53 protein-coding genes and 1 pseudogene (2 of these 54 only partly in view) are annotated in these 56,427 nt (G+C 64.5%); 32 read left to right on the top strand and 22 right to left on the bottom strand.

Annotation, left to right across the window (positions count from 1 at the left end; genetic code table 11):
• From N2602_RS16810 to N2602_RS16820, 3 genes are all read right to left on the bottom strand, one after another.
• Nucleotides 1-303: the 5' portion of a multidrug efflux RND transporter permease subunit gene (locus N2602_RS16810; RefSeq protein ID WP_260383313.1), read on the bottom strand. Its footprint begins 2,841 nt before the window's first position; 303 of the gene's 3,144 nt are visible here — the first part of the coding sequence; its start codon is at nt 301-303; its stop codon lies beyond the left edge, outside the window.
• On the bottom strand, nt 300-1,481 hold the full coding sequence (locus N2602_RS16815; RefSeq protein WP_260383314.1) for an efflux RND transporter periplasmic adaptor subunit: 1,182 nt from the start codon (nt 1,479-1,481) through the stop codon (nt 300-302). The genes N2602_RS16810 and N2602_RS16815 overlap by 4 nt, the downstream gene beginning before the upstream one ends.
• 117 nt (nt 1,482-1,598) lie before the next feature.
• Nucleotides 1,599-1,820: a hypothetical protein gene (locus N2602_RS16820; protein ID WP_172786311.1), complete on the bottom strand. Its 222-nt coding sequence runs from the start codon at nt 1,818-1,820 to the stop codon at nt 1,599-1,601.
• Nucleotides 1,821-1,854: 34 nt separating this feature from the next.
• On the opposite strand from N2602_RS16820, the gene N2602_RS16825 reads away from it, so the two are divergent.
• From N2602_RS16825 to N2602_RS16850, 6 genes are all read left to right on the top strand, one after another.
• Complete coding sequence (locus tag N2602_RS16825) at nt 1,855-2,094, top strand: hypothetical protein (RefSeq protein ID WP_128916226.1); 240 nt, start codon at nt 1,855-1,857, stop codon at nt 2,092-2,094.
• Between the two features lie 204 nt (nt 2,095-2,298).
• Entirely contained in the window at nt 2,299-4,695 is a 2,397-nt protein-coding gene (locus N2602_RS16830; RefSeq protein WP_172786507.1) for a TonB-dependent siderophore receptor, read from the top strand.
• A gap of 2 nt (nt 4,696-4,697) precedes the next feature.
• Nucleotides 4,698-5,387: a Fe2+-dependent dioxygenase gene (locus tag N2602_RS16835; RefSeq protein WP_172786312.1), complete on the top strand. Its 690-nt coding sequence runs from the start codon at nt 4,698-4,700 to the stop codon at nt 5,385-5,387.
• Nucleotides 5,384-6,337 (top strand): tonB-system energizer ExbB, encoded by a 954-nt coding sequence (gene exbB, locus N2602_RS16840; protein ID WP_260383315.1) that lies wholly within the window; start codon nt 5,384-5,386, stop codon nt 6,335-6,337. The genes N2602_RS16835 and exbB overlap by 4 nt, the downstream gene beginning before the upstream one ends.
• A gap of 3 nt (nt 6,338-6,340) precedes the next feature.
• Nucleotides 6,341-6,796 carry a TonB system transport protein ExbD gene (gene exbD, locus N2602_RS16845; protein WP_260383316.1) on the top strand — a complete coding sequence of 152 codons (456 nt, stop codon included), beginning with the start codon at nt 6,341-6,343 and terminating at the stop codon, nt 6,794-6,796.
• 9 nt (nt 6,797-6,805) lie between these two features.
• Nucleotides 6,806-7,618, top strand: a complete 813-nt coding sequence (locus tag N2602_RS16850) for an energy transducer TonB (protein WP_172786314.1) — start codon at nt 6,806-6,808, stop codon at nt 7,616-7,618.
• On the opposite strand, the gene N2602_RS16855 is transcribed toward N2602_RS16850, so the two are convergent.
• The 8 genes from N2602_RS16855 to N2602_RS16890 all read right to left on the bottom strand — a co-directional run bounded on the left by N2602_RS16855 (nt 7,606) and on the right by N2602_RS16890 (nt 16,222).
• The gene (locus N2602_RS16855; RefSeq protein WP_172786508.1) at nt 7,606-8,028 is read right to left on the bottom strand and encodes a hypothetical protein; all 423 of its coding nucleotides are present in this window, start codon (nt 8,026-8,028) and stop codon (nt 7,606-7,608) included. The genes N2602_RS16850 and N2602_RS16855 overlap by 13 nt on opposite strands.
• Nucleotides 8,029-8,090: 62 nt before the next feature.
• The gene (locus N2602_RS16860) at nt 8,091-8,765 is read right to left on the bottom strand and encodes a site-2 protease family protein (RefSeq protein WP_212257439.1); all 675 of its coding nucleotides are present in this window, start codon (nt 8,763-8,765) and stop codon (nt 8,091-8,093) included.
• 133 nt (nt 8,766-8,898) lie between these two features.
• The gene (locus N2602_RS16865) at nt 8,899-10,926 is read right to left on the bottom strand and encodes a hypothetical protein (RefSeq protein WP_260383317.1); all 2,028 of its coding nucleotides are present in this window, start codon (nt 10,924-10,926) and stop codon (nt 8,899-8,901) included.
• 213 nt (nt 10,927-11,139) lie between these two features.
• Entirely contained in the window at nt 11,140-11,532 is a 393-nt protein-coding gene (locus tag N2602_RS16870; protein WP_212257441.1) for a GFA family protein, read from the bottom strand.
• A 7-nt stretch (nt 11,533-11,539) separates the two neighbouring features.
• Nucleotides 11,540-12,286 carry an SDR family NAD(P)-dependent oxidoreductase gene (locus N2602_RS16875; RefSeq protein WP_172786318.1) on the bottom strand — a complete coding sequence of 249 codons (747 nt, stop codon included), beginning with the start codon at nt 12,284-12,286 and terminating at the stop codon, nt 11,540-11,542.
• Between the two features lie 18 nt (nt 12,287-12,304).
• The gene (locus N2602_RS16880; protein ID WP_260383318.1) at nt 12,305-13,036 is read right to left on the bottom strand and encodes an SDR family oxidoreductase; all 732 of its coding nucleotides are present in this window, start codon (nt 13,034-13,036) and stop codon (nt 12,305-12,307) included.
• Nucleotides 13,037-13,168: 132 nt separating this feature from the next.
• Complete coding sequence (locus N2602_RS16885) at nt 13,169-14,998, bottom strand: IlvD/Edd family dehydratase (protein WP_172786320.1); 1,830 nt, start codon at nt 14,996-14,998, stop codon at nt 13,169-13,171.
• 123 nt (nt 14,999-15,121) lie between these two features.
• Nucleotides 15,122-16,222: a LacI family DNA-binding transcriptional regulator gene (locus N2602_RS16890; protein ID WP_260383319.1), complete on the bottom strand. Its 1,101-nt coding sequence runs from the start codon at nt 16,220-16,222 to the stop codon at nt 15,122-15,124.
• A gap of 201 nt (nt 16,223-16,423) precedes the next feature.
• On the opposite strand from N2602_RS16890, the gene N2602_RS16895 reads away from it, so the two are divergent.
• The 12 genes and pseudogenes from N2602_RS16895 (at nt 16,424) to N2602_RS16950 (ending at nt 28,089) form a co-directional block, all read left to right on the top strand.
• A complete protein-coding gene (locus N2602_RS16895) occupies nt 16,424-17,491 on the top strand; it encodes an ABC transporter ATP-binding protein (RefSeq protein WP_145658713.1) in 1,068 nt (355 codons plus the stop codon).
• 52 nt (nt 17,492-17,543) lie between these two features.
• Nucleotides 17,544-18,863, top strand: a complete 1,320-nt coding sequence (locus N2602_RS16900) for an ABC transporter substrate-binding protein (protein WP_172786322.1) — start codon at nt 17,544-17,546, stop codon at nt 18,861-18,863.
• Nucleotides 18,864-18,928: 65 nt separating this feature from the next.
• Nucleotides 18,929-19,882, top strand: coding sequence for a carbohydrate ABC transporter permease (locus N2602_RS16905; RefSeq protein WP_172786323.1), 954 nt, complete (start codon nt 18,929-18,931; stop codon nt 19,880-19,882).
• A complete protein-coding gene (locus N2602_RS16910) occupies nt 19,875-20,801 on the top strand; it encodes a carbohydrate ABC transporter permease (RefSeq protein ID WP_260383320.1) in 927 nt (308 codons plus the stop codon). The genes N2602_RS16905 and N2602_RS16910 overlap by 8 nt, the downstream gene beginning before the upstream one ends.
• A gap of 74 nt (nt 20,802-20,875) precedes the next feature.
• Nucleotides 20,876-21,862 carry a D-erythronate dehydrogenase gene (gene denD / locus N2602_RS16915; protein WP_260383321.1) on the top strand — a complete coding sequence of 329 codons (987 nt, stop codon included), beginning with the start codon at nt 20,876-20,878 and terminating at the stop codon, nt 21,860-21,862.
• Nucleotides 21,863-21,886: 24 nt separating this feature from the next.
• Nucleotides 21,887-22,855 carry a sugar kinase gene (locus tag N2602_RS16920; protein ID WP_260383322.1) on the top strand — a complete coding sequence of 323 codons (969 nt, stop codon included), beginning with the start codon at nt 21,887-21,889 and terminating at the stop codon, nt 22,853-22,855.
• Between the two features lie 25 nt (nt 22,856-22,880).
• Nucleotides 22,881-23,531 (top strand): bifunctional 4-hydroxy-2-oxoglutarate aldolase/2-dehydro-3-deoxy-phosphogluconate aldolase, encoded by a 651-nt coding sequence (eda, locus tag N2602_RS16925; RefSeq protein WP_260383323.1) that lies wholly within the window; start codon nt 22,881-22,883, stop codon nt 23,529-23,531.
• A gap of 60 nt (nt 23,532-23,591) precedes the next feature.
• Complete coding sequence (locus N2602_RS16930; protein ID WP_172786327.1) at nt 23,592-24,761, top strand: acetyl-CoA acetyltransferase; 1,170 nt, start codon at nt 23,592-23,594, stop codon at nt 24,759-24,761.
• 124 nt (nt 24,762-24,885) lie between these two features.
• The gene (locus tag N2602_RS16935) at nt 24,886-25,092 is read left to right on the top strand and encodes a hypothetical protein (protein WP_018645722.1); all 207 of its coding nucleotides are present in this window, start codon (nt 24,886-24,888) and stop codon (nt 25,090-25,092) included.
• Between the two features lie 123 nt (nt 25,093-25,215).
• Nucleotides 25,216-26,408 (top strand): annotated as a pseudogene (locus N2602_RS16940) (CaiB/BaiF CoA transferase family protein).
• A gap of 188 nt (nt 26,409-26,596) precedes the next feature.
• Nucleotides 26,597-27,733, top strand: a complete 1,137-nt coding sequence (locus tag N2602_RS16945) for a thiolase family protein (RefSeq protein ID WP_260383324.1) — start codon at nt 26,597-26,599, stop codon at nt 27,731-27,733.
• Nucleotides 27,730-28,089 carry a Zn-ribbon domain-containing OB-fold protein gene (locus N2602_RS16950; RefSeq protein WP_260383325.1) on the top strand — a complete coding sequence of 120 codons (360 nt, stop codon included), beginning with the start codon at nt 27,730-27,732 and terminating at the stop codon, nt 28,087-28,089. Before N2602_RS16945 ends, N2602_RS16950 begins: the two co-directional genes overlap by 4 nt.
• Nucleotides 28,090-28,366: 277 nt before the next feature.
• On the opposite strand, the gene N2602_RS16955 is transcribed toward N2602_RS16950, so the two are convergent.
• On the bottom strand, nt 28,367-28,564 hold the full coding sequence (locus tag N2602_RS16955; protein WP_172786331.1) for a hypothetical protein: 198 nt from the start codon (nt 28,562-28,564) through the stop codon (nt 28,367-28,369).
• A 30-nt stretch (nt 28,565-28,594) separates the two neighbouring features.
• Here N2602_RS16955 and N2602_RS16960 point away from each other — a divergent pair, with 30 nt between their 5' ends.
• Nucleotides 28,595-29,122 carry a carboxymuconolactone decarboxylase family protein gene (locus N2602_RS16960; protein WP_172786332.1) on the top strand — a complete coding sequence of 176 codons (528 nt, stop codon included), beginning with the start codon at nt 28,595-28,597 and terminating at the stop codon, nt 29,120-29,122.
• Nucleotides 29,123-29,148: 26 nt separating this feature from the next.
• Complete coding sequence (locus N2602_RS16965) at nt 29,149-29,451, top strand: nucleoside triphosphate pyrophosphohydrolase family protein (protein ID WP_172786333.1); 303 nt, start codon at nt 29,149-29,151, stop codon at nt 29,449-29,451.
• Nucleotides 29,452-29,586: 135 nt separating this feature from the next.
• Here N2602_RS16965 and glsA read toward each other — a convergent pair whose 3' ends face one another.
• The 4 genes from glsA to N2602_RS16985 all read right to left on the bottom strand — a co-directional run bounded on the left by glsA (nt 29,587) and on the right by N2602_RS16985 (nt 35,466).
• Nucleotides 29,587-31,434, bottom strand: a complete 1,848-nt coding sequence (glsA, locus tag N2602_RS16970; protein ID WP_260383326.1) for a glutaminase A — start codon at nt 31,432-31,434, stop codon at nt 29,587-29,589.
• Between the two features lie 21 nt (nt 31,435-31,455).
• Nucleotides 31,456-33,666 (bottom strand): TRAP transporter permease, encoded by a 2,211-nt coding sequence (locus N2602_RS16975; RefSeq protein WP_260383327.1) that lies wholly within the window; start codon nt 33,664-33,666, stop codon nt 31,456-31,458.
• Between the two features lie 243 nt (nt 33,667-33,909).
• Nucleotides 33,910-35,076, bottom strand: a complete 1,167-nt coding sequence (locus N2602_RS16980) for a TAXI family TRAP transporter solute-binding subunit (RefSeq protein ID WP_260383328.1) — start codon at nt 35,074-35,076, stop codon at nt 33,910-33,912.
• Between the two features lie 168 nt (nt 35,077-35,244).
• Nucleotides 35,245-35,466, bottom strand: a complete 222-nt coding sequence (locus N2602_RS16985) for a biotin/lipoyl-containing protein (RefSeq protein WP_036001120.1) — start codon at nt 35,464-35,466, stop codon at nt 35,245-35,247.
• Nucleotides 35,467-35,561: 95 nt separating this feature from the next.
• Here N2602_RS16985 and N2602_RS16990 point away from each other — a divergent pair, with 95 nt between their 5' ends.
• Nucleotides 35,562-36,536, top strand: coding sequence for an IclR family transcriptional regulator (locus N2602_RS16990; protein ID WP_172786337.1), 975 nt, complete (start codon nt 35,562-35,564; stop codon nt 36,534-36,536).
• The gene (locus tag N2602_RS16995) at nt 36,466-38,025 is read left to right on the top strand and encodes an acyl-CoA carboxylase subunit beta (RefSeq protein ID WP_260383329.1); all 1,560 of its coding nucleotides are present in this window, start codon (nt 36,466-36,468) and stop codon (nt 38,023-38,025) included. The genes N2602_RS16990 and N2602_RS16995 overlap by 71 nt, the downstream gene beginning before the upstream one ends.
• A 907-nt stretch (nt 38,026-38,932) precedes the next feature.
• Here N2602_RS16995 and N2602_RS17005 read toward each other — a convergent pair.
• The 4 genes from N2602_RS17005 to N2602_RS17020 form a co-directional block, all read right to left on the bottom strand.
• The gene (locus tag N2602_RS17005; RefSeq protein ID WP_260383330.1) at nt 38,933-40,408 is read right to left on the bottom strand and encodes an FAD-binding oxidoreductase; all 1,476 of its coding nucleotides are present in this window, start codon (nt 40,406-40,408) and stop codon (nt 38,933-38,935) included.
• A 165-nt stretch (nt 40,409-40,573) separates the two neighbouring features.
• Nucleotides 40,574-41,863: an MFS transporter gene (locus tag N2602_RS17010; RefSeq protein ID WP_260383331.1), complete on the bottom strand. Its 1,290-nt coding sequence runs from the start codon at nt 41,861-41,863 to the stop codon at nt 40,574-40,576.
• A gap of 113 nt (nt 41,864-41,976) precedes the next feature.
• Nucleotides 41,977-43,173, bottom strand: coding sequence for an acetyl-CoA C-acyltransferase (locus N2602_RS17015; protein WP_260383332.1), 1,197 nt, complete (start codon nt 43,171-43,173; stop codon nt 41,977-41,979).
• 262 nt (nt 43,174-43,435) lie between these two features.
• Entirely contained in the window at nt 43,436-44,206 is a 771-nt protein-coding gene (locus N2602_RS17020; protein ID WP_172786343.1) for an enoyl-CoA hydratase, read from the bottom strand.
• 154 nt (nt 44,207-44,360) lie between these two features.
• On the opposite strand from N2602_RS17020, the gene N2602_RS17025 reads away from it, so the two are divergent.
• Together N2602_RS17025 and N2602_RS17030 are read left to right on the top strand one after the other, a co-directional pair.
• Complete coding sequence (locus N2602_RS17025; protein ID WP_260383333.1) at nt 44,361-44,894, top strand: PaaI family thioesterase; 534 nt, start codon at nt 44,361-44,363, stop codon at nt 44,892-44,894.
• Nucleotides 44,895-44,958: 64 nt separating this feature from the next.
• Entirely contained in the window at nt 44,959-45,579 is a 621-nt protein-coding gene (locus tag N2602_RS17030; RefSeq protein ID WP_172786345.1) for a TetR/AcrR family transcriptional regulator, read from the top strand.
• Nucleotides 45,580-45,714: 135 nt separating this feature from the next.
• Here the strand turns inward: N2602_RS17030 and N2602_RS17035 are convergent, their stop codons facing one another.
• Complete coding sequence (locus tag N2602_RS17035; protein ID WP_172786346.1) at nt 45,715-46,623, bottom strand: LysR family transcriptional regulator; 909 nt, start codon at nt 46,621-46,623, stop codon at nt 45,715-45,717.
• A 102-nt stretch (nt 46,624-46,725) separates the two neighbouring features.
• Here N2602_RS17035 and N2602_RS17040 point away from each other — a divergent pair, with 102 nt between their 5' ends.
• From N2602_RS17040 to N2602_RS17075, 8 genes are all read left to right on the top strand, one after another.
• Nucleotides 46,726-48,222 (top strand): CoA-acylating methylmalonate-semialdehyde dehydrogenase, encoded by a 1,497-nt coding sequence (locus N2602_RS17040; protein WP_260383334.1) that lies wholly within the window; start codon nt 46,726-46,728, stop codon nt 48,220-48,222.
• A 121-nt stretch (nt 48,223-48,343) separates the two neighbouring features.
• Nucleotides 48,344-49,489 carry an isobutyryl-CoA dehydrogenase gene (locus N2602_RS17045; protein WP_260383335.1) on the top strand — a complete coding sequence of 382 codons (1,146 nt, stop codon included), beginning with the start codon at nt 48,344-48,346 and terminating at the stop codon, nt 49,487-49,489.
• The gene (locus tag N2602_RS17050; RefSeq protein WP_260383336.1) at nt 49,486-50,550 is read left to right on the top strand and encodes an enoyl-CoA hydratase/isomerase family protein; all 1,065 of its coding nucleotides are present in this window, start codon (nt 49,486-49,488) and stop codon (nt 50,548-50,550) included. Before N2602_RS17045 ends, N2602_RS17050 begins: the two co-directional genes overlap by 4 nt.
• A gap of 25 nt (nt 50,551-50,575) precedes the next feature.
• Nucleotides 50,576-51,466, top strand: coding sequence for a 3-hydroxyisobutyrate dehydrogenase (mmsB, locus tag N2602_RS17055; protein ID WP_260383337.1), 891 nt, complete (start codon nt 50,576-50,578; stop codon nt 51,464-51,466).
• Entirely contained in the window at nt 51,466-53,184 is a 1,719-nt protein-coding gene (locus N2602_RS17060; protein WP_260383338.1) for an AMP-binding protein, read from the top strand. Before mmsB ends, N2602_RS17060 begins: the two co-directional genes overlap by 1 nt.
• Nucleotides 53,185-53,664 carry a MaoC family dehydratase gene (locus tag N2602_RS17065; protein ID WP_172786352.1) on the top strand — a complete coding sequence of 160 codons (480 nt, stop codon included), beginning with the start codon at nt 53,185-53,187 and terminating at the stop codon, nt 53,662-53,664.
• Between the two features lie 231 nt (nt 53,665-53,895).
• Nucleotides 53,896-54,807: an SDR family NAD(P)-dependent oxidoreductase gene (locus N2602_RS17070; RefSeq protein ID WP_260383339.1), complete on the top strand. Its 912-nt coding sequence runs from the start codon at nt 53,896-53,898 to the stop codon at nt 54,805-54,807.
• Entirely contained in the window at nt 54,804-56,021 is a 1,218-nt protein-coding gene (locus N2602_RS17075; protein ID WP_260383669.1) for a TIGR03862 family flavoprotein, read from the top strand. The genes N2602_RS17070 and N2602_RS17075 overlap by 4 nt, the downstream gene beginning before the upstream one ends.
• Nucleotides 56,022-56,133: 112 nt before the next feature.
• Here N2602_RS17075 and N2602_RS17080 read toward each other — a convergent pair whose 3' ends face one another.
• Nucleotides 56,134-56,427, bottom strand: the end of a protein-coding gene (locus N2602_RS17080) for a D-TA family PLP-dependent enzyme (protein WP_260383340.1). It continues 786 nt past the right edge of the window; only the last 294 of its 1,080 coding nucleotides appear in the window; its start codon lies beyond the right edge, outside the window — the gene reads right to left on this strand; it ends in the stop codon at nt 56,134-56,136.

The raw sequence follows: 56,427 nt of genomic DNA on the forward strand, positions 1-56,427 counted from the left end.
GTTGAGATCGAACTGGATGGTGATCGACGCCGTGCCCAGATAGCTCGTCGAGGTCATCTGCGCGATGCCCGGGATCTGGGCGAATTGCCGCTCGAGCGGCTGCGCCACGGACGAAGCCATCGTTTCAGGGCTGCCGCCGGGCAGGTTGGCGGTGATCTGGATGGTCGGAAAGTCCACCTGCGGCAGCGGCGCGACCGGAAGCAGGGGATAGGCGACCAAGCCGACGAAGAGAATGCCGGCCATCAGCAGCGAGGTGCCGATGGGATATCGGATAAAAGGTGCCGAAATCCCGCCCTCGGTCATTGCTGTCGTACCTTGTTCTGGGCCGGATCCGAGCTTGCCACCGCAGTCGACACCAGGCTTCCGGGCTGGACCTTGAACTGACCGCCGACGATCACCTGTTGGCCGGGGCTCAAGCCTTCCTCGATGACCGAACGCCCGTCGATGCCATAGCTGACCTTGACCTTGCGCAGCTCGGCCTTGTTGTCCTGATTGACCGTGTAGGCGTAGAGCCCGTTGGTGGAGTGCTGGACCGCGTCATCCGGAACGACGGTCGCATCCTTCAGCGTTCGCACCAGGAGCCGCGTCGAGACCGATTGGCCCGGCCACAGCGTGTTTTCCTTGTTGTCGAACACCGCCTTGAGCCGGATCGTGCCGCTGCTCGTGTCGACCTGGTTGTTGATCACAGCGAGCTTGCCCTCGGCCAGCGTCTTCTTGCCGTCGGTGGTGAGGGCGATCACCTTGAGCGCGCCGGCCTTCTGGCCCTCGCTGATATAGGGGAGCTGGTCTTCCGGCGCGGTGAAGATCACCGCGATCGGCTCGACCTGCGAGATCGTGACGATGGCGGTCTGCGAGGAGGCGTTGACGATGTTGCCGATGTCGACCTGACGCAGGCCCGCAACGCCGGTGATCGGTGCCTTGATCTGGGTGTAATCGAGCTGGGTCTGGGCGTTGGAGATCGCGGCATCATCGGCGGCGATCTGCGCGGTGAGCTGAGCCACGGTGGTGCGCTGGGTGTCGACGCGCTGGGCGGTGGCAAATTCGCCGAGCTTCGTGGCGCGCTGGAGCTCGAGATTGGCGTTGGCGAGACTGGCCTCGTCCTGCGCCTTCTTGGCCTTGGCCTGGTCAAGCGTGGCCTGATAGGGGCGGGGATCGATCGAGACCAGGAGATCGCCCTGCTTGACGATCTGGCCTTCCCTGAATTCGAGCTTGTCGATCTGGCCATCCACGCGGGTTCGGACCTGGACCGTGTTGAAGCCCTGAACCGTACCGAGCCCGGTCAAATAGACCGGAAAGTCGGTCTTCTGGACCGGCGCAACGCTGACGGGGACGGCGGAGGGGCGAGGCGGGCCTTTTTGAGCGGTTTGTGCGGTCTGGACTTTTCCAGCCTCGGACGAGCCGAATTTCTGCCAACTATAATAACCCGCGGAGGCCACGGCCGCGATGATCAGAAGCCAAAGGATCGGCCGGGACTTTTTCATGTCGTCTCGTATCGGCTCGCATGCCCTCGGCTACGAATATCGGGGCAATCGTACGGTTCCATATGATGTATAATACACGCCAACTTCCAGTGTAAACAGCACTATCAGTTGAGAATCCTAAACAATTGGAAAGCTTTGCACCGTGTAGGCAGCTCGCTGGCGCGCCGGTGTGCAGGGCTGCATTTTCGCGCCGCGAGCGTTCGGCGTGCCATGCTTGCGCAGCACGCGCAGCGGTGTGCTCAGGGCCGATCGGCTTCGCGCCGGGCCGTGGTTCGGATCAACCGCAAGAACGGTTCTAAGTTGCGTCGTGGCCGTTTCGGTTGTCAGGGATTTCGGCATCGTCCATATCGGCGCCGCATCAACGGAGCGAAGCATGGACGAGCTGAACGGCAAGCTGATCGCGTGCCAGATTCTGATCACGGGATTGATCGCGCGTGTCGCCAACGAGCAGCGCGATCCCTTGCGCTTCCTCACCGACTTTCGCGACGAGATCAAAGCCGTCGTCAGCGGCGTCAACATCGCCGGCATGGACAGCACCGATCGCGTGCGCGCCGTTGCGCAGAAGACTGTCGACGAATTGTTCTCGCTGATGAAGCCGCCGAGCAGCGACTGAGAGCGATGCGCGATCGCCGCTGTTTAGAACGAGTCCAGTCTCGTCTTAGAACGATTTCAAACTGCAGTTTAGAATCGTTTTGATCTGGACCAATTCAAAGGTTCTCGCGAACGGCTCGCATTGACCCGCTATTTTGCGGCCGATACCAACAGCCCATCGCTCGTTCGAAGTGAATGAGCGAACAGGAAGATGGGGCGTTTGGTAATGGGGCAGGTGGTCGCACCGAAGTCGTTGCGTTCGGTCGTAGCGTTCGATCCGATGGATGAGAGGTCCGCGGGCGTTTCCGGCAAGAAAGTTTCAGCGGTCGCGAGCTTGATCGCGGTGGCGTCGGTGTCGAGCGGCGCGCAGGCGCAGCAGTCGAATCTGCCGCCGGTGACGGTCGATGCTCCGGTCGAGCGTCCGCGTCCGACGGCCTCGAAGCCTTCGCCCGAGCAGGTCCGTGCCCGCAACGCGCTTCGCCGTGCCGCGCAGCGCCAGCCGGTGCAGCAGGCGGCGCCCGCCACGCCGTCCGGCGCTCCCGACAGCAATCCGTACGCGGATCCGGCTGCGCCGTACAAGGTCGATCACGTCCAGGCTTCGGGCAAGTTTCCCGAGAAGATGCTGAACACGCCGAAGACCATTACCGTGCTCAGCAAGGAGGTGCTCGAGGACAAGAACGCCACGACGCTGAAGGAGATCGGGCGCTCGACCGCAGGCGTGACGCTCGGCACGGGCGAGGGCGGCAACGCGTTCGGCGACCGTTTCTTCATCCGCGGCTTCGACGCGCGCAACGACGTCTTCATCGACGGCATCCGCGATCCCGCCGTTTCCATCCGCGAGAACTTCTTCACCGAGCAGATCGAGATTCTGCGCGGACCGGCATCCTCCTATGCCGGCCGCGGCACTGCCGGCGGCGCCATCAACATCGTCACCAAGCAGGCCGGCGACGTCAACTTCAAGCGCATCGACAGCGAGTTTGGCACCGACATGACCAAGCGCGTCACGCTCGACGTCAACCAGGTCATCGATCCCACCTTCTCGGTGCGCGCCGGCGGCCTGTTCCAGGACGCCAACGTCGCCGGGCGCAACTACGTGACCGACAATCGCTGGGGCAGCTTCATCTCGACCAAGTACACCCCGACCAACGACATCAAGATCACGACGAACTACGTCCATACCGACCTCAGCGGCTATCCCGATTTCGGCGTGCCCTATTACAAGCAGGGCAACGTGCCGGTGACGTCGGCGGGCATTCCGCGTGGCAATTGGTACGGCTTCCTCAACCGCGACTTCCAGACCGCGCGGCAGGATTTCGGCACCGGTACCATCGAGTACAAGGTCAACGAGGCGATCACGCTGACCAGCAAGGTGCGCGGCGAGCACTCGCTGCTCAACTACATCGGCACGCTGCCGCAGAACCCGAATACGACAAGCCCCAACCCGCTGCTCTGGACCACGACGGCGAGCGCGCAGAGCCGTTACCAGAACGTCGACGTATGGGCCAACCAGAACGAGGCCACGTTCAAGCTCGACACCGGCGGGGTCAAGCACACGGCGGTGTTCGGCGTCGAATATTCGAACGAGAACATCTCGATCGATCGTTATGCCGGTCTCGCGTCCGAACTGGCCGGTTCGCCCTTCACCAGCACGGGCGCGGTGACGGGTGTCAATCTCTACTCCCCGCAATACACCAACATTCCCTTCGGCATTCCGTCACTCGTCGGCAATCCGACCCGCTACGGCGTCAACACCAGCAGCGTGTATGTTATGGACACCGCGAACTGGCAGGACACGATCATCGTCAACGGCGGTGTGCGCTACGACGGCTACAGCCAGAGCGCATCCAACAATTCGAGCTATGTGAAGCAGAACGCCGATCTGGTGAACTACAATGTCGGTGTGGTCTACAAGCCGATGTCGATCGGCAGCGTCTATGCAGCCTATGCGACTTCGGCCAATCCGTTCGGGTCGGAGCTGGACGCGACCGGCACCGACTACGGCGGTGTTCCTCCCAACTCGACCTTGTTGCTCGGGCCCGAGCGCAACAAGGCGATCGAGGTCGGCACCAAATGGGAGCTTGCGGATCGCCACCTGCTGGTGACCGGCGCGCTGTTCCAGACCACCAAGGACAACGCGCGCGAGACTGTCAACAACCTGCTCACATCGGGTGCAGCCTACAGGATCCAAGGCATCGACATCGAAGCGGAGGGCAAGATCACCGACCGCTGGAGCATCTTCGGCGGCCTGGTGCTGATGCAGTCGAAGGTCACGCAGAGCGGCGTTGCTTCGAATCTCGGGCTGCAACTCGCCAACATCGCGCACCAGTCGTTCAGCATGCTCACCAAGTACAAGTTCGACGGCGGTTGGGAGCTTGGCGGCCAGGCAGTGTATCGCTCCAAGGTCTATGGCGGCACGTTCGCGGCCAACACCAACGAGCTGCCGAGCTATTGGCGCTTCGACGCGTTCGTCGAGAAGAAGATCGACCAGAACTGGAGCATGAAGTTCTACGCGCAGAACCTGACCAATAAGCTCTATTACGACTCGTTCTATCGCAGCAACGTGCCGTTCGTTGCGGTCGCGCCGGGACGAGCGTTCTACGTCGTGACCACAGCGAAGTTCTGATCATGTTGACGTGCTTGCCTGGCGTTCTCAGCAAGGATGATGTGGCGGATTTCCGCCGCATCATGGACGCCAGCGAATGGGAGGACGGCCGCTCCACCGCCGGCGCGCAATCGGCGATGGTCAAGCGCAACGAACAGCTGCCACCGGACGGCGAGGTCGCGCGAAAACTCGGCAACCGCATCATCTCGGCGCTGACGTCCAACCCGCGCTTCATTGCGGCGGCGATCCCGCTGCAGATCTTCCCGCCGCTGTTCAACCGCTATGCGGCCGACAGCGGCCACCATTTCGGCCTGCACGTCGACAATGCGATCCGCGGCGACCGCCTGACCGGCCTTCGCATCCGCACGGACCTGTCGGTCACGCTGTTCCTCGCCGAGCCGGAGGATTACGACGGTGGCGAACTTGTGATCGAGGACACCTACGGCTCCCATGAAGTCAAGTTGCCAGCCGGGGACTGCGTGCTCTATCCCTCGACCAGCCTCCACCTCGTCACGCCGGTGACCAGGGGAACGCGGGTTGCGTCTTTCTTCTGGCTTCAGAGCATGATACGGGACGATCAAGCCCGGAGCATGATCTTTGACCTCGACACCGCGATACAGGCGCTGGTGGAACGGCTCGGGCGTGACGATCCCGAAACGGTCAAATTGACGGGTATCTATCACAACCTCATTCGCTACTGGGCCGAAGTATGAAGACCATGTCCTTCCAAGCAAGCCTTGCCGCAGCCTTGATGCTGGCGGCCGCCTGGTTCGCGTCCCCCGTTTCTGCCCAGACACAAAGCCCGCCGGCAACGGCCCAATCGGCGGCTCCGCCGTCCACGGCCGGAACCGTTCCGCCGGCAGCCGCGCCGGCTGCGCCTGCGGCCTTGACGGCTCCCGCCGTTGCCGGCGCTGCCCCCGCGGCCGCCAATTCCGCGAGTGCGAAGCCCGAGGCGGCGGCCATCGCGCCGGCCATGAAGGAATTGTCGCCCTGGGTGATGTTCATGTCGGCGGACGTCATCGTGAAGGCGGTGATGATCGGGCTCGCCTTCGCCTCGCTGATGACCTGGACCGTCTTCATCGCCAAGTCGATCGAGCTGTCGGTCGCCTCCGGCAAGCTGCGTTCGGCGTTGAAGAAGATCGCGGAGGCGCGCTCGCTCGCTGAAGCGCAGATGGCGCTTGGCACCAAGGAGGGCATCCTGCCGTCGTTCCTGGCGGCGGCGCTGCGCGAGGCGCGGATGTCGGCCGGCCTGTCCAGCGATACCGGCATCAAGGAGCGCGCCGCCTCCAGCTTTGCCGAGATCGTGCGGGCGGAGCAGCGGCGCATCCGGATCGGCATGGGCGTGCTCGCCACGATCGGCTCGACCTCGCCCTTCGTCGGCCTGTTCGGCACGGTCTGGGGCATCATGAACAGCTTCATCGGCATTTCGAAGTCGCAGACCACGAACCTTGCCGTGGTCGCGCCCGGTATCGCCGAGGCGCTGCTCGCCACCGCGATCGGCCTCGTGGCCGCCATTCCCGCCGTCATCATCTACAACCACTTCTCGCGCGTGACGAAGGGCTATCTCGAGCTCGTCAGCCGCGCCTCGGGCGCGGCAGGGCGGCTGCTCTCGCGCGATCTCGACCGCAGCCACGGCAGCGTGCATTCGCGCGCGGCGGAGTAGACCATGGCCGTTTCGCTCGCAGACAACGACGACGACGACGATTTCTCGGAAACGCATGACATCAACGTCACGCCGTTCATCGACGTCATCCTGGTGCTGCTGATCATCTTCATGGTCGCCGCGCCGCTGTCCACCGTCGACCTGCCGATCGATCTGCCGACGTCGAGTGCGACGCCGCAGAAGAAGCCGGACAAGCCGACCTATCTCAGCATCAAGCCCGACCTGACGCTCGCGATCGGAGAGAACGCTGTTCACCGGGCCGAGTTGATCGGGACCCTCGACGGCCTTTCCGACATGAGCAAGGACAAGTATGTTTTCCTGCGCGCCGATCGCTCGGTGCCATATGGCGAGTTGATGGGTGTGATGGAGCTGTTGCGCTCGGGCGGCTATACGCGGGTGAAGCTGGTCGCGCTGGAAGGCGCGCCGGGGGCGCCTGCGGCAGGCGCCGCTCAGCCTTAAGGGCCAGCCATGTCGGACGAACCGAGACCATCCCGAAAGCTCTGGATCGTGGCGGCGGTCGCCGCGCTCGCGCTCCATCTCGGTGGTGCTGCGCTCGCGCTGGCGCATTTGCGCGCCGACGACGACGGCGATGGCCTTGGTGCGGCCGGTGCGGAGTTCGCGGTCGAGATGGCTTCGCCCAAGGTGCCCGATACCGATCTGCCGCCTGGGCCTGACAGCGAAGCGATGCAGGAACAGCAGGCGCTTCCCGAGCAGAAGGCCGAGACCAAGGAGACGGAGCTTCCGAAGGACCAGTCGCAGGAGGTCGAGGATCCTGATCGCGTCGTGACCGAGAACAACACGAAGAAGCCAACGGAAGACGATCCCAAGATTCAGGCGGTCGAAACGCCCGCGGCCGAGGCATCGCCGAAGTCGGTGGCAAGTGCGCGGCAGACGCTCGACGAGGACGCGCGCGAAGCCGAGAAGGCCCTGGCACCGGTCCTGGGGCTTGGCAAGGACATCCTGAAGATCACGGCCGACTGGAACCGCAAGATCAGCGCGCATCTCGCGGCTCACAAGGTCAATCCGGAGGGCAAGCAGCCCAATAACCAGAAGGTCAAGGTGAGCTTTGCGATCAACCGAAAAGGCAACGTGCTGTCGGTCGAAGTCGCGGAATCGTCGGGAGATGCAGCCTACGATGCTGCGGCGCTGTCAATTGTCCGCAAGTCCGATCCGATCCCGCAGCCGCCTGCCGGACTGACCGACGACCGGTTCGAACGGACCGTGGACATCATTTTCACGCCGCCGGATGCGAAGAAGAAAAAGACGGCTCAGCGCCAGTAGAGCCGGATCCCGACATAGACCACGACCAGGCATGCGAAGATCAGCGCCACGGGGAGGGGCCGTTTCTGGGCCCCGCTGGCCGCGCCTGCCGCGAAGAAGCCAGCGCTCTTCGGCTTCGGCGCCGGGCGCCGGAAGGCGGTAACATTGTCCGCTGCCGGCTTGGCCTGGCGGGGACGGACGTCGGGCGGCGTTCCAGCGCCGCCCATCTCGACGTAATAGGCCTTGTAGATCGCACCGATGGTGGCCTCGGTCGCTTCGCCCTCGCTCATCTGCGCCAGCAGGTTTTGATAGCTCGCCAGGAACTCCTGGGCCTCCGGAGGCAGCGCGGACGCCCCGTTGAGCTTGGCCATCATCTTCCAGGTGGCGAAATCGGCGCGGGCGCGGGTGTCGGCGCGTCGCGCGATCAGCATATCGGCAGCTTTGACCAAGTCGGCCTCTGGCCCTTCGGCATGGGTTCGGATCTCAGGTTCAACTACGCGTTGCCGGTCAGGAAGAGAACAGCCTTAATCACATAACCGGTCAACGTTCCCAGTATTGCTGAAATAACATCAAGATTTAGACCGAACTGCGAGCCCGCGAGCGGCAGCAGGATCAAGAGCCCGATCAGGATCAGCATACCGAACGGCTCGAGCCGGGCCAACGGCAAGGCGAGGGCCCGCGGCAGCAGGCCGACCGCGACGCGCCCGCCGTCGAGCGGCGGGATCGGCATCATGTTGAAGACAGCCAGGATGGCGTTGATGATGAGCGCATTCTTGAGATTGTCGGCAACCCACTTTGCCGAGCTTGCGGGCACCAGGGGCAGGGCGTGGAAGGCGACGGCCGCGGCGAGCGCCAGCAGGATGTTTGTGACGGGCCCGGCCAGCGCCACCCAGACCATGTCGAGCCTGGGGTTGTTGAGCTTGCGAAAGTTCACCGGCACCGGCTTGGCATAGCCGAACAGGAACGGCGAATGCGCGAACAGCAGCATCGCCGGCAGGATCAGGGTGCCGAACGGGTCGATATGCCTCAGCGGGTTGAAGCTGACGCGGCCGAGCTGCGAGGCCGTGTTGTCCCCGAGCCGGTCCGCGACGAAGGCGTGCGCAGCCTCGTGGAAGGTGATGGCGAACACCAGGGGCAGCACCCAGACGGAGAGGTCATAAATGTTCAAAGCGCGTCCGCTCCGTCAGTCTTGTTCTTAGCCGAAATAGTGCGCCGGCGATGATCTGCCAAGAGCGCCGGACGCGAGTTGCGGAGCAGAAGAAAGGCGCAAACGGTGGTCGGGCAATGCCGCGATGCCCCGTTCACGTCTTCCTGCGGTAGAGAATGAAGCTGGCTGATTCTTCGGTGCGTTCAAACTCTGACGATAGGATTTGCTCCGTTATCGTCTTGAGCCAGTCATACTCGTATGTTGCGCCGCGCTCCAAAATGAAGTGATCGGACCCGGCAAAGCTGCGAGTGACATGTTCGGGGCTGAACGTATCCCGGAACGGAAGAAAGTAGCTCTTGGGCGCTCTGCCGGCGGTTGCGAGAACGAGCCAATCACGGTCCGACAGCAACAACAGGCGACCGTGGGGCGGCACGGCCTTGTTGATCAAGTCGATGTCGCTGCGATCGAGGTGCAAGTTGACCTTTCCCGCTCCGCGTCCCAACTTCAGGCTGGCGATGCTCGGATACTGCAGATAGGACGGCAGCCCGATCGTCACGTTCTGTTGACGATCCCTCGCATTGAAGAGCACGGCGAACGAGAGCACGGCCGTTGCCGCCAGCGAAACGGCAGGGATGGTTTGCGACGTCTGGCGGCCGAGGACTGCGCGGAATGCCGCCCGGCACCACCACGCGCCAATGGCAAGAAAGGCAAAGGCGTTTTGCTGCCATACCGCGTCAAGCGACCGATTCATCCATTTGGCCATGAAGACCAGTGCGACGATCGAGAGGACGAGAAGATAGGCCCGTTCGATCGAGCGAGATCCTGCCCACGTTGCGGCAACGCTGATAGCCGTGCCGATAGCCATCGCCGGAAAGATCAACTGATAGAATGTCCCGAAGCCGGGCTCCCACTTGATCGGCACGCCGACCCAGTTCGAGACGCTGTGCAGGGCGATCGGCGCAAGCAGGACGCGCAGGAAGTCCATCGTGAGAACGGCAGGACCGTAGGCCGCGCCGAACAACGCGAGCAACATTACGGCAGACAGTCCGGTGAATGCCGCGACCTCCCAGGGCCAGCGTCTTTCGAGGATCCGCGCCGACAACACCGCGCACCCCACGACCCAGGTATAGATCCCGGTCTCGGTGTTCCAGAATATCGAGATCGCGCAGACGGCGGATAGCGCCGCCAACGACCAACCCGAAGGCTGGACCATGAGGTGCGCGAGGATGCCCGTGGCGATGAACACGAACATGTACCTGATTGCGAGAGCGGATGGTCCGGAGAATCCTTCGGCCTCGCCGAACTGGCAGATTGCAAGAAATACAGCCGTCAGCACGAAGGGCAGCGCCTTGCTCTGGAAGAAGTCGCGCAGCACCCAATACGCCGACAGGTGATAGATTGCGATGCAGGTGGCAACGAAACCGACGTAACGCAAATATAGAACGTTCGGGTCGGGGGGCAGGAGCATTCCGAACAAATGGGACGGTCCGTATCCATAGAAGGACAGGAAGTCCCGGCCCGGCACCATGCCATCGCTAAATTGATAGAGGGCCGGTCCGACGAGGAACGATACCGCGTGAGGATTGGTTGCAGCCTGGCCGGCCAAACGTTGTACGCTCAAGGGCAGTGTCAGGGCCAGCAGTGCCGCGATCAGCGCAGCGTCGATCCGCCCAAATTCAAAAAAGGTGATCGGCCTGAGTTCTGGCGCACCCTCGATGCTTCCGTGGGGCCGGATTTGCTTCACGAAGGGTACGAAGATCGCGAGGACCGCGACGGTCAACGCCACAATGTGAAGTTCTTGCTGGAACGCGTCCCGGAGGAATGTCTCCAGGGACAGGACCATCGTCAGCATCGAAACGTAAAACAGAACGAGCGACCGCCCTTCGAACGGTCTCCGGAGCCTGAGCGCCGCGAAGGCCAAGACAGCGCCGAACACGTAGAACAGCAGATAGAAGATCTTCTCGGCACGCTTGATTGCCGCATCGCCCGTGACATGTGCCTCGATGACGGGAAAGTCCTGCGCGAGATTTACGCCCAGGCGCAACTTGGTGGCGTTCAAGATGAGATAGGCAACGATACCGGCCGCAACAGCGCCGATGCATGCCCCCCACATCGCCAAACTCTGAAACCGCCAAAGTCCAAGTTCTGATTCTGTTATCGGCTTAATGAGACGCAACAGCATTCCCCGCAGGCTATCCGGAAGGAACGTAAGGCAAACGAAATCTGCTGGCTAGCCGCGCAAGACGGAAAACCGGTCATCCCTGGATCGAGGCGTCACGCGACGACGCAACAGAGCTGTCCTAGCAGCCGGCGCTTCTCGGAGTGGCTGAGGCATTGGCAGGATAGAGATTGCGATGACGAGGGGGTCTGCAGGTTCGGCCCCGAGCGCCTAACGTCACGCCGGAATCGTCGTCTCGTATTGAGTCAAGCCGTCGTCGAGCTTCACCCAGGCGAGCTTCTCGCTGACCCAGATGTGCTCGGTCGGGGCGAAGGCATTGCGATCGTCGAAAGTGGCCAGCGCCACGCCCGCCAGCGTGCCGTTGCGGCGCCAGGCAAACAGCCGCGTGCCGCACTGCTTGCAGAACACGCGGTCGATGTTTGCGGACGAGGCGTAGCGTGCGGTCTCGCCCTCGACGCTGAGCGCACGCTGGTCGAACTGCGCGCGCGCGAAGTAGGGCGAGCCCATCGCCTTCTGGCAGATGCGGCAATGGCAGATGCGGACGTTGAGCGGCTCGCCCTCCGCCTTGAACCGCACCGCGCCGCACAGGCATCCACCTTCCCGGATCATGATGTCCTCAATAGGTTGCGCGCCCGCCCGAGATGTCGAACACAGCGCCGGTCGAGAAGGCGCAATCCTCGGATGCGAGCCAGGCCACCATCGCGGCGAGTTCTTCCACGAGGACGAAGCGTGCCTTCGGGATCTTCGACAGCATGAAGTCGATATGCTGCTGCGTCATCTGGTCGAAGATCGCGGTCTTCGCCGCGGCCGGTGTCACCGCGTTGACGAGGATGTCGTGGGCGGCGAGCTCCTTGCCGAGCGACTTCGTCAGCGCGATCAGGCCGGCCTTGGAGGCCGAATAATGCGCGGCGTTCGGATTGCCTTCCTTGCCGGCGATCGAGGCGATGTTCACGATCCGCCCGTATTTCTGCTTGAGCATTTCGGGCACGATCGCCTTGCTGACGATGAAGGGGCCGTCGAGGTTGATGCGCAGCACCTTGCGCCATTCATCGAGGTCGGTCTCCCAGACCGGCTTATTGACCCCGGCGATGCCGGCATTGTTGACGAGGATGTCGATCTTGCCGAAGGCCTTGAGCGTCGCATCGCGTGCCTGCTCGACGGCGGCCGTGTCGGTGACGTCGACCTTGAAGACTTTTGTCTCGCCGCCGATCTCCTTTGCGGTCTTCTCCGCCAGCGCGGCGTCGAAGTCCCAGATCGCGACTTTGGCGCCGGAGGCGACGAAGCGCTCGGCAATGGCGCGGCCAAAGCCCTGCGCACCGCCGGTGACGATGGCGATGCGGCCGTTGAGATCGATCTTGTTCATGCCGGCGGCCTTCTCGCGTCAGAGCATGTAGCCGCCGTCGACGACGAGGTCGACGCCGGTGGTGAAGGCGCTCTCGTCGCTGCCGAGATAGATCGCCATCGCCGCGATCTCCTCGGCGGTGCCGAGCCGGCCCATCTTCTGGCGGGAGATGAACATCTCCTTGCCCTGCGGTCCTTGCGCGGCGGCGCGGTCGAGCATCGAGGGCGTCTCGACGGTGCCGGGGCAGATCGAGTTGCAACGGATGCCCTTGGTGATGAAGTCGAGCGCGACCGCGCGGGACAGCAGCGACACTGCCGCCTTCGACGAGCTGTAGACGTAGCGGTTCGCCGGCGGCCGCAAGGCCGCGCAGGACGAGATGTTGACGATGCTGCCGCCGCCGCCCGCGATCATGTCGGGCAGGAAGGCCTTGATGGTCCGGTGCATCGACTTGACGTTCAGGTCGAACGAGAAATCGAAATCCTCCTCCGAGCAGTCCAGGATGGTGCCGTGATGCACGAAGCCGGCGGCGTTGAGCAGGATGTCGATCTTGCCGATGCGCTTGGCAAAGGCGTTGACGTCGGCGGTGTTGCGGACGTCGAGTTTTGCGACCTCGGCGATGCCTTCCTTGGTTAGGCTAGCGATGCCGGCCTCGTTGATGTCGGTGGCGATGACGGTTGCGCCTTCACGCGCGAATGCGATGGCGCAGGCGCGCCCGATGCCAGCGGCTGCAGCCGTGACGACGGCGCGCTTTCCTTTGAGGCGGTCTGCCATGTTGTTGTTCTCCTCACCAAGATCTGTTTGTTAGTTCGTCATTGCGAGGAGCTCTTGCGACGACGCAATCCAGGGGCTCTCCGCGGAGGCAGACTGGATTGCTTCGCTTCGCTCGCAATGACGGTGTGGCTGTCAGTGATTGTCCCGCGCCACACCGAACGTGCCGGCGACGTTCTGATAACGCGTCGCGAGCTCCATGCAGGCGCCGGTCGATTGCTGGCCGACGGTGTTGCGGTAGATCTCCTGCCACGGCGTCTGGTTCGGCGGATGCTTGAAGCCGCCGCTGGCCTTGAGCTCGGCGTGGCGCTTCTTCAGCTCCTCATCCGAGATCAGGATGTTGGCGCTGCCCTTGTTGAGGTCGATGCGCACCTTGTCGCCGGTCTTGAGGACGGCAAGCCCGCCATTGGCGGCGGCTTCCGGCGAGGCGTTGAGGATCGAGGGCGAGCCCGAGGTGCCGGACTGGCGGCCATCGCCGATGCAGGGCAGGGACAGGATGCCGCGTTTGATCAGCGCCGCCGGCGGCTGCATGTTCACGACCTCGGCGCCACCGGGGTAGCCGATCGGGCCGGTGCCGCGGATGAACAGCACGCAGCGCTCGTCGATGTCGAGCGAGGGATCGTCGATCCGCTCGTGGTAATCTTCCGGGCCCTCGAACACGATGGCGCGGCCCTCGAAAGCATTGAGGTCCTTCGGATTGCTGAGGTAGCGGTCGCGGAATTCCTTGGAGATCACGCTGGTCTTCATGATCGCGGAGTCGAACAGATTGCCCTTCAGCACCAGGAAGCCGGCGTCCTTCACCAGCGGCTTGTCGTAAGCCCAGATCACGTCGTTGTCGGGTGCGGGCGCGTTCTTGCAGTTCTCGCCGATGCCGCGGCCGTTGACAGTGATCGCGTCCTCATGGATGCGCTTGTGCTTCATCAGTTCGCGCACCACGGCAGGCACGCCGCCGGCGCGGTGGAATTCCTCGCCGAGATAGAAGCCGGCCGGCTGCATGTTGACCAGGAGCGGCACGTCGTGGCCGAACTTCTGCCAGTCGTCGATCGACAGCTCGACGCCGATATGGCGGGCGAGGGCGTTGATGTGGATCGGCGCATTGGTCGAGCCGCCGATCGCCGAATTGATCACGATGCAATTCTCGAACGCCTTGCGGGTCAGGATGTCCGAGGGCTTCAGGTCCTCCCAGACCATCTCGACGATGCGTTTTCCGGTCTCGTAGGCGATCTGGCCGCGCTCGCGATAGGGGGCCGGGATCGCCGCGCAGCCCGGCAGCGAGAAGCCGAGCGCTTCGGCAAGCCCATTCATGGTCGAGGCCGTGCCCATGGTGTTGCAATGGCCGACCGAGGGCGCCGAGGAGGCCACGATCTCCATGAATTCTTCATAGTCGATCTCGCCGGCGGCGAGCCGCTCGCGCGATTTCCAGACGATGGTGCCGGAGCCGGTGCGCTCGCCATTGTGCCAGCCGTTCAGCATCGGGCCGCCCGACAGCACGATCGCGGGCAGGTTGACCGTCGCCGCCGCCATCATGCAGGCCGGCGTGGTCTTGTCGCAGCCGGTGGTCAGCACCACGCCGTCGAGTGGATAGCCGTAGAGGATCTCGACCAGGCCGAGATAAGCGAGGTTGCGGTCGAGCGCCGCAGTCGGGCGCTTGCCAGTCTCCTGGATCGGATGGGTGGGGAATTCCATCGCAATGCCGCCGGCCTCGCGGATGCCTTCGCGAACGCGGTGCGCGAGCTCGAGATGATGGCGGTTGCAGGGAGACAGGTCGTTGCCGGTCTGGGCGATGCCGATGATCGGCTTGCCGGATTGCAGCTCGGCGCGGGTGAGGCCGAAGTTCAAATAGCGCTCCATATAGAGCGCGGTCATGCCCGGATTGTGCGGGTTGTTGAACCATTCCTGCGAGCGAAGATGGCGGCGGGTACCGTTACTGCCGGCGGCGTGCCCGTTGGTTGGTTTCTTTGTCATTGGTTTCTCCTGCAATGCAAACGCACTGGCGTCCGTCTCATGGTGGCCGCATGTGCGGTGCCCAACGGCGCGCGCGATGGATCTGCCTTCCCGCTGGCGGGTCGTTTCCTCACAATTCCGATACTAGTCGTGGCTGCTTGGTAACGCTACCATTATGTTCGCCGCAGCCCCGCCTGGTACGGGTGGCCTGCTGTCCGAACGCCGGGCCGACGAGCTTTGCCGCTCGATCACCTTGAAGCCGAGATCGAGCACCGGCTGCTCCGGGCGCCGGCCCTCGATCGCGTTGATCAGCATGGTGGCGGCCGTCTTCCCCATCTCGTAGCGATTGGTGCGGACGCTGGTGAGGGTGGGGACGGCGGAGGCCATGAACTCGAGGTCGTTGAAGCCGACGATGGCGATCTGCCCGGGCACTGCGATCTCCCGGCGCCGGCATTCGAACAGCACGCCGAGCGCGAGGTCGTCATTGGCGCAGAACACCGCGTCGATGTCGGGCTCGCGCGCCAGCAGATCGGTGAACAGGGCGCCGCCAAGCGTCACCGAGGTCGGTGTCGCCGTCGTGACCACCAGGCGCTGGTCGAACAATCCGGCGTCCTTCATGGCCGAGACATATCCGTCCAGCCGCCGCTGCACCCTGGGATCCATCCGCGCGCCAACGAAGCCGACCTTGCGGTGACCTTGCTCGAACAGGTGCGCGATCGCCGCGCGGGCCGCATCATAGTGTGAAAAGCCGATCATCATGTCGACGGGGTCCGGGCCGATCTCCATGATCTGCACGATCGGGCAGTCCGCGGCTCGAAGCATCGCGCGGGACTCCGTCGTCTGATCGATGCCGGTGACGATCAGCCCGGCCGGCTTCTGCGCCAGGAACAGACGCAGCAACTTCTCTTCCTGGAGAATGCTGTAGCGCGTGTTGGACAATTGGATCGAGTAGCGGCTGCCTTCGGAGGAGTCGTAGATGCCGCGCAGCACGTCCGAGAACACGTTATTGGTGAGCGATGGGATCAAGACACCGATGACCTCGGTGCGTTGCGAGGCGAGGGCGCGTGCGGCAAGATTGGGCACATAGCCGAGCTCCTTGGCGGCGCTCTCGACCCGTGTCCGCTTGGCGACCGACAGGGCCTCCGGATTGCGGAAAAAGCGCGACGCGGTAATCGGGCTGACGCCGGCGAGCTCGGCCACTTCGGCCAGCCGGATTTTGCCTGACTTGGTGCGTTTTCGACCCATTTGCTGCTCTTAACACAGTCAGTCCCGCAAACAAAGGAACGTTGACAGCGCTACCAGCAACGACTAACCAAAGACAAATTGCCAAAACCGCACAAACTACCGACAATGTCGCCCGCTAAGCTCGGGCTTCGTTCGGTGAAGTCCGAAAAACAAGACGGTCGCGGCGCGAGAGGCGCCGTGGACTTTCGAGGAGGGAGCTAGATGTCGTCTGTGCAAATCCGCGACGTGCGGAAATCGTTCGGCAATTTTGAAGTCCTGCACGGCGTCACGATCCCGATCGAGGACGGTCAGTTCGTCGTCCTGGTCGGCCCCTCCGGCTGCGGCAAGTCGACGCTTCTGCGCATGCTCGCAGGCCTCGAGAACATCACCTCCGGCACGATCTCGATCGGCGACCGCGTCGTCAACAATGTCCAGCCCAAGGAGCGGGACATTGCGATGGTCTTCCAGAACTACGCGCTCTATCCGCACATGACGGTCGCCGACAACATGGGCTTCTCGCTCAAGCTGCGGAATGCCGGCTCGGACGAGATCAACAAGCGCGTCAAGCGCGCCGCCGAGATCCTCGCATTGTCGCCGCTGCTCGACCGCTACCCGCGCCAGCTCTCCGGCGGCCAGCGCCAGCGCGTCGCCATGGGCCGCGCCATCGTGCGCGATCCGCAGGTCTTCCTGTTCGACGAGCCGTTGTCGAACCTGGACGCCAAGCTGCGCGTCGCCATGCGCACCGAAATCAAGGAGCTGCATCAGCGCCTGAAGACGACGACCGTCTATGTCACCCACGACCAGATCGAGGCCATGACCATGGCCGACAAGATCGTCGTCATGCATGACGGCATCGTCGAGCAGATGGGCACGCCGCTCGAGCTCTACGACAAGCCCGACAACCAGTTCGTCGCCGGCTTCATCGGCTCGCCCGCGATGAACTTCCTGAAAGGCCATGTGCGCGTCAACGGCGTTGCGACCTTCGAAGGGCCGAACGGCGTCAAGCTCCCGCTCAAGAGCGCGCCGGCCGGCTCCGACGGCCGTCCTGCGGTCTACGGCGTGCGGCCGGAGCACTTCACCATCGCCGATGACGGTGCCGAAGCCGAGATCATCGTCGTCGAGCCGACCGGCTCGGAAACGCAGGTGTTCGCCAAGGTCGGCGGCGAGCAGGTCGTCGCGGTCTTCCGCGAGCGTCACCAGTTCAATCCGGGCGACAAGGTGCGGCTGAAGCCCGATCCGTCGCTGGTCCATCTGTTCGACGATGCGACGGGCAAGCGCATGAACGCCTAGCGCATCAGACGACAAGGAATAAGACAACAAAAAGCATTACAGGGAGGACAACATGCAAGACTTTACCCGCCGGTCTCTGCTCCAAGGCGGCACCGCTCTGGCCGCAACCGGCATGCTGACGGGGCCGGCACTGTTCGACTTCGCCAGGGCCTGGGCGCAGAGCGCGCCCTGGAAGGCCGAGCCCGGCGCCAAGCTGACCGTGATGCGCTGGAAGCGCTTCGTGCCGGCGGAGGACGACGCGTTCAACGCGATGGTGGCGGCATTCAAGGCCGCGACCGGCACCGAGATGAACGTATTCAGCGAGTCCTTCGAGGACGTGCAGCCGAAGGCATCCGTTGCAGCCAACACGGGCTCCGGCCTCGACGTCGCCTGGGGTCTGCACACATTGCCGCAGCTGTTCCCGACCAAAGTCCTGAAAATGAACGATGTCGCCGACTATCTCGGCAAGAAATATGGCGGCTGGACGGACGCTGCAGCAAAGACCTGCAAGCTTGGCGAAGACTGGCTGGGCATCCCTGTCGCGACCAACGGCGGCTATATGACCTACCGGAAGTCGGCGACGGACAAAGCGGGCTTCAAGGAGTTCCCGAAAGATTTCCCAAGCTTCCTGGAGATGTGCAAAGCGCTCAAGGCGAACAACACGCCGGCCGGCTTTGCCCTCGGACATGCGAGCGGCGATGCCAACGGCTGGCTGCACTGGATCCTCTGGGGCCACAATGCGTGGACTGTCAATGAGAAGGATCAGGTCAGCATCAATTCGCCCGAGACCGCAAAGGCGCTAGAGTATTGCAAAGCGCTTTACGAGACTTTCATCCCAGGCACGCCTTCCTGGAACGACTCATCCAATAATAAGGCGTACCTGGCCGGAGAACTCTATTGCACCCTCAACGGCATTTCGATCTATGTTGCCGCCAAGACCGATCCTACCAAGAAGGAACTGGCGGAAGATACCTATCACGCGCTGCACCCGGTCGGACCGATCGGCAAGCCGACCGAGCTGCAGCTTACGCTGCCGATCCTCGCCTTCAACTTCACCAAATATCCGAACGCGGCGAAGGCCTTCGTCGCCTTCATGCTGGAGAAGGAGAACTACGAGAAGTGGCTGGATGGCGCGCAAGGCTATCTGCAGCAGACCTTGAACGCCTATGAATCGGCGTCGGTCTGGACGGCCGATCCCAAGAACGCCGTGTACTCGCAGGCCTCCAAGCGCACGCTGCCGGCGTCCGGCATCGGCACCGTCGGCGAGAAGGCGGCGACCGCGATCGCCGATTTCATCGTCGTCGACATGTTCGCCAATTACTGCACCGGCGCCAAGGATGCGAAGGGCGCGATGGCCGAAGCCGAGCGCCAGCTGAAGCGCATCTATCGCTGAACGGTCACGGGGCGGGCGGCTCTTGGGCCGCCCGCTCGTCAACATTTCGATCAGGGATATCGGGCATGGCTGATGTCGCAATTCCCCGGGCCAAGCCTCAGTTGAGCGAGGACAGCGTCTGGACCCAGCTCAAACACAATCGCAACTGGCTCGGCTTCTGGTTCATGGTGCCGGCCATGGCCTTCCTGATCTTCTTCCTGGCCTATCCGCTCGGGCTCGGCATCTGGCTGTCCTTCACGGACACGCGTATCGGCAGGGTCGGGCACTTCGTGGCCACCGAGAACTATGAGTGGTTGTGGGACGATTCCATCTTCTGGCTGTCGGTGTTCAACACGCTGCTCTACACCTTCGTCGCCAGCGCTCTCAAATTCGCGATCGGCCTCTACCTCGCGCTGCTGCTGAACGAGAACATGCCGTTCAAGGCGATGCTGCGCGCGATGGTGCTGATTCCGTTCATCGTGCCGACGGTGCTCTCGGCGCTGGCGTTCTGGTGGATCTTCGACTCGCAATTCTCCATCATCTCCTGGTCGCTGAAGCATCTCGGCTTGATTAACCAGAACATCAACTTCCTCGGCGACACGACCTGGGCACGCATTTGCGTGATCTTCGCCAATATCTGGCGCGGCGTGCCCTTCGTGGCGATCACGCTACTCGCGGGACTGCAGACCGTCTCGCCCTCGCTCTATGAAGCGGCGACGCTCGACGGCGCCACGCGCTGGCAGAATTTCCGCTACATCACCTATCCGCTGCTGACGCCGATCATCGCCGTGGTGATGACGTTCTCCGTGCTCTTCACCTTCACCGACTTCCAGCTGATCTGGGCGATGACGCGTGGCGGCCCGGTCAACGCCACTCACCTGATGGCGACCCTGTCTTATCAGCGTGCGATCATCGCCGGGCAGCTCGGCGAGGGCGCCGCGATCTCCAGCGCCATGATTCCGTTCCTGCTCGCCGCCATCATGGTCTCGTGGTTCGGATTGCAGCGCCGGAAGTGGCAGCAGGGAGAGAGCAATGACTGACCTGCCCACCAGATCCATCGATCTCAAGAATGTGCTGTCGGGCTCGGCGCCTACGGCCGATCACAGCGAGGGCATGAGCTATCTGCAGTCGGTGCCGCGCAGGATCGTGACGCTGTATCTGCCGCTCACGATCATCGTCGTCGTCCTGCTGTTCCCGTTCTACTGGATGGCGCTGACCTCGGTGAAGCCCGACGAGCAGCTGCTCGATCTCGACAAGTACAACCCGTTCTGGACCTGGAGTCCGACGTTCAAGCATTTCTACAAGCTGCTGTTCGAGAGCTATTATCCGCATTGGCTCTGGAACACGATGTATGTCGCGGTCTGCGCCACGATCCTGTCGATCATCGCATCGGTGCTCGCGGCCTACGCCATCGTGCGCTTGCGTTACAAGGGCGCCAATCTCGTCGGCGGCCTGATCTTCCTCGCCTATCTGGTGCCGCCGTCGATCCTGTTCATTCCGCTGGCCACCGTCGTGTTTCAGTACGGCCTGTTCGACTCGCCGCTGGCGCTGATCCTGACCTATCCGACCATCCTGATCCCGTTCTCGACCTGGCTGTTGATGGGCTATTTCAAGACCATCCCGTTCGAGCTCGAGGAATGCGCGCTGATCGACGGCGCGAGCCGCTGGCAGATCCTGATCAAGATCGTGCTGCCGCTCGCAATTCCCGGCCTGATCTCGGCCTTCATCTTCTGCTTCACGCTGTGCTGGAACGAGTTCATCTACGCCCTGACGTTCCTGCAATCGACCAGCAACAAGACCGTGCCGGTCGCGATCGTCAACGAGTTCGTGGACGGTGACATCTACCGCTGGGGCTCGCTGATGGCGGGCGCGCTGGCCGGCTCGCTGCCGCTCGTGATCCTTTACGCCTTCTTCGTGGAGCATTATGTGTCGGCGATGACCGGCGCCGTGAAGGAATGATCGCGGGGCCTGCCGGGGGCGCGCCAATGGTTTCAAGAGCGGCGCGCTCCGGCCAATAAGAAGGAGTTGAGCTCTTGCACATTCTGGTTCTCGGCGCCGCCGGCATGGTCGGCCGCAAACTCTGTGACCGGCTGCTGCGCGACGGGCGGCTCGGCAAGAGCGACATCACGAAATTGACCATGCACGACGTGGTCGAGCCGAAGAAGCCGGAGAAGGCCGGTTTCCCGGTCGAGACCGTGTCCGGCGATTTCGCCGTCCCGGGCGCCGCCGAGAAGCTGATCGCAGGCCGCCCCGACGTGATCTTCCATCTCGCCGCGATCGTCTCCGGCGAGGCCGAGCTCGATTTCGACAAGGGCTATCGCATCAATCTCGACGGCACGCGGATGCTGCTCGATGCGATCCGCCTAGCGGGCGGCGGCTACAAGCCGCGCGTGGTGTTCACGTCTTCGATCGCGGTGTTCGGCGCGCCGTTTCCCGATGCGATCGGCGATGAGTTCTTCCATACCCCGCTGCTCAGCTACGGCACCCAGAAGGCGATCGGAGAGTTGCTGCTCGCCGACTATTCCCGCCGCGGCTTCCTCGACGGCATCGGCATCCGCCTGCCGACCATCTGCATCCGGCCCGGCCTGCCCAACAAGGCGGCATCGGGCTTCTTCTCCAACATCCTGCGTGAGCCGCTGGCCGGCAAGGAAGCGGTCCTTCCCGTATCCGAGGACGTCCGCCACTGGCACGCCACGCCGCGCTCGGCCGTCGGCTTCCTGCTCCACGCCGGCACCATGGATCTCGCCACCGTCGGCCCGCGCCGCAACCTGACCATGCCCGGCCTGTCGGCGACGGTCGGCGAGCAGATCGCCGCCTTGAAGCGGGTTGCGGGCGAGAAAGTCGCCGCGCGCATCAAGCGCGAGCCCGATCCCTTCATCGTCGGCATCGTCGGCGGCTGGCCGCGCAATTTCGATGCAAAGCGGTCGCGCGAGCTCGGCTTCACCACCGCCGAGAAGACGTTCGACGATATCATCCGCATTCACATTGAAGACGAGCTCGGCGGCAATTTCGTCGCCTGATCTCCGACTGAGCGGGTCCTGATGATGGCGAGCGTTGCTTGCATCGGTGAATGCATGGTCGAGCTCCGGCAGGCCCAAGGCGGCGCGTCTGCCGGGCAGGGCGGTGGTCTCTACTCACGCGGCTTCGGCGGCGACACCCTCAACACGGCCGTGTATCTGGCCCGGCTGGACGTCAAGGTCGACTATCTCACCGCGCTTGGCGACGATGCCCTGAGCGATGAGATGGTCGCGGCCTGGAATGCGGAAGGCGTCGGCACGCGGCGTGTCGTGCGGCTCGCGGGCAAGCTGCCCGGCCTCTATATGATCCAGACGGATGGCAGGGGCGAGCGCCAGTTCTTCCACTGGCGCGACAGCGCGGCGGCGCGGCAGCTGATGAGCCTGCCGGAGACCGACGAGCTGCTCAACTCGCTGATGAGCTACGACATCGTCTATCTCTCCGCCATCACGCTCTCGATCTACGACGCGGCCGGGCGCGATCGGCTGTTCGGCGCGATCAAGCGCGCGCGCCTGCTCGGCACCCGCTTCGTGTTCGACACCAATTTCCGCGCGCGCGGCTGGCCGGACCGAGATATCGCGCGGGAGGTGTTTGCGACCGCCTTCGCGGCCGCCGACATCGTGCTGACCTCGACCGAGGACCTGCTCGCGCTGCACCCCGGAGAAAGTCAGGACCAGCTGATGGCGCGCATCCCGACCCCGGAGCTGGTGTTCCGTCTGCCCGAGCCGGTGAGCCTGTTGCGCTACCCCGGCGGCGCCAGCGAGGTCCGCGCCGAGCCGATGACCAAGCCCGTGGTCGATACCACCGCCGCCGGCGACAGCTTCGCCGCCGCCTATATCGCGGCCCGGCTCGCCGGCGCCGAGCCGCTCGAGGCGGCCGAGGCCGGACATCGCCTCGCCAGCCTCGTGATCTGCTATCCCGGCGCCATCATTCCGGGCTATGCCATGCCGCCGAAGAAGCGGCACCGGCCGGCGGCCTCCCGCCAGGCCAGCAAGTAAACAGCGACCAAATGAGTCGAGAGCTATGACCACGGCTGCCCAACAGAACCATCTCGTCGCGCTGTTCAAGGCTGCGACAGTCATTCCCGTCCTCACCATCGAGCGCATCCAGGACGCCGTGCCGCTGGCGCGCGCGCTGGTTGCCGGCGGTGTCCGCACGCTGGAGGTGACCTTGCGCACGCCCGTTGCGATCGAGGCGGCGCGCGCGGTGATGAACGAGGTCCCTGAGGCGGTCGTCGGCATCGGCACCATTCTCAATCCGGCCGACTTCAGCCGGGTCGAGAAGCTCGGCGTCGCATTCGGCATCAGCCCGGGCCTGACCCCCGATCTGCTCAAGGCCGCGACCGACAGCTCCTTGCCGTTCGCGCCGGGCATTGCAACGGCGTCCGAGCTGATGATGGCGCTGTCCTACGGTTTCGACGTCGCGAAGTTCTTCCCGGCGGAGCAGGCCGGCGGCATCAAGGGCCTGCGCTCCCTCGGTGGGCCGTTCCCGAACGTGCGGTTTTGCCCGACCGGCGGGGTGGGCGAGGCCAATGCCGCGACCTGGCTGGCCGAATCCAATGTCGTTGCGGTCGGCGGCTCCTGGCTGTGCCCGACAGGGGAGATCCGGGCCGGGAACTGGGCCGGCATAACTGCCATCTGCGAGCGGACCCTCAAGGCGCTGAAAGCCGCGTGAAGTCTTGTCATCCCTGGGCTAAGACTTAGCTCAGGACAAGACCTGCAGGGAGAGACGACCATGACCGCCAGCATCGTCGGATGGGCGCATACGCCGTTCGGCAAGTTCGACACTGAAACCGTCGAAAGCCTCGTCACCCGCGTCGCCAATGAGGCGCTCGCCGATGCCGGCATTTCGGCCTCCGACGTCGACGAGATCGTGCTCGGCCACTTCAACGCCGGCTTCTCGCCCCAGGATTTCACCGCCTCGCTGGTGCTGCAGGCCGACCCCAAGCTGCGCTTCAAGCCGGCGACCCGCGTCGAGAATGCCTGCGCCACGGGATCTGCCGCCGTGCACCAGGGCCTGCGCGCGATTGCCGCAGGGGCTGCCAAGATCGTGTTGGTCGTCGGCGTCGAGCAGATGACGCGCACGCCGGGCCCGGAGATCGGCAAGAACCTGCTCAAGGCGTCCTACCTGCCCGAAGACGGCGACACGGTCGGCGGCTTCGCCGGCGTGTTCGGCAAGATCGCCAGCTCCTATTTCCAGAAATACGGCGACCAGTCAGATGCGCTGGCGCTGATCGCGGCCAAGAACCACAAGAACGGCGTCGCCAATCCCTTCGCCCAGATGCGCAAGGACTTTGGCTTCGACTTCTGCCGCGCCGAGAGCGAGAAGAACCCTTACGTCGCAGGCCCCCTGAAGCGCACCGACTGCTCGCTGGTCTCCGACGGTGCCGCCGCCCTGGTGCTGGCCGATGCCGAGACGGCCAAGGGCATGACCAAGTCGATCGGCTTCCGCGCCACCGCGCATGCCCAGGACTTCCTGCCGATGTCCAAGCGCGACATCCTGCAGTTCGAGGGCTGCACCGTAGCCTGGCAGCGCGCGCTGGAGAAGGCCGGTGTCACGCTGTCCGATCTCTCCTTCGTCGAGACCCATGACTGCTTCACGGTTGCCGAGCTGATCGAGTACGAAGCCATGGGCCTGACGCCGAAGGGGCAGGGTGCCCGTGCCATCAAGGAAGGCTGGACGCTGAAGGACGGCAAGCTGCCGGTCAATCCGTCCGGCGGCCTGAAGGCCAAGGGCCATCCGATCGGCGCCACCGGCGTCTCCATGCATGTGATGACCGCGATGCAGCTCGCAGGCCAGGCGCCCGAGGGCATGCAGCTCAAGAACGCCAAGCTCGGCGGCATCTTCAACATGGGCGGGGCGGCCGTCGCCAACTACGTTTCGGTGCTCGAGCCGCTCAAGTAGGCTCTCGTAGGGTGGGCAAGGGCGCGAAAGCGCCATGCCCACCTTTTTCCTTGCGCTAGATCATGGTGGGCACGCTGCGCTTTGCCCACCCTACGGCTCCTGATTGAAAGACGAGACGCGCATCATGAGCAATGCCTACGAAGACTCTCTCTCCCTCGAAGCACTCAACGATCGTATCGCGATCCTCGAGGACAATATCCGCCAGCTCATCGAGCAGGCCGCTGCCGCTTCCGGCGAGCAGAACGAGTCGCGCATCGCCGACCGCATCAACCAGCAGAACGACGAGCTCGAGCGGCTCCTGAAGATCCGGGAATCCCGTCAGAAGAAATAGCGGCCGATGTCGCTCCGCGGCGCATGCCGCCATACGCCGGCCGCCCTTGCGCGCGCGGCGCCACTGCCGTTAGCTGGACCGAAATCGCCGGGCATTTGAGCCCCGCGCAATCGGGAGCGAACGATGGGGCCGCTGAAGGGCGTCAAGGTCATCGACATGACCACCGTGCTGATGGGGCGACCCAGATGCTCGGTGATTACGGTGCCGACGTCATCAAGGTGGAGTCGCTGGATGGCGACGTCACCCGCCTGATCGGCCCGATGCGTCACGCCGGCATGGGTCCGGTGTTCCTCAACACCAACCGCAGCAAGCGCTCGATCTGCCTCGATCTGAAGAAGCCTGCGGGGCGCGAAGCCGTGCTGCGGCTTCTGAAGGACGCCGACGTCTTGGTCTACAACGTCCGCCCGCAGGCCATGGCGCGGCTGCAGCTCGGCTACGACGTCGTCTCCGCCATCAACCCGCGCCTCGTCTATGCCGGCGTGTTCGGCTTCGGCCAGGACGGCCCTTATGCTGCAAAACCCGCTTACGACGACCTGATCCAGGGCGCCACCGCGCTTCCGGCACTGATGGCGCAGACCGGGGACGGCGTGCCGCGCTATGTGCCGAACGCGCTCGTGGACCGCATCGTTGGCATCACCGCGGTCGGCGCGATCTGCGCCAGCCTCGTGCACCGCGACCGCACCGGCCGCGGCCAGCGCGTCGACATTCCGATGTTCGAGACCATGGCCGGCTTCGTCATGGGCGATCACATGGGCGGGCTGACCTATGAGCCGCCGCTCGACAAGGGCGGCTATGCCCGCCATCTCTCGCGCGACCGCAGGCCGTACAAGACCTCTGACGGCTATCTCAGCGTCATCGTCTACAACGACAAGCAATGGGAGAATTTCTTCAAGGCCACGGGACGCGACGACCTGCGCGCCGATCCCAAGTTTGCAACCTTCGCCGGCCGCGCCGCCAATATCGACATCGTCTATGCCGAGCTCGCCCGCATCTTCGAGACGCGTACCACGGCGGAGTGGATCGATCTGCTGACGAAGGCCGACGTGCCCGTCATGCCGATGCACGATCTCGCCTCTATCCTGCACGACGAGCATCTGGAGGCCACCGGCTTCTTCCCGGTGGTCACCCATCCGACCGAAGGTCCGATCCGCAGCATGAAGGTGACGGCGACCTGGTCGGAGACAGAGGCAGAGCCGGTACGCCTGGCGCCGCGGCTCAACGAGCACGGCGCCGAGATCTTGCGCGAGATCGGATACTCGGCCGACGAGATCGCCGCCATGGTGCGCGGCGGCGTTACGCGCGGAGCGCCGGAGTAGGGGGAAGGTATGGCGCGCAATCTCTCATCCGTCATTCCGGGGCGCGACGAAGTCGCGAGCTCTGGTGCGCAGTTGCGCACCTGAGAATCCATAACCACGATCGGGAGTATGGATTCTCAGGTGCGCAACTGCGCACCAGAGCTCGCGCCAAGGGGCGCGCCCCGGAATGACAGAGGAGAAAGCCGGCCATGAGCTTCATCACCGGCGTCGGCCTCACATCTTTCGGCAAGCACGAGGGCTCCTCCTCGCTGGACCTGATGAGCAAGGCCGCCCAACTTGCGCTCGACGATGCCGGCCTCAAGCGTACCGACATCGACGGCATCCTCTGCGGCTATTCCACCGTCTCTCCGCACATCATGCTCGCCACCGTCTTCGCCGAGCATTTTGGCATCCGCCCGTCCTACGCCCACGCCGTGCAGGTCGGTGGCGCCACCGGCCTCGCCATGACCATGCTCGCCCATCATCTCGTGGAAGCAGGCGTCGCAAAACACGTGCTCGTCGTCGCCGGCGAGAACCGGCTCACCGGGCAGAGCCGCGATGCCTCGATCCAGGCGCTGGCGCAGGTTGGTCATCCCGACTACGAGGTGCCGCTGGGACCGACCATCCCGGCCTATTACGGCCTGGTCGCCACGCGCTACATGCACGAATACGGCGTGACCGAAGAAGACCTCGCGGAGTTCGCGGTGCTGATGCGCGGGCACGCCTGCAGCCATCCCGGCGCGCAATTCCACGATCCCATCACGGTCGCCGACGTCATGGCCTCGAAACCGGTGGCGCTGCCGCTCAAGCTGCTCGATTGCTGCCCGGTCTCCGACGGCGGCGCGGCCTTCGTCGTCAGCCGCGAGCGGACGGGGAAAGTGGGCGTGCACATCCGCGGCTGCGCCCAGGCGCACACGCATCAGCATGTCACGGCAGCGCCCGTCCTCAGCGAGCTCGGCGCCGAGATCTCCATCGCCCGCGCGAAGCAGGCCACGGGTCTGGCGATTTCCGACGTGCGCTATGCCGCGATCTACGACAGCTTTACGATCACGCTCGCGATGCTGCTGGAAGACCTCGGGCTCGCCGGCCGCGGCGAGGCGGCCGCGCGCGTGCGCGCCGGCCTTTTCGGCCGCGACGGCGCGATGCCGCTGAACACCCATGGCGGCCTGCTCAGTTACGGCCATTGTGGCGTCGGCGGCGCCATGGCGCACCTGGTCGAGGCGCATTTGCAGATGACGGGGCGGGCGGCGACCCGCCAGGTGCGCGATGCCTCGATCGCGCTGCTGCATGGCGACGGCGGCGTGCTGTCGTCTCACGTGAGCATGTTCCTGGAGCGGGTGCGATGAGCGAGCGTCTGGCGGACTGGACCACGGGCGAAGAGGCCATCACCTACCAGACCTGTATCTCATGCGGGCATGTACAGTATTTCTACCGCGCCTTCTGCGCGGCTTGTGGCGAATCGGACCCGCGCGAGGCGCGCGCCAGCGGCAAGGGCAGGGTGTACGCGACCTCGCTGGTCTGCCGCGCGGCAACGCCGGAAATGCGCGCGCACGTGCCTTACAATATCCTGTTGGTCGATTGCGCCGAGGGTTTTCGCATGATGGCCCATGGCGAGAACGACCTCGCCATCGGCGATTCGGTGGTTGCGTGCTTCAAGCCCTTTGCCGGCAGGCTGGTGCCGTTCTTCGCCAAACAAAAATAGTGGGATTCGTCATTCGAGGGCGGTCATACGACCGAGCCTGGAACGGGTATTCTGGGCTTGGCTTGCTAGGGCCGCGCGTTGCGCGGTCCCTGGAGAGCCACCCCGGAATGACGAAAACTCTTAAAACGCGAACTAACGCCCGTAGAACAAGATGCTGGCGATGACGAGCATCGCCGTCACCGCCAGCATATGCGCGAGCGCTCCCGAGGCCGCCCCCTTGGTGGCTTCCTTCATGCCGTTTTCTCCCTAGACTTGGGCGTGACTCATCGTTGCGCGGTTAGCGCACACGACGGCCAATTGTTTTTACTCGGAACACCCCTTGCGAGTATCCGCCGCGATTTGTCCCCACGCGGCGAATATCGACTGTGTCAGGGTCGATCAGCAATGCGGCGGCAATTTGACTCGATGATGTTGCTCCTGCGTCCACCCGCGAATAGAGTCTGCGGAAACCTGCGCCGATGGCGACAAGAAGCATCAAAAGATCAGGGAAAACTTCAGGAAAATCATGGCCCGCATTCAGTACAGCGACCCGTCCAAGGCATCCGACCGCACCCGCGAAATCCTCGACAAGAACCGTCATGCCAACATCTTCCGGATGATGGCGCATTCGCCGAGCTACTTTGAGCAATATTGCCGCCTCGGCGGCGCCATCCGCCACAAGGGCGAGCTCGATCCGATCGTGCGCGAGCTTGCGATCACCCGCACCGGCATCCTGTGCGAGGCACCCTATGAGATCGTCGCGCACAAGCGCATCGGCAAGAATGTCGGCGTCACCGACGAGCAGAACGAGGCGCTCGAGAACTGGCAGGCAGCATCCTGCTTCAACGAGGTGCAGCGCGCCGCGCTCGCCTTCACCGACGAGATCGTGAATCTGAAGAAACCGACGGATGCGACCTTCAGGGCGATCGCATCGAAGCTGACGCCGGCCGCGCTGGTCGAGCTCCAGCTCTCGGTCGGCTTCTACATCATGACGTCAAAGTTCCTGGAGACCTTCGAGATCGATCTCCAGCCCGTCACCGAAGTGGTGGGCTGAATCGACGCAAGCGGCGGGGAATGCCGATGACGATCGATGAATATGCGGCCTGGGCCGCAACCATTGCCAAAGTCGAAGAGCATCCGTCCAACGAGCGGCTGTCCTACCTCGGCCTCGGCCTTGCCGGTGAGGCGGGCGAAGTCGCCGAGCACATCAAGAAGCTCTTGCGTGACGATTGGCTCGACAAGGCGGGTCTCGTCGAAGAGCTCGGCGATGTCGTCTACTACTGGGCCTGCCTGTGCGCCGCCACCGGCCAGCAGCCATCCGCGCTGCTCGATGCCAGTGCCGCCAAGATCAAGCGACGTATCAGCGAAGCCGCGAGCCGGTAAGCGGTGAGCTGGGAACTCCGGCGTCATGGCCGGGCTTGTCCCGGCCATCCACGTCTTGCCAAGCGGTACGAAGAACGTGGATGCCCGGGACAAGCCCGGGCATGACGACTTCTTGGGGAGCAACGTCGGCGTTCATTACGTCGAGGTCAGAATATCCACCTTGGCGTTGGCGACGATCAGGCGGTCGGCCAAGAGCTGGGCCAGGTTGCGCATGATACATTCGCTGGCGCGGGGGTGCTGCTTGCGGAAGCGCTCGAAATCCTTCAGCGGCACCTCGCAGGCCGTCGCGGCCATGTCGGCGAACACGTCGGCGGAGCGGGTCTGCTCCAGCAGCGCCATCTCGCCGAACGCCATGCCGGCGGTGAGCGTGGCCAGCCTGACGCCGTCGGGCAGCGTGACATGCACGGCGCCGCTGCGCAGGAAGTAAAGGGCATCGGCGGGTTCGCCGGCCGTGAGAATCTTCGCGCCCGATTGATAGGTCCTGATGGTGCAGAGCGAGGCGAGATCGGTCAGCTCTTCCTCGCTCAGCCCGGTCAACAGGGGCTGCTCGGCAAGCTCGGTGGTCTCGTGAAAATCGATCGAGCCGCCGTAGCGATAGACGATCTGGTCTTCGGCCCATTCGATCGCCGTGTCGAGCAAATAGAAGTCGCGGACGTTCTTCAGTTCGGCGGTCCATTCCCGCAAGCTGTTCCATTCCTTGGAGGCGCGCCGGACGCCTGACAGCACGACGGTCACGTTCAGTGCCGCAAGCTCCTCGAACGCTTCGGCCACCAGCCGTGCGCCGGCGCGTGTAGTTGAGGTCACGCGGTGAAGATCGAAGATCACGAATTGCGGCCGCGGTCGTCCGGCAAGCCGGCGCGAGACGTAATCGACCGCCGACAGCGACAGCGTGCCGACCAGCTCGATGATCCGCACCTCCTGCTCGTGGGCCGCCAGGATCTCGCGCTCCTGCGGGCGGCGCACGCGGCGAGAGGGGCTCCTGCCGATATCGTAATCCGCGATGACGGCGTTGCGCGCGTCGTCGCTGCGGTTGAGCATGTGCAGGTCGTAGTGCGATGACAGCGCCTCGCAGACCTTGATGCCGCGCACGCTGTTGCCGTGCTTGTCGAGCTTCGGTGAATAGCTGCCGAGGCCGAGGCGGGCAGGGAGCGCCGCCAGGATGCCGCCGCCGACGCCGCTCTTGGCGGGGATGCCGATGCGGTAGATCCATTCGCCGGCATAGTCGTACATGCCCGAGGACGTCATCACGGAAAGGGTACGCGAGATCGCGTAAGCGCTCAGCACCTGCTCGCCGGTGACGGGATTGATGCCGCGATTGGCGAGCGTCGCCGCCATCACCGCGATGTCGCGCGCGGTCACCAGCACGGCGCATTGGCGGAAATAGACGTCGAGCACGCCCGCGACATTGTCCGAGATCACCGCGTTGGTCTTGAGCAGATAGCCGATGGCGCGGTTACGGTCGCCGGTCTGGCTTTCGGAAGCATAGACCGCTTCGTCGATAGAGAGATCGCGTCCCGCAAAACGGCTGAGCGCAAGGCGAATCTGCTCGAAAGCGTCGGTACCCTTGCTGTCGTAGATCAGCCCGGTGCAGGCGATCGCGCCGGCATTGACCATCGGATTGAACGGATGGTTCTCGGAATTCAGCCGGATCGAGTTGAAGGGATCGCCGGAGGGCTCGACGCCGATCGCGCCTTCGACCTTGCCGGCGCCGAGCAGGTCCAGCGCCAGCGCGAACACGAAGGGCTTCGACATCGACTGGATGGTGAAGGGCACCCGGCTGTCGCCGACTTCATAGACGTGGCCGTCCAGCGTCGCCAGGCTGATGCCGAAATAGGCAGGATCGGCCTTGCCGAGCTCGGGGATGTAATCGGCGACATGGCCTGACGTCTCGGCCGAGAATTCGCTAAGGCAATTGTCCAGAAACCGCAGCAAGGGCGGCTTCGAACGGGTCCAGGCGGTGGCGAGAGGCGAGAGCGGTTTCATCGCCTCCCTTGTGCAACGCAATCAGGGCACGCGCAACCCGTCCGGCATCACAGGCTGGCGCCGGACCAGGAGAAGCGCGATCAGGATCGTCGGCAGCAGGATGCCAAGGCCCAGCAGCGTCACCTGCATCTGCGACAACGGCATGATGCCGCCGCCGGGGGTGGCGACCACGAAGCCGCCGATCACGAGCAGCACGCGGATCGGCCATTCCAGCATCCCGGCGCGGCGCAAGTCGCCGACGAAGGACTGGTAGCCCTGGATGCCGCCGCAGATGAAGAGGATGCCGAAACAGGCAAGTCCCGTGAGTCCAAGCGCCTCCAGATAAGGATTGCTGCCCTGGAGCAGCAGCGCCGGGTTGAGCACGAAGAAGAACGGGATGAAGTAGATGATGCTGCCCACCCACATGCTCTCCCAGCCCGTCTTCATCGCCGGCGCACCGGCGATGCCGGCCGCGGCGAAAGAGGCGATCGCCACCGGCGGGGTGATCGAGGACAGCATGCCCCAGTAGAAGATGAACATGTGCACCGCCATTTTGTTCAGCCCGAGCTTCTCCAGTGCGGGCGCGACCAGGATGGCGAGGAAGATGTAGCAGGAGGTCGTGGTCAGCCCGAGCCCTAGGATCAGGCTGGTGATTGCGCACATGATCAGCAGCAGGAAGGCATCGCCGCCCGCGATGCTCAGCAAATCGTTGGCAAGGCTCGAGATCACACCGGTCAGCGAGAAGGCGCCGATCAACAGGCCGCAGCCGGCGAGGATCGCGATCAGCTCGACGAACGTCTTGCCGTTGAGCTCGAGGAATTGCAACCAGCGCGCGCCGCCCCAATTCTTGCCGGGGAAGAATTCGTTCAGCGCCGCCAGCAGGCACATGCCCCACAGCGCAGCGTTGAGCACGCCATACCAGAACATTGCGGCCGTCGCCGCGATCGAGCCGGCGAGGACGAGCGTGTTTCCGAGCTTCCAGCGCGCCGGACCGGACCATTGGTGCAGGATCACCAGCAGCACGGAGGCATAGAACGGCGCATGGCTCTCGCGCTTGAAGTAGAGCAGCATCACCACGAGCACGACGATCACGAAGAGATAGTACCAGCCCTCCTTGAACGCATCCCAGAACCGCGGCAGCTCGGCGCGCGGCAGGCCCTTCAGCTTGTGGCGGGCGGCATAGGCGTCGACCTGCGCGAACAGGCCGACATAATAGAGGATCGAGGGAATGGTCGCGGCGAGCGCGACGTCGGCATAGCCTGTGTTCATGAACTGCGCCATGACGAAAGCCGTGGCGCCCAGCACCGGTGGCGCCAGCACCGCGCCGGTCGAGGCGCAGGCCTCGATCGCGCCGGAATAGGACGGCGTGAAGCCGGTCTTCTTCATCGCGGGGATCGTCATCGTGCCGGCGGTCAGCACGTTGGAGACGATGCTGCCGCCGACGGTGCCGAGCAGGCCGGATGCGAACACACAGACCTTTGCCGCGCCGCCGCGGAAGGTGCCGCACATCGCGAACGCGATATTGATGAAGAATTTTCCGGCGCCCGTCATCATCAGCGCGGTGCCGAACACCAAAAAACCGATCACGGTGTCGGCGAAGGCCTGAATGGGAATGCCGAGCAGGCTCTCGCCGGAGAGCATGTGATAGGAGGTCGTCTGCTGCAGCGTCGATTGCGTGCCGCGGAACGGCCCGAGCCAGCTCGAATCCGCAAACAGCGGATAGAGCGTGAAGGGCAGCACGCTGAGCAGCAGGCTCCAGCCGCCGGTGCGCCGAAGCGCCTCCATCAGCACGAACCACATCACGAGCCCGGCCGCGATGACGTTGGTGGGCGCGCCGTCGAACTCCCAGCCGAGCTGCGCCGCCTTGCGGATATTGAGCATCAGCCAGATCGCCGAGCCGAAGGTCGCCGCGAACAGCGCAAGGTCATGCCAGGGGATGCAGTCGAGCGGCGCCTTGTCCGACCCCGGGAAGATCAGGAAGGTGAACGGCAGCATCAACGCGATCAACAGATAGAAATATTCGGTGTTGAGCTGGGTGTAGTCGATGAAGAACCGCAGCGAGAATTGCTGGTTCACACACAACAGAATGGTGGCCGCCGTGGCCGCCATCAGCACCCAGCGCCACGCGCCCTTCAGGGTGCGCACGCGCGTGACCTCAGCCTCCTGCAAGTCAGCGGCGGCGCCGAGATGCGGATCTGCGAATTCGACGCGCCTTACTTCGTCCTGGGGGCCGCTGGAGATTGAAGCAGACATGATCGATCCCGGACGTGGGCTGCAAAGTCGCGACTAGGCGAACGATTGTTGGTTGAAGCGGTCGCGCCGCAGGCTCCTCAACCTCTCCCGCGTGCGGGAGAGGTTGGCGCGCAGCGCCGGGTGAGGGCTTTCTCCTCTGGGGGAATCCCACCGTGGAGACACCCTTTCCCCAACCTTCTCTCGCACGCGGGAGAAGGGGCGCACTTCTCGCGGGGCAGCGATCAAGCCCGACAGCATCTCGCTCTATTCCTCGAACCCATTCGGCATGCCGGCTTTCGCCAGCGCCGCGGCGCGGGCCTTCATCCAGCCGTCGAGGAACGCCTTGTCGTCCGACGGCGGGTTGGACTTGCCGTATTCGGTCCAGGCTGCGCCGAGCACTTCCTGGCGCTTGATCAGCTGGTTGTTGTGCGCCTCCTGCGCATCGCTCCATTGTCCGGCTTCCTTCAGCGCTTTCACCGCACCGGGATGCACCGGCACCACCCAGTTCTTGGTCTGGCGGTCGGCCGCGAGCCCGCCGGCGCCGGGCGCGGAATCCTTGTAGGCGTCGTAGTTGACGATCATCGCCTTGGTGATGGCGTAGACCTGGTCGGCCGGTTGCGAGGCATAGGCGACGAAGATCGGGTAGGGATAATTGCCAAGCTCGACCGGCTTCTCCGGCGAGATGCCGGCGCCGCAGGTGGCAAGCTGCGGGAAGAAGAACGAGCCGACCTTCTGCATCCGCGCCCAGCCTTCCTTGTCCTTGGCGGGCAGCGGCGGCCAGGTCAGGCCGCGCGGCGAGGTCTCGGCCTCCTTGGCCGGACCGGTGATGGTGGTGCCGAAGGCGGCATCGACGTCGTTGTTGATCAGGCCCTTCCACATCGCCCCGTAGCTCGCGAACTCGACGGCCTTGACGTCGTTCTTGGTCAGCCCGGCGAAGGCGAGCACCGCGAGCGAGTTCTGGTTCAGCGCAGGCGAGCCGACCACGAAGCCGACGCGCTTGCCCTTGAGGTCCTTCAGCTCCTTCACGCCGGTGTCGGCGGCGACCGCGAGCGAGCCGCAATTGCAGTCGACGGACGAGAGCAGGATCTGCAGCGGCTGCGGCCCCCATTCCTTCGAGCCGAACTCGAACACGCCTTCCTGAGCGAAATAGGTGCCCGATCCCATCGCCGCGGAAGCCGCGCGCTTGGCGCGCAGCGGCGCGAGGCGAGCAACGTCGTTGCCTGCGGGCAGCACGCGCACGTCGGTGCCGTATTTGTCCTTCATCATCTTGCCGACGCCGACCGCGATGTTGAAGCCGGCGGTGCCGGTGTCATAGGCGGTGAACGTCAATGTCGCCGGCAGCTTGGTGTCTTCGGCAAGCGAATAGCGTGTAGACGCAAAAGAAATGCCCGCCACCAAGGCAGGTGCGAGCACGAGCAGCCCACGAAGCATGTTTTCCCTCCAATGATCCTCGCTTTGGCGCGAGGATTTTCGTTCTTTGTTTGAAACAACGTTTTGTTTGAAACCGATCATGTCACCGCGATCAAGCGATGGCAACGCCGCACCGCGCACGCAGGAATGCGACTGACAGATTGTCGCGGAAACGAACGGACAACGTGTTTAACTCGCGACGATCGCGATCGCCTGTCCCTCGGCAACGACGTCGTCGACCTTGACCAGAAGCGATGTGATCGTGCCGTTCGCGGGTGAGGGCACCGGGATCTCCATCTTCATCGCTTCGACCACCACAACGTCATCGCCATCCGCGACGGTTCCTCCAACTTGCACGGGAGTTGCGCAGATCCGTCCCGCGACCTCCGTGACGATCTTAATTTCTGGCATGCCATCGCCTTTTTGTTGTCGTCGCAAAATGCCTGAGGTAGCGTCGTCTGCAAGTGGAATTTAATTCCGCAGAGCGGAACATAACGGTAGGGATCATGGGACGACGTTCGGAGCGGTTGAGCAGGCAAGGTGCGCTCGCTGGTGAAGCCGGTGAGGGTGATGTGATCCAGGTGGTGTCGCGCGCGTTCGACGTGTTGCGATGCTTCGAGGGCCACGAGGCGCGACTCGGCAATCTCGAGATTTCAAATCGCTGCGGTCTGCCGCGCTCGACGGTATCGCGGCTCACGCACACGCTGACCCGCATGGGTCAGCTCGTGTATCTCCCGCGCGATCAGAAGTATCGCATCGGCCCGAGCGCGGTGGCGATGAGCGCTTCGATGATGAAGGGCGCGCAGCTGCGCAGCATGATTCGCCAGCGGCTGCAGGAAGTCGCCGAGCAGTTGCCGGGCACGGTCGGATTCGTCGTCCCCGACCGCTTCCATCTCGTCTATCTCCAATTCGCGCGTTCGCCGACCGCGCTCGGCTTGCACGAGGGTACCGGCAGCCGCATCTCGATGGCCTCGACCGCCGCAGGCGCGGCCTACACCGCGGCCCTGGCGCCGGAAGTCGGCGATGCCTTCGTCGCAGACATGGAGCGCGAAGCCCCCGAGGCTGCCAAGATTCTCAAGCCCCGCATCGAGGCCAACCGGCAGATGCTGCGCGAGCGCGGCTATGTCGTGGCCTGCGGCCTCTGGAGCCCGCACATCAACGGCCTCGCGGTGCCGATCTGGTCGCCGCAATACCAGACCTTCGTGGTCATCACGATCGGTCTTCTGTCGGCGATGTATGACGAGCAGCGTCTGCACGACGAAGTCGCGCCGCTGATGCTCCAGCTTGGCCGCTCGCTCGGCAGCCTGATGGAAGGCGCGGAAGGCGACGCCTTCAACAACCGTATCTCGCGTAAGCCGGTCGCCATGGCCGTGCACAACAATAACAAGCCGATCCATTCGGAGGGAGTGAATGAACTGGAAGCCGGAACTCGACGAGCTCGCCCGGCGCGAAGCCTTCGCGCGGGAGATGGGCGGCGTTGACAAGGTCAAGCGACAGCATGACCAGGGCCGGCTGACTGTTCGGGAGCGCATCGACAAGCTGATCGACAAAGGCAGCTTTCACGAGATCGGTGCCGTCTCCGGCATCGGCGAGTACGATTCCAGCGGCGATCTGAAGAAGCTCACGCCGGCCAATTGCGTATTCGGCCGCGCGCGCGTCGACGGCCGCACGTTGGTCGTGGTCGGTGACGATTTCACCGTGCGCGGCGGCTCGGCGGATGCGTCGATCTCGGCCAAGCCGCTCATGGCGGAGGAGATGGCGCACGATTTCCGCCTGCCCATCGTCCGCATCATCGAGGGCTCCGGCGGCGGCGGCTCGGTCAAGACCATCGAGACCAAGGGCGCGGCCAATCTGCCTGGCGGCATTGGCGGCACGCGCTGGTATCGCTTCACGACGGAGAACCTCTCGCGCGTGCCGGTGGTCGCGCTCGGCCTCGGCTCGGTGGCGGGCTTGGGGGCCGCGCGTCTTGCCGCCAGCCACTATTCCATCATGACGCGGAAGTCCGCGATGTTCGTCGCAGGCCCGCCGGTGGTGAAGGCGCTGGGGCAGGATCTTACCAAGGAGGAGCTCGGCGGCGCCGACATCCAGACCCGCGCCGGCGCGGTCGATCACGCCGTCGACACGGAAGAAGAAGCGTTCGCCTGCGCGCGGCGCTTTCTTTCCTACCTGCCGTCTTCCGTCTACGAGCTGCCGCCGACCTTGCCCTGCACCGACAACCCCGAGCGCAGCGACGAAGCGCTGATGAACGCGGTGCCGCGCAACCGCAAGCAGGTCTACAAGATGCGGCCCATCATCGAGTCCGTCGTCGACAAGGGCTCGTTCTTCGAGGTCGGGAAGAACTTCGGCAAGCCGATCATCGTGGGCCTCGCGCGGCTCGAGGGCCGGGCGGTGCTGCTGCTCGCCAGCGACAGCTTCCACTATGGCGGCTCCTGGACGGCCGATGCCTGCCAGAAGGTGGTGCGCTGGGTCGACTTCGCCGAGACCTTCCACCTGCCGGTGGTCTATCTCATGGACTGCCCGGGCTTCATGATCGGTCTCGATGCGGAGAAGGCGGCCACCATCCGCCACGGCGTGCGCGCCATGGCGGCGGTGAACCAGACCACCGTGCCCTGGTGCACCGTGATCCTGCGCAACGCCTTCGGTGTCGCCGGTGTCGTGCATCAGCCGGCCGACCGCTTCTCGATCCGCTACGCCTGGCCGTCGGCCTATTGGGGCTCGCTCCCGCTCGAAGGCGGCATCGAAGCCGCCTACCGCGCCGACATCGACGCCGCCGAGGACAAGGCGGCCAAGCTGAAGGAGATCGAGGAGCGCCTCAACAAGCTCCGCTCGCCGTTCCGCTCGGCCGAAAAATTCTGGGTCGAGGAGATCATTGATCCCAGGAAGACGCGCTCGCTGTTGTGCGAGTTCGCCCGCCTCGCCGAGCCGCTACGCAAAGTGGGGCCGCCGGAGAACATGACGATCCGGCCGTAGCATTGATCCGAATTGGTTGCATGCCGCGAGCTTGACGCGCTGATCGAGCATTCGTGCGCTGCGAGTTAATCATCTCTAGCGCTACGTGTAGGCTATGAAATCTTGCAGTTGTTGCGCGCAAGCGCAACCACTTTCAGCCGCTGTTTAGGCCCATTTCAGCCAAACTGTTATTGGTTTCTCGTTGCCCGGGGCAGGGTCTCTCATTTGGAGTCCTGCAATGTTCAAGCGAGTATTTTCTGCGTGCGTCTTCGTTGCCTTGGGTTCTGTCGCTTCGGAAGCGCGCCCTTACCGAACTCATCAAGCTCCTGAATGCAACGTCACCATGCCCTGCGACTTCTCGTTTTCGCAGACGCGACGCGAGCGGGCTTCCAGGCCCTCACTAGCTTCCAGATCTTCGCCGGTTTCCAGCCCCACGCTGCAAGCGTACCGCTCCGCACAACTGACAGTGACTGATGCTGGGGGCACGACCACGCCGGCGACGGTCTCCGGTGCTCACGGCGCTCGCGTCGTCGGCGGCCGTCCGGCCGGTTGCCCTTCCTCGTTCTGCGGCTGCGGCGCGGCTCTGCGCGTGTTCGGCCGCATCGTGCCGGAATTGAATCTTGCGTCCAACTGGCTCCGCTTTCCCAGGACATCACCCGCACCGGGAATGGTTGCTGCGCGACGAGGACACGTTTTCGTCCTTGAGCAGCACCTCGGAGGCGACGTCTGGATGGCCTATGACGCCAACTCGGGCGGGCGCACGACGCGAATCCACGCGCGCTCATTGCGAGGGTATACGGTTGTCAATCCGCGCGGCGGCTCGGTGGCTTGAGGACAGCGGATAGCATTCCGGGAATCGCGGGCGGGTCGCAACATCTTTGCGACCCGCCAACGCCGAACAAATTGTTGGCGCCGGGCTCGCAGTCGATCACAGCCGGAGCACCTTGCCGGGATTCATGATGTTCTCAGGATCGAGCGCGCGTTTGATGCTGCGCATGATGTCGAGCTCGGTCTTGGAGCGGTAGTGGCTGAGCTCGTCGAGCTTGTCGATCCCGATGCCGTGCTCCGCCGAGATCGAGCCGCCCATGGAGGTGACGAGATCGTTCACGGCCCGCGTAATGGCGGCCGTGTATTGGTTCAGCGTCTGCTGGTCCATGCCCTTCGGCCCCATGAACGAAAAGTGCAGATTGCCGTCGCCGATGTGCCCGAGCGGATAGGGCCGGATGGTCGGGAGAATGTCGAGCACGGCCCTGAGGCCCTTGTTGATGAACTCCGGAATCCTGGAGATCGCAACCGACACGTCGAAACTGATCCCCGGTCCTTCGGCGCGGGAGGCCTCCGCCATGGCTTCTCGGATGCGCCACATGTTGCGCGATTGAGCGAATGTGTGCGCGATCGTCGCATCCAGCACGCGGCAGGCTTCGAGTTGATCGGCGAGAAACTGCTCCATCTTGCCGGACATGCCCTCGGTTCCGTCCTGGCGCGGGCGCGCCGACGACCATTCCAGCAGCAGATACCAGGGCGTGTCCGCCTTCAGCGGATCCTGCGTGCCGGGAATGTGGCGCAGGGAAAGGTCAATGGCGGCCCGGCTGAGCAGCTCGCAGGAGCCGACATTGTCCTCGGATGCCGCGTGCGCCTCGGACAGGATCTCCAGCGCCGCGCGGGGATCGCGCACCGCCAGCCACGCCGTGCAGACGTCCTTTGGCGCCGGCCACAGCTTGAGCACGGCCTTGGTGATGATGCCCAGCGTCCCCTCGGCGCCCATGAACAGGTGCTTGAGGTCGTAACCGGTGTTGTCCTTCTTGAGCGCGCGCAATCCGTCCCAGACCTCGCCGCTCGGCAGCACGACCTCGAGCCCCAGCACGAGGTTGCGGGCATTGCCGTAGCGCAGCACCTGCACGCCGCCGGCGTTGGTGGAGAGATTGCCGCCGATCATGCAGGAGCCCTGAGCACCGAGGCTGAGCGGCAGGAAGCGGTCGTGCTGGCTTGCGGTCTCCTGAAGCGTCTGCAACACGCAGCCGGCCTCGACCGTCATCGAATAGCCGACGGGATCGACCTCCAGCACGCGGTTCATGCGGCCGAGCGACAGCACGATGCCGGTGTGCGCAGGCCAGGGCGTCGCCCCGCCCATCAGGCCGGTGTTGCCGCCCTGCGGCACGATCGCGACGCCGTGCTCATGGCAGAGCCGGACCACTTTCGAGACCTCCTCGGTGCTCCCAGGACGAACGACGGCGCCGGCGCTGCCGACCAGCAATCCCCGCCAATCCGTCACGAACGGGTGCTTGCCGTGCTCGTCCTCGATCAGGCCCTTCTCGCCGACGATCGCGCGCAACGCATCGCGCATCTCGGCGGTCAAGGGGGCGGTTGGGATGGCGGGTGGGGACGACGGGAAGGCAGCCGGCATTTGTTTCCTCTGGCGCATCTTGGTGTGCACTGCGCACGGTGACGTGCAGAGGGCATTGTCCACGTTTGGCGCGAGGAGTCTAACGGGAATGTGGCCGAGCGCGTCTTGCGGATGGTGACGCCGCCGGGTCCGGCGTCACCATCACGATCGGGTCGTCAGCCGGCTTCAGGCCGTCGCCGGCTGCAGTTTCGGCTGCCGCGACAGCGCCAGCACGATCAAGGCCGCGAACACGCAGAGCGCACCGGCGATGAAGAAGGCGGGCAGGTAGCTCTGGTAGACCGTGCGCGAGAAGCCTGCGCCGAACGCCGCGGTGCCGGCGCCGAGCTGATGGCCGGCGAAGATCCAGCCGAACACCAGATTGGCGCGCTCGGGCCCGAACTTTTGCGCAGTGAGCCGCACCGTCGGCGGCACCGTTGCGATCCAGTCGAGACCATAGAACATCGCGAAGACCGAGAGGCCGTAGAACGAGAAATCGCTGAACGGCAGGAAGATCAGCGAGAGCCCGCGCAGGCCGTAGTACCAGAACAGGAGCCAGCGGTTGTCGTAGCGGTCCGACAGCCAGCCCGACATGATCGTGCCGAAGAAATCGAAGATGCCCATCGCGGCGAGCAGGCTCGCCGCCTGCACCTGCGGGATGCCGAAATCGAGGCACATCGGGATCAGGTGCACCTGCACGAGGCCGTTGGTGGAGGCGCCGCAGACGAAGAAGGTCGCGAACAGGATCCAGAACGCCATCGATGTCGAGGCGTCGCGCAACGCGCCGAGCGCAACGCCCGTGATCGAGCCGTGGCTGAGCGGCGGCGCGGGCAGCGGCTCGGTGCCTTCGTCGCCGAACGGCCGCAGCCCGACGTCGCTGGGGCGGTCGCGCATCGCGAGCAGCACGGCCAGGGCGGAAACGCCGAGCATGATACAGACGAAGCCGAGCGCGAGCCGCCAGCCGAAACGTTCGGTGAGGCTTGCGAGCAGCGGCAGGAACACGAGCTGGCCGGTGGCGACGCTCGCGGTCACAATGCCGACGACGAGGCCGCGCCTTGCCGCGAACCAGCGCGTGGCGATGGTCGCGCCGAGCACCAAGGCCGTCATGCCGGTGCCGATCCCGATCACCACGCCCCAGAGAGCAATGAGCTGCCAGACCTCGGTCATGCCGAGCGAGAGCACGAGCGCCGAGACCACGATCAGCTGAGCGGCCAGCGTGACGTTGCGCAGGCCATAGCGGTTGAGCAGGGCGGCCGCGAACGGCGCCATCAGCCCGAACAGGATGAAGCGGATCGACAACGCGGAGGAAATCTCCGCCGTGCTCCAGCCGAACTCCTTCTGCAGGGGCACGATGAACACGCCGGGCGCGCCCACCGTGCCGGCGCTGATCAGCGCGGCGAGAAATGTCACGCCGACCATCACCCAGCCGTAATGGATGTTGCGGCGGGACAGTGCTGCCGCGAGCCAGTTCGAGATCATCGGGCCTCAATTTGGTTGGCGGGCCCCAGAGAGACCCGCATCATCGTTGCAATCTGGCACAGACAAGGAAAGTCTAAAATGCCAAGACTTCCCTCAATTTCGGACATTGGCGGTCAGCGAGCTGACCGTTCGACTGCGATTGCGGTGGCTTCGCCGCCGCCAATGCACAGCGCCGCGATACCGCGCTTGAGGTTGTTGGCCTCCAGCGCATGCAGCAGCGTCACGATCAGCCGCGCCCCGGTGGCGCCGATCGGGTGGCCCAGAGCGCAGGCGCCGCCGTTGATGTTGAGCTTCTCGCGGGGAATGCCGAGATCGCGCTGCGCCGCCATCGCCACCACGGCGAAGGCCTCGTTAATCTCGAACAGGTCGACGTCGGAGGCAGCCCAGCCGACCTTGTCCAGGAGCTTGCGGATCGCCGGGATCGGCGCCGTGGTGAACCATTGCGGCTCCTGGCTGTGGGTGGCGTGGCCCTTGATCTCGGCGAGAACGGGCAGGCCGCCCCGATCTGCAAGCGAGCGCTTGGTCAGAACCAGCGCGGCGGCGCCGTCGGCATTGGCGGAGGAGGCGGCCGGCGTGATCGTGCCGTTGGCGCGGAATGCCGGTTTCAATCCGGGGATCTTGGCGGGGTCGACCTTCAGCGGATGCTCGTCGTTGGCGATCACGCGCGGTCCGGCCTTTTCGGTCAGCGTGATCGGCGCGATCTCAGCCTTGAATGCGCCGCCCTCGACGGCCTTGCGGGCGCGGCTCAGCGTCTCGATCGCATAGGCGTCCTGGTCCTTGCGAGTGAACTGGTAAGCCTCCGCCGTGGCCTCGCCGAAATCGCCCATGGACCGGCCGGTCTCGTAGGCGTCCTCCAGGCCGTCCATCATCATGTGGTCGATGATGCGGTCATGGCCGACGCGATAGCCGCCGCGCGCCTTGGCCAGCAGGTAGGGCGCGTTGCTCATGCTCTCCATGCCGCCGGAGACGACGATGTCGGCCGAGCCGGCGCGGATGATGTCGTGCGCCAGCATGGTCGCTTTCATGCCGGAGCCGCAGACCTTGTTGACGGTGGTGGCACCGGTCGCGTCAGGCAGACCCGCGCGGCGCGCCGCCTGCCGCGCCGGCGCCTGGCCCTGACCGGCCGGCAGCACGCAGCCCATGAAGACCTCGTCGACCTTCTCGGGCGCAAGCTTGGCGCGCTCCAGCGCCGCACCGATCACGTGTGAGCCGAGCTTGTGCGCGGGGAGCGGCGACAATTCGCCCATGAAGCGGCCGAGCGGGGTACGTGCGGCGGAGACGATGACGACGGGATCGGCGGCTTCGGCCATGATGGGCTCCCTGGCGATGATAGGTAAGATGACGATCATCATATGATGCGGCGCAAAAAATGCAACCGCGGCAGGGATGAGAAAATGTCGTGGGCCGGATGAGATTTGGTCGTTCGATCGGGAAGGTGTCAATCGACCGTACACTGTCATCACCCGCGAAGGCGGGTGATCCGGTATTCCACAGACGACGCGGTTAGAACCGAGAAGGCGCGGCGTACTGGATGCCCCGCCTTCGCGGGGCATGACACCGGTATCGAAGCGTTTACCGCTTCCGGTTCACAAACGCGCCCATCAACCGCGTTGGCTCATCCGTCAGGAACGACTCGCCGAACACTTTCACGCTCAAATTCACCGACTCGGTCAGAGGCAGCTCTTCCCACTGCCGCAGCAGCGCCTTCTGCGACCGCAGCGCCTCGGCGCCGCATTCGAGCAAGGCCTTCACCAGGTGCTCGATCTCCGCATCCAGCCCGCCCTCCGGCGCGACCTTGTCGATCAGCCCCCAGGCGAGCGCAGTGGCTGCATCTATGTTCTCCGCCGTCATCACCAGCCAGCGCGCGCGGGCCCAGCCGATCAGGCGCGGCAACAGCGCGGCGTGAATCACCGAGGGGATGCCGACGCGCACCTCGGGCATGCCGAAATGGGCGTCGTGCGCGGCGATGCGGAAGTCGCAGGCCGCTGCCACTTCGAGCCCGCCGCCGAGGCACCACCCCGGCATGCGTGCGATGACCGGAGCCGGGAACTGGCGCACCGCCTCGCAGAGATCGCGCAGGCGGCTGATGAAGGCTTCCGCGGATCTCTGGTCGAGCCCGGCCATCTCCTTGATGTCGGCCCCGCCGATCAGGCTCTTCTCGCTCTGGCCGCGCAGCACCACGACGCGGATGCTGCGGTCGGAGCTTAGCTGCTGCAGGCCTTCGCGCACGGCGTCGGTCACCGGCGAGCCGAGAATGTTGAGCGGGCCGGCGTTGCAGATGGCGACGTGAACGACGCCGCGCGCATCGCGCGTCACGCCGCAGTGGTTGTTGAGCATTTCCATCGTGGAGTCTCGAGGTTTCGTGGACATGCGCAAGGTGCGCCGGTCGGGATCACTTCCGGGCCGAAACCCCCGGCTTGTCAAGCGGGCAGGGCAGCGGAGTTGCCAGCGTGAAGTCCGTGGCATAGTATGATGCAGATCATCTAAAGAGGCTGCCATGACCGGTAATGATCGACTCGACCTGTTTTCGCCCACGCAGCGGCGCGAACGCGTGGTGGACTGGCAGGTGCCTGCGCCGGTCGCCAAGGTGGCCATGGGTCTGTCGGGCATGGAGGCCATGCTGGGCATCCGTGACGGCCGGCTGCCGCCGCCGCCCTTCGCAAAGCTGATCGGGTTCATCATGGCCGTGGTCGAGCCGGGCCGGATCGTCATGGAACTGGAGCCGCGCCAGGATCTCGAAAACACCATCGGTCTTCTGCATGGTGCGACCGCCGCGGCGCTGCTCGATACGGCCATGGGATGTGCCATCTCGACCCGACTCGAGGCCGGACAAAGCTCGGTGACCCTCGATCTGAAGCTGACCTATCTGCGCCCGCTATCGGTTCGCTCGGGGCTGATCTCGGCCGAGGGCAAGATCATCAAGCTCGGGCGCCAGACCAGCTATACCGAAGGCTTCGTCCGGGACGGCAAGGGGGCCCTCGCGGTGCACGCAACTGCAACGTTCTCCATGATCGGAAGCAACTTAACATGAATTAATGCACCCATTTCGTCATTTGCATGTTATGAGATGATCTCCGACATCCAATGAGCTCCGCATGCGCTATTCCCGGGAACACAAGCAGGAAACCCACGACCGCATCGTGAAGAAGGCCTCGGTGCGGCTGCGGGAGAAGGGTGCCCATGGCATCGGCGTCGCCGACCTCATGAAGGAGGCGGGCCTGACCCACGGCGGCTTTTACGCGCATTTCGACTCCCGTGAGGCGCTGGTGATCGAAGCCTTTGCCTACGCCATGGACCGTTCGATGGAACACTGGCGCAAGCTCACCGGCGAGGCCTCGCCGGAGAAGCGGCTGGCGCTGATCGCCGAGGCCTATCTCTCGGCGCTGCACCGCGACAATCCCGGCCACGGCTGTTCGATCCCTTCGCTCGGCGCCGAGATCGCTCGTGAGAGCCCGAAGACCAGAAAGGCCTTCGCCGGCAAGCTCGACGAGATGATCGAGCTGATGACCGACTACATTCCGAACGCGCCGCGCAAGGCAGCCCGCAAGCAGGCGATCGCGACGCTGGCGACGATGGCCGGTACCATGCTGCTGGCGCGCATTGCCGGCTCGAGCGAATTGTCCGACGAGGTGCTGAAGGCGGGTCGGGACCACGCGCTCGAGGGAGCGAAGCGTGAGCCGAAGGGGGCGGCGGCGAAGAAGGCGAAGCAGAACTAGGCGAGGTGCCGTAGGGTGGGTTAGCCATGCGATTGCGCGAAGCGCATTCGCTTGGCGTAACCCACCACTGTGTCTGTCCGCGGAGACAGAAGAGGTGGGTTACGCCTTCGGCTAACCCACCCTACGGCAGCGGTGCTACCGCCCTGCAAACAACGCCCGCTCGCGCTCGACAATCTCCGAAATGTAATCCGCCACGGCCCTGATCCGCGCCAGGTCCTTGCTGTCGGCGTGCATCAGCATCCAGAATGTCCGCGTGATCGAAATCTCCTCCGGCAGCACGGCCACCAACTGCGGATAATCGCTCGCCATGAAGTGGGGCAGGACGGCGATGCCGAAGCCTGAGAGCGTGGCGTTGAGCTGCGCGATCAGATTGGCGCTGCGAAAGCGCGCCGAGATCCGCGGCGACACCTGCGGCAGATAATCGAGCTCCGGCGTGAACAAGAGTTCCTCGATATAGCCGACGAAGCGGTGCTGCGTCAGGTCCTGCCGCGAGGCGATTTTTGGGAAGCGGTCGAGATAGGCGGGGGCCGCATAGAGTCCAAGGCGGTAGTCGAGCAGCTTGCGCCCGACGATGCGACCTTCCTTCGGCATGGTCAGGCTGATGGCGATATCGGCCTCGCGCTTGGAGAGGCTGAACAGCCGCGCCGTGGCCACAAGTTGCAGATCCAGATCGGGATAGCGGTCCGCGAACGGCGCCAGCCGCGGCGCCAGGAAGGCGGTGCCGAACCCGTCGGGTGCGCCGATCCGCACCGTTCCGGTCAGCCGCGCGACCGAGCCACCGACCTGCTCCTGGTTGGCGACGATGGTGGATTCCATGGCTTCGGCGCTGTCGGCGACGCGTTGGCCGGCCTCGGTGAGGAGGTAGCCGGTCTTGCGCCGGTCAAACAGCTTGGCCGAGAGGTGCTTCTCCAGCCGGTCGACGCGGCGGATCACCGTGGCATGGTCGACCCCCAGCTGTTTTGCCGCAGCCGACACCGAGCCGCCCCGCACGATGGCCAGCACGAAGCGAAAGTCGTCCCAGTCGATGGTACCTTGATCCAGCATTTTCGCACATCTATGGTGCATTATCTCAGACTTGAATCCCAATAAATGCAGGTCGATAGGATTTGTCAAAGCGTTCAAGCTCGACCTCAAGGAGATCATTCCATGCGTTCAGTCGGACATTTCATCGGTGGCAAGGAAGTTAAGGGCACCTCGGGCCGCACTGCCGACGTCTTCGAGCCGATGACCGGCGACGTACAGGCCAAGGTCGCGCTGGCGTCCAAGGCCGAGGTTCGCGCCGCCGTCGAGAACGCGCGCGCCGCGCAGCCGGAATGGGCCGCGACCAACCCGCAGCGCCGCGCCCGCGTCATGTCGAAGTTCGTCGAGCTGGTGCAGCGCGACTACGACAAGCTCGCCGAGCTGCTGGCGCGTGAGCATGGCAAGACCGTGCCCGACGCCAAGGGCGACATTCAGCGCGGCCTCGAAGTCGCGGAATTCGCCTGCGGCATTCCGCATCTGATGAAGGGCGAATACACCGAAGGCGCCGGCCCCGGCATCGACATCTATTCGATGCGCCAGCCGCTCGGCGTCGTCGCCGGCATCACGCCGTTCAACTTCCCGGCGATGATCCCGATGTGGAAGTTCGCCCCTGCCATTGCCTGCGGCAACGCCTTCATCCTCAAGCCGTCCGAGCGCGATCCCGGCGTGCCGATGCTGCTCGCCGAGCTGATGATCGAGGCGGGCCTGCCGGCCGGCATCCTCAATGTCGTCAATGGTGACAAGGAAGCGGTCGACGCCATCCTCGACGATCCCGATATCAAGGCCGTCGGCTTCGTCGGGTCGACCCCGATCGCGCAATACATCTATGAGCGCGCAGCCCAGACCGGCAAGCGCTGCCAGTGCTTCGGCGGCGCCAAGAACCACGCCATCGTCATGCCCGACGCCGACATGGATCAGGCCGTCGACGCGCTGATCGGCGCCGGCTACGGCTCGGCCGGCGAGCGCTGCATGGCCGTCTCCGTCGCCGTCCCCGTCGGCAAGTCCACCGCCGACCGGCTGATGGAAAAGCTGGTCCCGCGCGTCGAGTCCTTGAAGATCGGCACCTCGATCGATCCGTCGGCCGATTACGGCCCACTCGTCACGCGCGAGGCGGTCGAGAAGGTCAAGAGCTATATCGACATCGGCATCAAGGAAGGCGCGACGCTGGCGGTCGACGGCCGCGGCTTCAAGATGCAGGGCTACGAGAACGGCTTCTATCTCGGCGGTTCGCTGTTCGACAACGTCACCAAGGACATGCGGATCTACAAGGAAGAGATCTTCGGCCCGGTGCTCTCGGTCGTGCGCGCGCATGACTACAAGGAAGCGCTGGCGCTGCCGTCCGACCACGACTACGGCAACGGCGTTGCCATCTTCACCCGCGACGGCGATGCCGCGCGCGACTTCGCGGCCAAGGTCAATGTCGGCATGGTCGGCATCAACGTGCCGATCCCGGTGCCGATCGCCTATTACACCTTCGGCGGCTGGAAGAAGTCGGGCTTCGGCGATCTCAACCAGCACGGTCCGGATTCGGTCCGCTTCTACACCAAGACCAAGACGGTGACCTCGCGCTGGCCGTCCGGCGTCAAGGAGGGTGCGGAGTTCTCGATCCCGCTGATGAAGTAAGGCTGTAGCCCAGCCCGTCATTGCGAGCGCAGCGAAGCAATCCAGAATCTTTCCGCAGAGACAGTCTGGATTGCTTCGTCGCTCTGCTCCTCGCAATGACGAGGAAGGTGAGGAGCCCAGCATGCAATTCGCTCTGAACGAGGATCAGGTCGTCCTTCGCGACATGGCGCTGGCGTTTGCGGGGGAGAAGATCGCGCCGCATGCGCTGCGCTGGGACGAGGAGAAGCATTTCCCCGTCGACCTGATGCGCGAGGCGGCTACGCTCGGCATGGGCGGCATCTACATCCGCGAGGATGTCGGCGGCTCCGCCATGACGCGGTTCGACGCGGCGCTGATCTTCGAGGCGCTGGCGACGGGCTGTCCGACCACCTCGGCCTTCATCTCCATCCACAACATGGCGAGCTGGATGATCGATGCCTTCGGCAGCGACACCCAGCGCCATCAATGGCTGCCAAAGCTCTGCACCATGGAGCTGATCGCGAGCTACTGCCTGACCGAGCCGGGCGCCGGCTCGGACGCGGCAGCGCTGCGCACCCGCGCGGTACGCGACGGCGATCATTACGTCCTCAACGGCCAGAAGCAGTTCATCTCCGGCGCCGGCCGTACCGACGTTCTGGTCGCGATGGTCAGGACCGGCGGCGATGGTCCCGGCGGCATCTCGACCCTCGTCATCGACGGCAAGACACCCGGCGTCTCCTTCGGCGCCAATGAGCGCAAGATGGGTTGGAACGCGCAGCCGACCCGCGCGGTGATATTCGAGAACGCCCGCGTGCCTGTGGCCAATCGCCTGAACGAGGAGGGCACAGGCTTCAAGATCGCGATGGCCGGCCTCGACGGCGGCCGTCTCAACATTACGGCGTGCTCGCTCGGCGGCGCGCAGGCCGCGCTCGACAAGGCGCGCGCCTACATGAAGGAGCGCAAGGCGTTTGGAAAGCGGCTGGACGAATTCCAGGCGCTGCAATTCCGTCTTGCCGACATGGCGATCGAGCTCGAGGCCGCGCGCACCTTCCTGTGGCGTGCTGCGGCGGCGCTCGACCGCAAGGACCCCGATGCCACCATGCTATGCGCCATGGCAAAACGCTTCGGCACCGATGTCGGCTTTGAGGTCGCCAACCATGCGCTGCAGCTTCACGGCGGCTACGGTTACCTCAGCGAATACGGCATCGAGAAGATCGTGCGCGACTTACGCGTGCACCAGATCCTCGAAGGCACCAATGAAATCATGCGGCTCATCGTGGCGCGCAAATTGATCGAGGGCGCGCGATGACGGCAGCGGAAGAGGGCGATCTCGTCGCCCGCGTCGAGGGCGCCGCCGGCATCATCAGGCTCAACCGCCCCAAGGCGATCAACGCCGTCACGCTGGAGATGTTTCGCGACATCGACAAGGCGCTCGACCGCTTCGAGGCTGATCCTGCCGTTGCCGTGATCCTGCTTGAAGGCGCCGGCGAGCGCGGCCTCTGCGCCGGCGGCGACATCCGCACGCTCTGGGAAAGCTCGAAGGCTGGTGGCGATCTCGGCAAGATCCTGTGGCGGGAGGAGTATGTCCTCAATGCCCGAATCAAGAAGTTTCCAAAACCCTATGTCGCCTTCATGGACGGCATTGTCATGGGCGGCGGCGTCGGGCTTTCCGCGCATGCCAGCCACCGCGTCGTCACCGATCGCACGAAGCTCGCGATGCCCGAAGTCGGCCTCGGCTTCTTCCCCGATGTCGGCGGCACCTATCTGCTGTCGCATGCGCCGGGCGAGATCGGCACCTATTTCGGGCTGACCGGCCAGACCATGAACGGGCCGGACGCGATCCATGCGAAGTTTGCCGATTGGGTTGTGCCGGCGGCGAGATTGCCGGAGCTGCGCGAGGCACTGACCAAGGTGCGCCTTGGTGCGACCGCTGACGATGTCGGCAAGCTCATCAGCGGCTTTGCGACGGGCGAGACTGCGGGGCCGGTCGCCGCCAAGGAGCCGATCATCGATGCGTTGTTCGGCTTCGACCGCATGGAGGACATTTTCGCTACGCTGAAGCGCGATGGTTCCGAGTTCGCGCTGGCCACGCTGAAGACGCTGAACGAAAAATCGCCGCGCGGCATGGTGGTGACGCTCAAACTGCTGCGGCTTGCGCGCGGATCGAGCCTGGAAGAGTGCCTGGTGCGCGAATACCGCGCCGCGCTGGAAGTGTTTCGGAGCGATGATTTTCGCGAAGGCGTGCGCGCCGCCGTGATCGACAAGGATCGCAACCCGACCTGGTCGCCGCGAGCAATCGAGGATGTGAGGCCGGAGATGCTGGCGCCCTATCTCGCCGAAATCGGCGCCGACGAATTGAAGTTCAATTAACAACGCGACAGCGGAGGAAACGACAATGGCCACGATCGCATTCATCGGTCTCGGCAACATGGGCGGCCCGATGGCGGCCAACCTCGTCAAGGCGGGCCACAAGGTGGTGGCGTTCGATCTGGTCGAAGCCTCGCGCAATCAGGCCAGGGCCGATGGCGCCAGCATTGCCGACAGCGCGCCCGCGGCGGTGAAGGGCGCCGATATCGTGGTCACCATGCTCCCCGCAGGCAAGCACGTGCTCGGCGTCTGGAACGAGGTCGTGCCTGTCATGACCAAGGGGACGCTGATCATCGACAGCTCCACCATCGACGTCGAGAGCGCGCGGGCCGCGCATGCGCTCGCCGCCAAGCACGGCGTGCTCTCGGTCGATGCGCCGGTCTCCGGCGGCACGGGCGGCGCCAAGGGCGCGACGCTCACCTTCATGTGCGGCGGCGAGGAGAAGGCATTTGCCGCGGCAAAGCCCGTGCTCGAGAACATGGGCAAGAAGATCGTGCATTGCGGCGGGGCCGGTGCGGGCCAGGCCGCGAAAATCTGCAACAACATGATCCTCGGCATTTCCATGATCGCGGTGAGCGAAGCCTTTGCGCTCGGTGAGAAGCTCGGGCTCTCGCATCAGGCGCTGTTCGACGTCGCCTCGACCTCGTCCGGCCAGTGCTGGTCGCTGACGACCTATTGCCCGGTGCCCGGCCCGGTGCCGACCTCGCCGGCCAACAACGACTACAAGCCGGGCTTTGCCTCGGCGCTGATGGTGAAGGACCTCACCCTGGCGCAGGATGCGGCGAAAGCTGCGGGCGCGGCGACGCCGCTCGGCAAGCATGCGCAGGAGATCTATCAGTCTTTCGACGCAGCCGGCCAGGGCGGGGTGGATTTTTCCGGAATTATCAAGCACGTTAGGAGTTTGGCCGGGAAAGCTTGATGACCACATTCCAGGAAGCACGCGCGTTCCTTCTGCAACACCGCACGGATTACGAAGCAGCGGTCAAGGGTTTCCGCTGGCCTGATCCGGTTCCTTTCAACTGGGCGCTCGACTGGTTCGACGCTGAGCTCGCGGCCAATGCGGACAGCAAGGATCGGCCTGCGCTCTGGATCGTCGACGCCGCCCAGGACAAGCAGACAAAGCTGTCTTTCGCGGCGCTGTCGCGTCGCTCCAACCAGGTCGCGAACTTCCTTCGCGCGCAGGGTTTGAAGCGCGGCGATCATCTCCTGCTGCTGCTCGGCAATGTGGTACCGCTGTGGGAGACGATGCTCGCCGCGATGAAGCTCGGCGTGGTCGTCATTCCCGCCACGACGCTGCTGACCGCCGACGAGCTGCGCGACCGGCTCGATCGCGGCAAGGCGAGGGCGGTGATCGCGGCGCAGGACCAGGTCGCAAAATTCGCGAGCTTGGGCGCGGAGAATGTCGTCCGCATCGTCGTCGGCACGGCCTCCGACGGTTGGCTTGCATTTGACGAGGCGGCCAAGGCTTCCGAAAGTTTTGCGCCTGATGGTCCGACCCATGCCGACGATCCGATGCTGCTCTATTTCACCTCGGGTACGACAGCAAAACCAAAGCTCGTCAGGCACAGTCAGCGCAGCTATCCCGTCGGCCATCTCTCGACGATGTACTGGATCGGGCTGAAGCCCGGCGACGTCCATCTCAACATCTCTTCGCCCGGCTGGGCCAAGCATGCCTGGAGCTGCTTCTTCGCGCCGTGGAATGCCGGTGCGACCGTGTTCGTGGTCAACCAGCCGCGCTTCGACGCCAAAGCGCTGCTCGCCACTATCGGCCGCTGCGGCGTCACCACGCTGTGCGCGCCGCCGACGGTGTGGCGGCTGTTCATCCAGGAGAACCTGGCTTCCTTCAAGGTGGCGCTTCGCGAAGTCTGCGGCGCCGGCGAGCCGCTCAACCCTGAAGTGATCGACCAGGTGCAGGCCGCCTGGGGCCTCACCATCCGCGACGGCTACGGCCAGACCGAGACCACGGCGCTCGCCGGCAACTCGCCGGGGCAGCCCATCAAGATCGGCTCGATGGGCCGGCCGCTGCCGGGCTATCGCGTGCAGATCAGCGATGCCGACGGCAATCCCGCAAAGGAGGGCGAGGTGACGTTGGTGCTGGACGCTGACCGCCCCGCGGGCCTGATGCAGGGCTATCAGGGCGACGACGGCAAATTGTCCGGCGCCGAAGGCGCGCTCTATCGCAGCGGCGACGTGGTGTTTGCGGATGAGGACGGCTATCTCACCTTCGTCGGGCGCTCCGACGACGTGTTCAAATCCTCGGACTACCGCATCAGCCCGTTCGAGCTCGAGAGCGTCCTGCTCGAGCACGAACTCGTCGCGGAAGCTGCGGTGGTGCCGAGCCCGGACCCGATCCGGCTTGCGATCCCCAAGGCCTTCGTGCTGCTGACCGCGGGCGCAGAGCGGACGCCGGAAACCGCGCTCTCCATCTTCAAGCACCTGCACGCGCGTCTGGCGCCGTTCAAGCGCATCCGCCGCCTCGAAATCGTCACCGAGCTGCCGAAGACGATCTCTGGAAAGATCCGCCGCGTCCAGCTACGACGGCTCGAACGCGACGATGATCGGAGCGATCCCTTGCGCGGCCGGGAATTCCGTGAGGAGGATTTTCCGGAGCTGGCGAAGACACGGAGTGAGACCTAAGTGAACGAAGTCTGGAAGAAGCCGCCTGTAACGCTCGAAGCCTATCAGGCCATGGTCGGCAAGGAGATCGGCGTGTCGTCATGGCATCTGATCGATCAGCCCCGCATCGACACCTATGCCGACGTGATCGAGGATCGCCAGTTCATCCACGTCGATCCGGAACGCGCGAAGAAGGAGACCGCCTTCGGCACCACCATCGCGCACGGCTTTCTCACGATGTCGCTGCTGTCGATCATGTCATACGAGGTGATGCCTGTCATCGCCGGCACCACGATGGGCGTGAATTACGGCTTCGACAAGCTGCGCTTCATCTCGCCGGTGCGGTCAGGCAAGCGCGTGCGCGGCCGCTTCGTGCTGGCGGAAGCCAAGCTCCGCAAGCCGAACGAATTGCAGTCCCGCACCAACGTCACGGTGGAGATCGAGGGCGAGGACAAGCCGGCACTGGTCGCCGAGTGGCTCGGCCTGATCTATTTCGAATAGGCCCGTGCCGCCGTTGCCGGCCTTGACCCGGCAACCCATCGCTGCTCAAAAGCTGCATAATTCACGCTCGGTGCACCCTCTCCCCCTGCGGGAGAGGGTGGCTTCGCGGAACGCGAAGCCGGGTGAGGGGTATCTCTCCACGAACTCGGCTGCCGAGAGATACCCCTCATCCGGCGCGCGTTGCGCGCCACCTTCTCCCGCAAGGGGAGAAGGAAGAAAGGAAACGCACTCATGGCAATCAGGTTCGACGGACGCGTCGTCACCGGCGCGGGCAATGGTCTCGGACGCGCGCATGCGCTGGGGCTGGCGAGCCGCGGCGCCAAGGTCGTGGTCAACGATTTCGGCGGCGCGCGCGACGGCACCGGCGGCTCGCTGTCGCCGGCCGAAGCCGTGGTCGAGGAGATCCGCAAAGCGGGCGGCACCGCGATGGCCGACGGCGCCGACGTCTCCAATTTCGAGCAGGTCACCGCCATGGTCGAGCGCGCCACCAGGGAGTGGGGCAGCGTCGATCTTCTGTGCGCCAATGCCGGCATCCTGCGCGACAAGTCGTTCGGCAAGATGGAAGTCGCCGATTTCCAGAAGGTGCTCGACGTGCATCTCGTTGGCACCTTCTATTGCTGCAAGGCGGCCTGGGCCGGCATGCGTGACCGCAATTACGGTCGCATCGTGCTGACGACGTCGTCCTCCGGCCTCTACGGCAATTTCGGCCAGGCCAATTACGGCGCCGCCAAAACCGGCATGGTTGGCCTGATGAACGTGCTCGCCGAGGAAGGTCGCAAGAACGACATCCGCGTCAACATCATCTCGCCGACGGCGGCGACGCGCATGACCGAAGAGCTGCTGCCGCCGCAGGCGTTGCAGCTGATGAAGCCGAACGCGATCACGCCCGCGGTCGAGTACATGCTGAGCGAGGATGCCCCGACCCGCACCATCATGGGCGCCGGTGCCGGCTCGTTTGCGGTGATCAAGATTTTGGAGAGCGAAGGCATCAACCTGCCGGAGAGCGAGTGGACGCCCGATGCGATTGCCGCGCATTTCGCCGAGATCAGCGACATGTCGAAGGCCAGAGCGCTGCAGGGCGCGTTCGAGCAGACGCAGAAATACGTCGCGCAGGCCGCGGCGCGGGCGGGGATCAAGCTCTGACGGCCGTCGCCGTCATCGGCGCAGGTCCCGCCGGCCTGATGGCGGCGGAGGTGCTGGCGTCAGGAGGCGCGCGCGTCACGGTCTACGACGCGATGCCGTCTGCGGGGCGCAAGTTCCTGATGGCGGGCCGCGGTGGGCTCAATCTCACCCACAGCGAACCGCTGCCGCAGTTCACGGCGCGCTACCGCGAGGCCGCACCGAAGCTGCAAGCGGCGATCGACGCGTTTTCACCCGATGCGCTCCGGGCCTGGTGCGAAGCGCTGGGCGAGCCGACCTTCGTCGGCAGCAGCGGACGCGTGTTTCCCAAGGCCTTCAAGGCTTCGCCCTTGCTACGCGCCTGGCTGCGGCGGCTCGATGCCGGCGGTGTCGGCTTTGCTTTTCGCCATCGCTGGATCGGCTGGGACGGCGAGGGACGGCTGATCTTTCAGACGCCGAAAGGTGTCTCCGCCATCGAAGCGAACGCCACGCTGCTCGCCCTTGGCGGCGCAAGCTGGCCGCGGCTCGGATCGGACGGAAGCTGGGTCGAGATCCTCACCGCAAGAGGCGTTGCCGTCTCGAAGTTGCGGCCCGCCAATTCCGGCTTCACGGTCGCCTGGTCCAAAGTGTTCCGCGACCGTTTCGAGGGCCAGCCGCTCAAGAGCGTGGCGCTGACGATCGGCGCACACACGGTGCGCGGAGAAGCCATGATCACCCGCAGCGGAATCGAAGGCGGCGCGATCTATGCGCTCTCGTCAGAGCTGCGCGAGGCGGTGCTGAGTCTCGGGCAGGCGACGCTGATGATCGCGTTGCGGCCCGACCTCGACGCCGCGGCGCTGACCACGCGGCTGTCGGGCGTGCGCGGCAAGCAATCGCTGGCGAACTTCCTGCGCAAGGCCGCGCAATTGTCGCCGGCCGGCATCGGCGTGATGCAGGAAGCGGCCATCGCCTCTGGCCGGCCGCTGGCCGCGTTCTCGCCGGCCGAGCTGGCGCAGCTGGTCAACGCCATTGCGCTTCAGCTCACCGGCGTGGCTCCGATCGATCGGGCGATCTCGACGGCGGGCGGGATCACCTTCGACGAGCTCGACGCACACTTCATGCTGCGCAAGCTGCCCGGAGTGTTCGCCGCAGGCGAGATGCTCGATTGGGAAGCACCAACCGGCGGCTATCTGTTGCAGGCTTCGTTTGCGACGGGGGCCGCGGCGGGCAGGGGTGTGCTGGAGTGGCTCAGTCGCTAACCACCGTCATTGCGAGCGCAGCGAAGCAATCCAGAATCCCTCCTCGGACGTAGTCTGGATTGCTTCGTCGCAAGAGCTCCTCGCAATGACGGCCGTGGGAACGGCGCGAACCCTACCGCAGCTTCCCCCGCGCCGCGACCGGCAGCGTGCCGATGATCTCCTCGCCGCGGACCATTACGACCTCGTCCATCATGTTGACGACGACGCAGACGTGGTTCGGTACGATGCGGACGACGTCGCCGACATTCGGCCTTGTGTTGCTGCGGGAGAGATCGAGGAAGCCGTGCTCCTCGGCGAACTTGGCGATCTTCGCCTCGGGATGCTCCAGGATCAGGCCGTGACCGTCGAGCCCGCCGGTATCCGTGGTCAGCGTCTTCGAGCCGGCGTCCAAAATACCGCGCTCGGG

It is taken from the genome of Bradyrhizobium sp. NC92 (assembly GCF_025200865.1).
Classification (GTDB): domain Bacteria; phylum Pseudomonadota; class Alphaproteobacteria; order Rhizobiales; family Xanthobacteraceae; genus Bradyrhizobium.

Coding starts and splice junctions, on each gene's coding strand:
- N2602_RS16995 (WP_260383329.1), top strand. CDS start 36,466: ATGAACTGGAAGCCGGAACTCGACGAGCTCGCCCGGCGCGAAGCCTTC.
- N2602_RS16905 (WP_172786323.1), top strand. CDS start 18,929: ATGGCTGATGTCGCAATTCCCCGGGCCAAGCCTCAGTTGAGCGAGGAC.
- N2602_RS17015 (WP_260383332.1), bottom strand. CDS start 43,173: ATGGCCGAAGCCGCCGATCCCGTCGTCATCGTCTCCGCCGCACGTACC.
- N2602_RS16985 (WP_036001120.1), bottom strand. CDS start 35,466: ATGCCAGAAATTAAGATCGTCACGGAGGTCGCGGGACGGATCTGCGCA.
- N2602_RS16815 (WP_260383314.1), bottom strand. CDS start 1,481: ATGAAAAAGTCCCGGCCGATCCTTTGGCTTCTGATCATCGCGGCCGTG.
- N2602_RS16920 (WP_260383322.1), top strand. CDS start 21,887: ATGGCGAGCGTTGCTTGCATCGGTGAATGCATGGTCGAGCTCCGGCAG.
- N2602_RS17040 (WP_260383334.1), top strand. CDS start 46,726: ATGCGTTCAGTCGGACATTTCATCGGTGGCAAGGAAGTTAAGGGCACC.
- N2602_RS17045 (WP_260383335.1), top strand. CDS start 48,344: ATGCAATTCGCTCTGAACGAGGATCAGGTCGTCCTTCGCGACATGGCG.
- N2602_RS16835 (WP_172786312.1), top strand. CDS start 4,698: ATGTTGACGTGCTTGCCTGGCGTTCTCAGCAAGGATGATGTGGCGGAT.
- N2602_RS16930 (WP_172786327.1), top strand. CDS start 23,592: ATGACCGCCAGCATCGTCGGATGGGCGCATACGCCGTTCGGCAAGTTC.
- N2602_RS17060 (WP_260383338.1), top strand. CDS start 51,466: ATGACCACATTCCAGGAAGCACGCGCGTTCCTTCTGCAACACCGCACG.
- N2602_RS16945 (WP_260383324.1), top strand. CDS start 26,597: ATGAGCTTCATCACCGGCGTCGGCCTCACATCTTTCGGCAAGCACGAG.
- N2602_RS17070 (WP_260383339.1), top strand. CDS start 53,896: ATGGCAATCAGGTTCGACGGACGCGTCGTCACCGGCGCGGGCAATGGT.
- N2602_RS16830 (WP_172786507.1), top strand. CDS start 2,299: ATGGGGCAGGTGGTCGCACCGAAGTCGTTGCGTTCGGTCGTAGCGTTC.
- N2602_RS17010 (WP_260383331.1), bottom strand. CDS start 41,863: ATGATCTCGAACTGGCTCGCGGCAGCACTGTCCCGCCGCAACATCCAT.
- N2602_RS16950 (WP_260383325.1), top strand. CDS start 27,730: ATGAGCGAGCGTCTGGCGGACTGGACCACGGGCGAAGAGGCCATCACC.
- N2602_RS16935 (WP_018645722.1), top strand. CDS start 24,886: ATGAGCAATGCCTACGAAGACTCTCTCTCCCTCGAAGCACTCAACGAT.
- N2602_RS16880 (WP_260383318.1), bottom strand. CDS start 13,036: ATGGCAGACCGCCTCAAAGGAAAGCGCGCCGTCGTCACGGCTGCAGCC.
- N2602_RS16975 (WP_260383327.1), bottom strand. CDS start 33,666: ATGTCTGCTTCAATCTCCAGCGGCCCCCAGGACGAAGTAAGGCGCGTC.
- N2602_RS16960 (WP_172786332.1), top strand. CDS start 28,595: ATGGCCCGCATTCAGTACAGCGACCCGTCCAAGGCATCCGACCGCACC.
- N2602_RS16890 (WP_260383319.1), bottom strand. CDS start 16,222: ATGGGTCGAAAACGCACCAAGTCAGGCAAAATCCGGCTGGCCGAAGTG.
- exbD (WP_260383316.1), top strand. CDS start 6,341: ATGGCCGTTTCGCTCGCAGACAACGACGACGACGACGATTTCTCGGAA.
- N2602_RS16990 (WP_172786337.1), top strand. CDS start 35,562: ATGGGACGACGTTCGGAGCGGTTGAGCAGGCAAGGTGCGCTCGCTGGT.
- N2602_RS17030 (WP_172786345.1), top strand. CDS start 44,959: ATGCGCTATTCCCGGGAACACAAGCAGGAAACCCACGACCGCATCGTG.
- N2602_RS16870 (WP_212257441.1), bottom strand. CDS start 11,532: ATGATCCGGGAAGGTGGATGCCTGTGCGGCGCGGTGCGGTTCAAGGCG.
- N2602_RS16980 (WP_260383328.1), bottom strand. CDS start 35,076: ATGCTTCGTGGGCTGCTCGTGCTCGCACCTGCCTTGGTGGCGGGCATT.
- N2602_RS16850 (WP_172786314.1), top strand. CDS start 6,806: ATGTCGGACGAACCGAGACCATCCCGAAAGCTCTGGATCGTGGCGGCG.
- eda (WP_260383323.1), top strand. CDS start 22,881: ATGACCACGGCTGCCCAACAGAACCATCTCGTCGCGCTGTTCAAGGCT.
- N2602_RS17035 (WP_172786346.1), bottom strand. CDS start 46,623: ATGCTGGATCAAGGTACCATCGACTGGGACGACTTTCGCTTCGTGCTG.
- N2602_RS17025 (WP_260383333.1), top strand. CDS start 44,361: ATGACCGGTAATGATCGACTCGACCTGTTTTCGCCCACGCAGCGGCGC.
- N2602_RS16965 (WP_172786333.1), top strand. CDS start 29,149: ATGACGATCGATGAATATGCGGCCTGGGCCGCAACCATTGCCAAAGTC.
- N2602_RS16865 (WP_260383317.1), bottom strand. CDS start 10,926: ATGCTGTTGCGTCTCATTAAGCCGATAACAGAATCAGAACTTGGACTT.
- N2602_RS16820 (WP_172786311.1), bottom strand. CDS start 1,820: ATGCCGAAATCCCTGACAACCGAAACGGCCACGACGCAACTTAGAACC.
- N2602_RS17050 (WP_260383336.1), top strand. CDS start 49,486: ATGACGGCAGCGGAAGAGGGCGATCTCGTCGCCCGCGTCGAGGGCGCC.
- N2602_RS16910 (WP_260383320.1), top strand. CDS start 19,875: ATGACTGACCTGCCCACCAGATCCATCGATCTCAAGAATGTGCTGTCG.
- N2602_RS16855 (WP_172786508.1), bottom strand. CDS start 8,028: ATGCTGATCGCGCGACGCGCCGACACCCGCGCCCGCGCCGATTTCGCC.
- N2602_RS16955 (WP_172786331.1), bottom strand. CDS start 28,564: ATGCTTCTTGTCGCCATCGGCGCAGGTTTCCGCAGACTCTATTCGCGG.
- N2602_RS17020 (WP_172786343.1), bottom strand. CDS start 44,206: ATGGAAATGCTCAACAACCACTGCGGCGTGACGCGCGATGCGCGCGGC.
- N2602_RS16825 (WP_128916226.1), top strand. CDS start 1,855: ATGGACGAGCTGAACGGCAAGCTGATCGCGTGCCAGATTCTGATCACG.
- N2602_RS16895 (WP_145658713.1), top strand. CDS start 16,424: ATGTCGTCTGTGCAAATCCGCGACGTGCGGAAATCGTTCGGCAATTTT.
- N2602_RS17005 (WP_260383330.1), bottom strand. CDS start 40,408: ATGCCGGCTGCCTTCCCGTCGTCCCCACCCGCCATCCCAACCGCCCCC.
- N2602_RS16900 (WP_172786322.1), top strand. CDS start 17,544: ATGCAAGACTTTACCCGCCGGTCTCTGCTCCAAGGCGGCACCGCTCTG.
- N2602_RS16885 (WP_172786320.1), bottom strand. CDS start 14,998: ATGACAAAGAAACCAACCAACGGGCACGCCGCCGGCAGTAACGGTACC.
- glsA (WP_260383326.1), bottom strand. CDS start 31,434: ATGAAACCGCTCTCGCCTCTCGCCACCGCCTGGACCCGTTCGAAGCCG.
- exbB (WP_260383315.1), top strand. CDS start 5,384: ATGAAGACCATGTCCTTCCAAGCAAGCCTTGCCGCAGCCTTGATGCTG.
- N2602_RS16875 (WP_172786318.1), bottom strand. CDS start 12,286: ATGAACAAGATCGATCTCAACGGCCGCATCGCCATCGTCACCGGCGGT.
- mmsB (WP_260383337.1), top strand. CDS start 50,576: ATGGCCACGATCGCATTCATCGGTCTCGGCAACATGGGCGGCCCGATG.